The organism is Paenibacillus sp. 7541 (assembly GCF_002276395.1).
Lineage (GTDB): Bacteria > Bacillota > Bacilli > Paenibacillales > Paenibacillaceae > Paenibacillus_AQ > Paenibacillus_AQ campinasensis.
Genome location: NZ_NQLZ01000001.1, coordinates 346,028 through 397,604, shown reverse-complemented (window position 1 = coordinate 397,604; position 51,577 = coordinate 346,028). Strand labels below are relative to the sequence as shown.

The 51,577-nt window shown below is 53.7% G+C and carries 40 protein-coding genes (1 of these 40 only partly in view); 38 read left to right on the top strand and 2 right to left on the bottom strand.

All coding sequences use genetic code 11. From position 1 onward, the window contains the following. Positions 1–497: 497 nt before the first annotated feature. The 23 genes from CHH75_RS01705 to CHH75_RS01595 all read left to right on the top strand — a co-directional run bounded on the left by CHH75_RS01705 (position 498) and on the right by CHH75_RS01595 (position 33,023). Complete coding sequence (locus tag CHH75_RS01705) at positions 498–2,288, top strand: cache domain-containing sensor histidine kinase (RefSeq protein WP_255222936.1); 1,791 nt, start codon at positions 498–500, stop codon at positions 2,286–2,288. After that, on the top strand, positions 2,266–3,507 hold the full coding sequence (locus tag CHH75_RS01700; protein WP_095397278.1) for a response regulator transcription factor: 1,242 nt from the start codon (positions 2,266–2,268) through the stop codon (positions 3,505–3,507). Before CHH75_RS01705 ends, CHH75_RS01700 begins: the two co-directional genes overlap by 23 nt. 205 nt (positions 3,508–3,712) lie before the next feature. Further along, positions 3,713–4,762 carry an ABC transporter substrate-binding protein gene (locus CHH75_RS01695; RefSeq protein ID WP_095397277.1) on the top strand — a complete coding sequence of 350 codons (1,050 nt, stop codon included), beginning with the start codon at positions 3,713–3,715 and terminating at the stop codon, positions 4,760–4,762. 61 nt (positions 4,763–4,823) lie between these two features. Further along, a complete protein-coding gene (locus CHH75_RS01690) occupies positions 4,824–5,930 on the top strand; it encodes an ABC transporter ATP-binding protein (protein ID WP_095265296.1) in 1,107 nt (368 codons plus the stop codon). After that, positions 5,914–7,605, top strand: a complete 1,692-nt coding sequence (locus tag CHH75_RS01685) for an ABC transporter permease (protein ID WP_095265295.1) — start codon at positions 5,914–5,916, stop codon at positions 7,603–7,605. Before CHH75_RS01690 ends, CHH75_RS01685 begins: the two co-directional genes overlap by 17 nt. Positions 7,606–7,692: 87 nt before the next feature. Beyond that, the gene (locus CHH75_RS01680; RefSeq protein WP_176475424.1) at positions 7,693–8,940 is read left to right on the top strand and encodes an extracellular solute-binding protein; all 1,248 of its coding nucleotides are present in this window, start codon (positions 7,693–7,695) and stop codon (positions 8,938–8,940) included. 72 nt (positions 8,941–9,012) lie between these two features. Beyond that, positions 9,013–9,864 (top strand): protein phosphatase 2C domain-containing protein, encoded by an 852-nt coding sequence (locus CHH75_RS01675; RefSeq protein WP_095265293.1) that lies wholly within the window; start codon positions 9,013–9,015, stop codon positions 9,862–9,864. 353 nt (positions 9,865–10,217) lie between these two features. Beyond that, positions 10,218–11,102: a cation diffusion facilitator family transporter gene (locus CHH75_RS01670; RefSeq protein WP_095265292.1), complete on the top strand. Its 885-nt coding sequence runs from the start codon at positions 10,218–10,220 to the stop codon at positions 11,100–11,102. 147 nt (positions 11,103–11,249) lie between these two features. Then, a complete protein-coding gene (locus CHH75_RS01665) occupies positions 11,250–12,623 on the top strand; it encodes an AraC family transcriptional regulator (RefSeq protein WP_095397275.1) in 1,374 nt (457 codons plus the stop codon). Positions 12,624–12,640: 17 nt separating this feature from the next. Next, entirely contained in the window at positions 12,641–13,135 is a 495-nt protein-coding gene (locus CHH75_RS01660; protein WP_230875770.1) for a VOC family protein, read from the top strand. Positions 13,136–13,205: 70 nt separating this feature from the next. Beyond that, positions 13,206–13,619 carry a YugN family protein gene (locus tag CHH75_RS01655; protein WP_095265290.1) on the top strand — a complete coding sequence of 138 codons (414 nt, stop codon included), beginning with the start codon at positions 13,206–13,208 and terminating at the stop codon, positions 13,617–13,619. 395 nt (positions 13,620–14,014) lie between these two features. Beyond that, positions 14,015–14,470 carry a type 2 periplasmic-binding domain-containing protein gene (locus CHH75_RS01650; RefSeq protein WP_230875769.1) on the top strand — a complete coding sequence of 152 codons (456 nt, stop codon included), beginning with the start codon at positions 14,015–14,017 and terminating at the stop codon, positions 14,468–14,470. 77 nt (positions 14,471–14,547) lie between these two features. Then, complete coding sequence (locus CHH75_RS01645) at positions 14,548–15,354, top strand: Nif3-like dinuclear metal center hexameric protein (RefSeq protein ID WP_095397274.1); 807 nt, start codon at positions 14,548–14,550, stop codon at positions 15,352–15,354. 74 nt (positions 15,355–15,428) lie between these two features. Further along, complete coding sequence (locus CHH75_RS01640) at positions 15,429–16,103, top strand: GntR family transcriptional regulator (protein WP_095265288.1); 675 nt, start codon at positions 15,429–15,431, stop codon at positions 16,101–16,103. 121 nt (positions 16,104–16,224) lie between these two features. Continuing rightward, positions 16,225–18,297, top strand: a complete 2,073-nt coding sequence (locus tag CHH75_RS01635) for an alpha-glucuronidase family glycosyl hydrolase (protein WP_095397300.1) — start codon at positions 16,225–16,227, stop codon at positions 18,295–18,297. A 424-nt stretch (positions 18,298–18,721) separates the two neighbouring features. After that, positions 18,722–21,022, top strand: coding sequence for a glycoside hydrolase family 3 N-terminal domain-containing protein (locus tag CHH75_RS01630; protein WP_095397299.1), 2,301 nt, complete (start codon positions 18,722–18,724; stop codon positions 21,020–21,022). A gap of 18 nt (positions 21,023–21,040) precedes the next feature. After that, on the top strand, positions 21,041–24,208 hold the full coding sequence (locus CHH75_RS01625; protein WP_095265287.1) for an alpha-mannosidase: 3,168 nt from the start codon (positions 21,041–21,043) through the stop codon (positions 24,206–24,208). Continuing rightward, positions 24,201–25,520, top strand: a complete 1,320-nt coding sequence (locus tag CHH75_RS01620; RefSeq protein ID WP_095265286.1) for a glycoside hydrolase family 125 protein — start codon at positions 24,201–24,203, stop codon at positions 25,518–25,520. The genes CHH75_RS01625 and CHH75_RS01620 overlap by 8 nt, the downstream gene beginning before the upstream one ends. A 72-nt stretch (positions 25,521–25,592) precedes the next feature. After that, on the top strand, positions 25,593–27,560 hold the full coding sequence (locus tag CHH75_RS01615; RefSeq protein WP_230875845.1) for a sensor histidine kinase: 1,968 nt from the start codon (positions 25,593–25,595) through the stop codon (positions 27,558–27,560). Further along, positions 27,560–29,251, top strand: a complete 1,692-nt coding sequence (locus CHH75_RS01610; protein ID WP_095265285.1) for a response regulator transcription factor — start codon at positions 27,560–27,562, stop codon at positions 29,249–29,251. Before CHH75_RS01615 ends, CHH75_RS01610 begins: the two co-directional genes overlap by 1 nt. 161 nt (positions 29,252–29,412) lie before the next feature. Then, positions 29,413–31,098, top strand: a complete 1,686-nt coding sequence (locus CHH75_RS01605) for an extracellular solute-binding protein (protein ID WP_095265284.1) — start codon at positions 29,413–29,415, stop codon at positions 31,096–31,098. A 122-nt stretch (positions 31,099–31,220) separates the two neighbouring features. After that, positions 31,221–32,120, top strand: coding sequence for an ABC transporter permease (locus tag CHH75_RS01600; RefSeq protein WP_095265283.1), 900 nt, complete (start codon positions 31,221–31,223; stop codon positions 32,118–32,120). Between the two features lie 18 nt (positions 32,121–32,138). Next, positions 32,139–33,023: a carbohydrate ABC transporter permease gene (locus CHH75_RS01595; RefSeq protein ID WP_095265282.1), complete on the top strand. Its 885-nt coding sequence runs from the start codon at positions 32,139–32,141 to the stop codon at positions 33,021–33,023. A 204-nt stretch (positions 33,024–33,227) separates the two neighbouring features. On the opposite strand, the gene CHH75_RS01590 is transcribed toward CHH75_RS01595, so the two are convergent. After that, on the bottom strand, positions 33,228–34,280 hold the full coding sequence (locus CHH75_RS01590; protein WP_095397273.1) for a LacI family DNA-binding transcriptional regulator: 1,053 nt from the start codon (positions 34,278–34,280) through the stop codon (positions 33,228–33,230). A gap of 138 nt (positions 34,281–34,418) precedes the next feature. On the opposite strand from CHH75_RS01590, the gene CHH75_RS01585 reads away from it, so the two are divergent. The 12 genes from CHH75_RS01585 to CHH75_RS01530 all read left to right on the top strand — a co-directional run bounded on the left by CHH75_RS01585 (position 34,419) and on the right by CHH75_RS01530 (position 46,460). After that, positions 34,419–34,631, top strand: a complete 213-nt coding sequence (locus CHH75_RS01585) for a hypothetical protein (RefSeq protein ID WP_141235797.1) — start codon at positions 34,419–34,421, stop codon at positions 34,629–34,631. Between the two features lie 51 nt (positions 34,632–34,682). Beyond that, positions 34,683–35,138, top strand: coding sequence for a hypothetical protein (locus CHH75_RS01580; RefSeq protein WP_095397271.1), 456 nt, complete (start codon positions 34,683–34,685; stop codon positions 35,136–35,138). 362 nt (positions 35,139–35,500) lie between these two features. Further along, positions 35,501–36,493: an ABC transporter ATP-binding protein gene (locus CHH75_RS01575; protein ID WP_095397270.1), complete on the top strand. Its 993-nt coding sequence runs from the start codon at positions 35,501–35,503 to the stop codon at positions 36,491–36,493. Continuing rightward, complete coding sequence (locus tag CHH75_RS01570; RefSeq protein WP_095265277.1) at positions 36,490–37,491, top strand: ABC transporter ATP-binding protein; 1,002 nt, start codon at positions 36,490–36,492, stop codon at positions 37,489–37,491. The genes CHH75_RS01575 and CHH75_RS01570 overlap by 4 nt, the downstream gene beginning before the upstream one ends. A gap of 145 nt (positions 37,492–37,636) precedes the next feature. Further along, entirely contained in the window at positions 37,637–39,298 is a 1,662-nt protein-coding gene (locus CHH75_RS01565) for an ABC transporter substrate-binding protein (RefSeq protein ID WP_095265276.1), read from the top strand. A gap of 39 nt (positions 39,299–39,337) precedes the next feature. Then, entirely contained in the window at positions 39,338–40,342 is a 1,005-nt protein-coding gene (locus tag CHH75_RS01560) for an ABC transporter permease (RefSeq protein ID WP_095265275.1), read from the top strand. Between the two features lie 12 nt (positions 40,343–40,354). Beyond that, positions 40,355–41,251, top strand: a complete 897-nt coding sequence (gene nikC / locus CHH75_RS01555; RefSeq protein WP_095265274.1) for a nickel transporter permease — start codon at positions 40,355–40,357, stop codon at positions 41,249–41,251. 241 nt (positions 41,252–41,492) lie between these two features. Next, the gene (locus CHH75_RS01550; protein ID WP_095265273.1) at positions 41,493–42,467 is read left to right on the top strand and encodes an L-lactate dehydrogenase; all 975 of its coding nucleotides are present in this window, start codon (positions 41,493–41,495) and stop codon (positions 42,465–42,467) included. 198 nt (positions 42,468–42,665) lie between these two features. Beyond that, entirely contained in the window at positions 42,666–43,448 is a 783-nt protein-coding gene (locus CHH75_RS01545; RefSeq protein WP_095265272.1) for an SDR family NAD(P)-dependent oxidoreductase, read from the top strand. Between the two features lie 183 nt (positions 43,449–43,631). Further along, positions 43,632–44,081, top strand: coding sequence for an Rrf2 family transcriptional regulator (locus CHH75_RS01540; RefSeq protein WP_095265271.1), 450 nt, complete (start codon positions 43,632–43,634; stop codon positions 44,079–44,081). Positions 44,082–44,328: 247 nt separating this feature from the next. Further along, complete coding sequence (locus CHH75_RS01535; RefSeq protein WP_095265270.1) at positions 44,329–45,186, top strand: SDR family oxidoreductase; 858 nt, start codon at positions 44,329–44,331, stop codon at positions 45,184–45,186. A 398-nt stretch (positions 45,187–45,584) separates the two neighbouring features. After that, entirely contained in the window at positions 45,585–46,460 is an 876-nt protein-coding gene (locus CHH75_RS01530) for a sugar phosphate isomerase/epimerase family protein (RefSeq protein ID WP_095397269.1), read from the top strand. Positions 46,461–46,578: 118 nt separating this feature from the next. Here the strand turns inward: CHH75_RS01530 and CHH75_RS01525 are convergent, their stop codons facing one another. Continuing rightward, on the bottom strand, positions 46,579–47,463 hold the full coding sequence (locus tag CHH75_RS01525; protein WP_095265268.1) for a LysR family transcriptional regulator: 885 nt from the start codon (positions 47,461–47,463) through the stop codon (positions 46,579–46,581). Between the two features lie 185 nt (positions 47,464–47,648). Between CHH75_RS01525 and zwf the strand changes: the two genes are divergently transcribed. From zwf to gndA, 3 genes are all read left to right on the top strand, one after another. Further along, positions 47,649–49,148 (top strand): glucose-6-phosphate dehydrogenase, encoded by a 1,500-nt coding sequence (zwf, locus tag CHH75_RS01520; protein ID WP_095397268.1) that lies wholly within the window; start codon positions 47,649–47,651, stop codon positions 49,146–49,148. 146 nt (positions 49,149–49,294) lie between these two features. Then, positions 49,295–50,641 carry a glucose-6-phosphate isomerase gene (locus tag CHH75_RS01515; RefSeq protein ID WP_095265266.1) on the top strand — a complete coding sequence of 449 codons (1,347 nt, stop codon included), beginning with the start codon at positions 49,295–49,297 and terminating at the stop codon, positions 50,639–50,641. Positions 50,642–50,717: 76 nt separating this feature from the next. Beyond that, positions 50,718–51,577: the 5' portion of an NADP-dependent phosphogluconate dehydrogenase gene (gene gndA / locus CHH75_RS01510; protein WP_095265265.1), read on the top strand. It continues 553 nt past the right edge of the window; 860 of the gene's 1,413 nt are visible here — the first part of the coding sequence; its start codon is at positions 50,718–50,720; its stop codon lies off the right edge, out of view.

The window sequence follows — 51,577 nt, the reverse complement described above, 5'->3', positions numbered from 1 at the left end:
GCGTTGCAAGCTCTGCGCAGGTCCGGTCGGGTAGAAATTCGCCAATTTTTTAAGCCTCCGATTTAAGCCCTCCAATTCAGGTCTCTCCGTTTTAAGTTTTGTTTCTTCCCCACTGTCTCGGCTTCCTCTCATCTCCTTTTTCGGGAGCTCTTAATTTCCACTCCCTGAATGAAAGGGATGATGAACTGAATGAACGAATGGCCCCTGAACGAAAGGGATAACGAACGAATGGTACCTGAACGAAAGGGATAATGAGCGAATGGTACCTGAACGAAAGGGATAATGATGCAAAGAGGGTGGCGGGGGTACGGAGACAGCAGGCTAAAAAAAATAAATTTTGAGACATGTTAATCAATCGATAATTTCAATGACATGAAACGTGACATCAATACGACATTTTCATTGGTCTGTTCGACAATTTGTGATATATTAATGTAAATTACTACACAAAAGAACAGGTGAACGAAATGAGATACTGGATGGATCGATTGCATGCTATGGGATTAAAAACCAAGCTGATGCTGCTCTTTCTTCTAATTGCCGTTACTCCCCTCGCCGTTCTTGGTATATTCTCCTACCAGAAAGCCTCCAGTGAAATCCAGACCAAAGCGAACGAGATCATTCTTGAGAATTTATCGCAAATCAATCATAGTCTCAATTATTTTGTAGAAGATATTGAACAACTGTCCATGTATCTGTACAGCAATAAGGAAATTCAAGATATTTTGTCCAAGCCCGCATCGCGGAGCGCTGAAGAGAAGTACCGCGACCAGCAGACGGTTGCGGCGATCTTAAACAGCTTTCTGGGCTTCAAATCGTGGGACATTCAGCTTTATGTGCTGGGAGAGAACGGGGACCGCTATTTTACCGGGAATTTTATCCCGAGCTCCTACCTTCGATACAACCCGGATTGGGGGCTGTTCCGAAAGGCGAGGCTGGCTGGCGGCGATGTTGTGTGGGATACCCATTATTCGCTCAAAAAATATGAGGATTACGGCGCAGTGCTCAGCTCGGGCAGATTGCTCAAGCAGATTGAGACCGGCCAACCGCTCGGCTACTTTGTCGTCGATATTATGGAATCCGCATTTGCCGATAAATACGATAAGGCTTACCGCTACGACGGAGGCGAGGTGTATCTGCTTGATGATAAAGGATATATCATATCCAGCCGTCATTCTAAGCTCGAGGTTGGCACCCGTCTTGAGAAGCCGTACTTGGACGCTGTTTTGCAGGAGAAGAAGGGCTTTTTTCGAATCGAGGAAAATCAAACGGAGCATATGGTTATCTACGACTCCTCCGATCTGTACGGCTTCAAAATGATCAATGTCGTGCCGGTCACGGCACTGACAGGGGAAAGCTCGAAAATCCGTAATTTTACGACCTTTATCATCATATCCGGAGTCATGCTCTCTTACTGTGCTGCCTATTTGTTATCCGACTATATTACACGTCCGCTCCGAAAGCTGCGCCGGCTGATGAAGCAGGTAGAGAAGGGCGACCTGGAGGTGAGCTTTGATTCTCGTTATCGGGACGAGGTTGGCCATCTCGGAGGCAGCTTCAACCAGATGCTAGAACGAATCAAGCGGCTCATCCATGAGGTGTATGAAAAGCAGGAGAAGGTTCAGGAGGCGGAGATGAAAGCGATCCAGGCCCAGTTTACTCCTCATTTCCTGTATAACGCGCTGGATTCGATCAACTGGATGGCGCGTATTCATAAAATCGAGACGATCAGTAAAATTGCGGTATCGCTTGGCAGTCTGCTTCGGTTCAGCATTCGGAGGGGAAACACGGTGATCCCGATTCGTGAGGATATCGAACAGATCCGCAACTATTTAACGATTCAAGAAATCCGCTATCGGGACAAAATCACGATTCAACTGGAACTGGACGAAACGATTCTTGATCTGTGCATGCCGAAACTGCTCATTCAGCCTCTGGTGGAGAATGCCATCATACACGGGCTGGAGACCAAGCCCGGACAGGGGCATCTCCTCATTACCGGCCAGCGAATAGGAGAGCGGGTGCAGTTTGTGGTCGAGGATAACGGCACCGGCATCGCTCCTGACGAGCTGCACCGGATTCAGCAGGGGACGTACGCTCCCCTGAACGGAAGCAGCACAGGGATCGGACTTCACAATCTGATGCGCCGGCTGCAGCTGCATTTCGGTTATGCCTATAGCTTACGCATTGACAGCGTTCCGGATAAGGGCACACGGGTATGTCTGTCCATACCGGTGATTAGTGATAGACGGGAGGGACTAGGCGATGTTCAAAGTTCTTATAGCTGATGATGAGTGGATGATTCGAGAGGGACTTAAACAGACGATTGATTGGGAAAGCCTCGGATGCGAGCTGGTTGGCGAGGCAGCAGATGGAGAACTGGCGCTGCAGGCGATACGGCAGCATGAGCCGGACATTCTCATATCAGATATTCGTATGCCGGGCATTGACGGGCTCGGAATGGCTTCGGCCGCGAAGGCGCTGTATCCCGAGTTGAAGATTATTTTTCTGACCGGCTTTGATGATTTTGCTTATGCACAGCAGGCGATCAAGTTGAATGCCAGTGATTTTGTGCTCAAACCTACCGATCCCGATGCGCTCATGCAGGCGATTCAGAAAGTGTGCAAGGAAATTGCGAGCCAACGGCAGCGCTCGATCGCGATGGAACAGCTGTTAAGCTGGAAGAAGGATGGTGAACCGCTGATCGTTCAGAAGCTGCTTTATGATCATTTGTTAGGCGATCAAGAGGGCGATTCGGTTCGAAAATTGACCGGATGGTTATTTCCGGAAGGTCGTACCATGCCAGTCAGGGTGGTGGTGGCCAAGGTTGGGCTGTCTACCGATGCGAAATCCGTTGTGGACGGACTATGGCTGCAGCTGAGATCACAGATGTGCAGATACGCCATCGGGGGGCATATGCTGCGGATGAATGAAGGGCATGCCGCCTGGCTGTTGTCTGGAACCGATGAGGCTGTCGGTCTGCTGCAGGCTGGCCTGCCTGGGATTAGAGGCGGAGATGTATGTTTTGGGGTGAGTGCAGTGCATGAAACGCTTGAGCAGCTCGGGCAGGCGTACAAGGAGGCGCTGCAGGCGATTAAACAGATCGCGGGCCATGAGAAGCAGGACAGGCCTGTCGTATCTGTCTACGGCGAGCTCGAACATATGGATCATCACGCGATTCATCTGGCGGAAGGCTTCCGCCAGGTAGAGCTGTATATTCATAATCATTATCACGAGGATATCAGCCTGCAGGGGCTTGCTGCGATGTTTCATATGAGCGAGGCGCATTTCAGCCGCTTGTTCCGCAAAAGGACAGGGGTTAGTTTCGTGGAGTACGTAACCCGGCTTCGGATGGAGCAAGCCAAGCGTTTGCTGGAAGATGAACATGTGCGTGTGTATGAGGTGTCCCAGGCCGTGGGTTACCAGGATTCCCGCTATTTTAGTCAAATCTTTCGGAAATATACGGGAGAAACGCCGTCTGAGTATCATAAGAAAACGGAAAAATAACCGATGATGTAAACCTGATGATGAATATAAACGACGATGAAGGAGGCTTTGATTGCAAAAGCCTCTTTTTTGTCTAAACAAGATGTCGAACAAAGCAAAAATTTAAACATTTATGAAATTTTGTCTCGTTGAGAGGCACCGGGATGCCCGTTATAGTAGGAAATGTGGAAGGGAAAGTGACACAGATTATAAGGAGGGTTTAAAAATGAGAAAAAGATGGTTAACAGCGCTCGTTTGTGTGATTTTGTTGTCAGGTATTCTTACGGCTTGTGGTTCTTCAAACGGTAGCGCGGGAAGTGGAGGCACAGACGCCGAATCTAAATCATCCGGCAAGCTGACCATTTATTCACCGAATGCTGCCGAAATTAACAATCCGATTATTAAGGAGTTCCAAGACCGGACCGGCATTTCAGTAGATCTGATCTCCGGTGGCACCGGAGAACTGCTGAAGCGTGTAGAGGCCGAGGCGAACAATCCGCTTGGCGATATATTCTGGGCTGGCGGGGCCGATTCTCTAGCTTCTTTCGCCGAATATTTCGAGCCTTATTCTACTTCGGAGAAAAGCAGCATTTTCCCGGGCTATCTGGACCCTGCCAACAACTGGACGCCATTTAACGCCCTTCCAATGGTCATTACGTATAACAAGGAATTGGTGCCTGAAGATGAAGTGCCTCAGTCCTGGGAGGATCTGCTTGATCCGAAATGGAAAGGACAGATTGCCTTCGCCGATCCTGCCAAATCCGGTTCGTCTTATACTCAGCTCGTTACGATGCTGACGGCATTTGGCAAGGATGACGAGCAGGGATGGGAATATGTGAAACAACTGGTCGACAATATGGACGGAAAAATCCTGTCCGGCTCAAGCCTTGTGCAGCGCGCAGTCCCGGATGGTGAGTTTGCTCTCGGCATCACGCTGGAGGATGCTGCGCTGCGGTATATGGAAGGTGGAGCTCAAATTGGTATCATTTATCCAAGTGAAGGTACTTCGGCTGTACCGGATGGCGCGGCGATTATTAAAGGCACGAAAAACTTGGAGGAAGCCAAGCAGTTCATGGACTTTCTCGTAGGCAAGGATGTGCAGGAGCTGGTGCAAAGCGAGTTCAAGCGCCGCTCGGTGCGCGATGATGTCAACCCGGTCGAAGGTTTGCCGCAAACCGTTGATATTGAATTGGTTGAGTACGATTTCGAGTGGGCTTCAGACAATAAAGAAGCGATTATTGAACGATTCACCAACATCATGATGGGCATTGAATAATGAAATGGGAGGGCGGCTGGTGTTTCGATAACCAGCCGTTCTCCCGGATATGGAGGCATCTATGAGTTCAGTAGTTTTCAATCATGTAACCAAGTATTTTGGTGAGAACAAGGCGGTAAATGATGCGCATTTTTCAATAGAAGAAGGGGAGTTCTTTACACTGCTGGGACCGAGCGGATGCGGGAAAACGACGCTGCTTCGAACCATCGCCGGGTTTTACCGGAACGAAGAGGGGGATATTTATTTCGGCGATCGGGTCATTAACGATGTTCCGACTCACGAGCGCAATATCGGGATGGTGTTCCAGAATTATGCCATCTTCCCGCATCTGAGTGTGTTCGATAATGTAGCGTATGGTCTTCGGGCTCGCAAAATGGGCAAGAAAGAGATTGAGACAAAGGTAATGGAGGCGCTGGAGATGGTGGAGCTGTCTCATCTGCGCGACCGAATTCCCAGCAATATGAGCGGCGGGCAGCAGCAGCGGATTGCACTGGCGCGTGCCATTGTCATCCGTCCGGCTCTGCTGCTGATGGACGAGCCGCTCTCGAATCTGGACGCGAAGCTGAGGGTGAAGATGCGCACTGACATTCGCCAGCTGCAGAAGGAGCTCAATATTACGACGATTTATGTGACGCATGATCAGGAGGAGGCGCTGGCGGTATCCGACCGGATCGCTGTCCTGAATGAAGGCGTCATTCAGCAAATTGCCACGCCACAGCAAATTTACCAGTATCCGCATAATCGGTTTGTGGCCAATTTTATCGGCACCTCGAATTTTGTGGAAGGCAGCTGCGAGAAAGATCCGGATAGCAGCGAGCATGCTGGGATCATACAGCTGCTGGGAACGACGCGCAAGCTGTCCCTTCACAAGCCGTATGAAGGCAAGGTCGTTTTTGCGATCCGTCCGGAGCAGGTGCATTTGAGCGGCGAACCGGCCTCGAACCACACGGTACAGGGGACGGTGAAATCAGTCAGTTTTTTGGGAGACAAAGTCAGCTATCTGATCACACTGCCCGACGGCTCCGTCATGGATGTACACGATTATCCCGGCAAATCGCAGCATCTGTTCCGGGAGAAACAATCGCTGTTCCTGGATATCCAGCTGGAGCGCACGGTGATGTATGACAGCACCGGCCAGGAGGTGATTTACCATGCTGGCGAGGCCTAATCCGGCGGGGGCGCCTACCGTAAAGCAGCGGCTGCTGCTTACAAGATGGGATTTCTGGACGTTTGTCACCTTCTGTGTGTATATTTTTATGCTGGCTTTTATCGTGTATCCGCTCGTGTCTTTGTTTTTCAACAGCTTTGTCAGTAAAGACGGCGGGTTCACACTTCAGAATTATCTCAACTTCTTCAAAGTAAAGTACTATCACCAGGCGCTGCTGAACAGCTTCCTTGTATCCAGCCTCGCCACCGTGCTGGCGATTCTGATCGGCACGCCACTGGCCTATATTGCAACCCGGTATGACATTAAATTCAAGGGCTTGATGCGTTTGATGGTCATTATGTCCTTGCTGTCCCCGCCGTTTATCGGCGCGTACTCCTGGATTTTGCTGATGGGCAACAACGGGTTCATTACGAAGTTCATTCGGGAGCTGGGCATTCAAATTCCTTCGATTTATGGCTGGCACGGCATTGTGATCGTGTTCGCGCTGCAATTCTACCCGCACATCTTCCTGTACGTGTCAGGGGCGCTGAAAACGATCGACACCTCGCTTGAGGAAGCCTCGGAGAGTCTCGGTATGACGGCCTGGAGGCGGCTGCGCACCGTGACGCTGCCACTGATCTTTCCAACGTTGTCTGCGGGAGCGCTCATGGTGTTCATGGCCTCGTTCGCGGATTTCGGAACACCGATGCTGCTTGGGCAAGGCTATAAGGTATTGCCGATTCTCGCTTATGAACAGTTTGTCAGCGAGATGGGAGGCAATCCTGCGATGGCCAGTACACTGAGCGTCATCATGATCTTTTTCTCGACCATCATTCTGTTCTCCCAGCGTTACTTTGTTTCCCGGAAAAATTATTCCATGACCGGGATGCGAACGCCGGTTGTGAAGAAGCTTAAGCCGATGCCCAAAGTGCTGTTGACGGTGCTTGTCTTTATTCCGGCCTCCATATCCATTCTGCCGCAGTTGACAGTGCTTGTTACGTCGTTTCTGGCGAAAAGCGGACCGGTATTCCACCGCGGATTCAGTCTGGACAGCTACAAGGAAATTTTCTTCCGGGTGCCGAAGGCGATTCTGAACACGTACTCCTACTCAGTATTGTCGATCATCATCATGGTCATCGCCGGCATGCTGATTGCTTATTTGCTCGTACGGCGCAAAAACAAGCTGACCGCGTTTATCGACGGGATCGTGATGATTCCGTACATCATGCCGGGAACGGTGCTGGGCATCAGTTTGATTATCGCCTTTAACAAGCCGCCGATCGTGCTGACAGGCACATGGGTCATTCTAGTTATCGCCTATGTGGTCCGCAAAATTCCATATACGATCCGGTCCAGTACAGCTGTGCTGCACCAGCTTGACCGAAGTGTGGAGGAGGCCTCCGTCAGTCTCGGTGTACCGCCGATGAAGACCTTCTTCAAGACGACTGGACGCCTGATGGCTCCCGGCGTCATGTCCGGTGCGATTCTCAGCTGGATTACAACGATCAACGAGCTCAGTTCCACGCTGGTTCTGTATTACGGTGCCACAGCCACGATTTCGGTTACGATATACAGCGAGGTCTTCACGTCCAACTACGGCACTGGCGCCGCGCTGGCTTCCATTCTGACGCTGACCACGCTTGTGTCCCTGTTGATTGCCAACAAGCTGTCGGGCAGCAGGGGGCTGTCCTTATAGCGATATTCCCCAGCAATTCATGGTTCCCATTCGTTGTCTCTGCCTTTTATAATGTAGAAAAAGTATGGGAGAAGGATGGTGAGCGCCATGTGGGAGAAATGGGGACCAAGCAGGAACAGCGCTGTCTGGATTGTCATTCTGCTCATCGTTGTGGTCAGCTTGGTCGTCTATTCAACCTATTTCCAGCGGCTTGGAAGTCCTCCGGAACAGAGAATCCGGGAAGTTGTGCGGATGGAGGTCTGGATATACAGCAACGAATGGGAAGGCCTGCTTCGGTCATATCAGCAGGAGAATCCGGATGTCGAAGTGAGCATTCGAAGCTTTCAATCCTATGATGCATTGGCATCCGAGCTGTCAGCAGCGATTTCTGCAGGCCGGGCCCCGGACGCAGCGGAGATTAGCAACGCTTATGGATTGAAGGAATGGATCGATACGGGGGCCCTGCAGCCGATCGAACCAGACGGGCATGCACCGGAGTTAACGGCTGCCGCTAGAACCGCGTTCACCTATAACCATGCGCTGTGGGCCGCTCCTGTCGGAGCCTCAGTGCCGCTTCTGCTCTATCATCAGGACAAGCTGCAGAATGCGGGTTATCCGACAGATGTCGAGTACCATGATCTGAACCATATGGCAGAGGTGCTGTCGTCGTGGATTCAGGGTCTGAAGGACCGGAAAGCATCTATCAAATGGAATCAGACCCTGGCCGTGGATGACAGCTTGTCACTGGTGTTTATGAACCTGTGGGGCTTACCAAGGGACGTGGACGGACAGACACACCTGCAGGAGCTTCTAACCACGTGGCATGCGCTCGTATTTGATTACGGGGTTATGTTCCCGCTGGAGCATAGGCTTGCATTAAGTGAATTTATGGACGGGCAAATCTTGTTTCTCATTACTGATTCACAGAAAATGAATTGGCTGGATCGCTATATTGCCGGAAAGTTCAAATACGGAGCGCTTCCGGTACCGGGAATCACAGTGCAGGGCATCGCGCCTCACTACAGTGCTTTTGTTGTCCTCCAGGGAGGAGAAGGCACGCCCTGGGCCAACGAGCTGGTGCGGCACCTTCAATCGAAGGATGTGCAAGAAAGTCTAATCGCTAACACCGGGTATATCCCGGTGCGGGAGGACACGCTGGCTTCACTAAAGCGGAATATGAAGGAGGCTGACGCGGATATGCTGCTGAGGCTGAGCGAATCCTTCCTGAGTATTCAGCCATCGGAGGATGATTACAGAAGGTGGAGGCTCATTGCGGATTCCCTTACCCAATTGGAAATCGAAAGCCATCCTGATGTGGAACGGATGACAGCAGAATTGCTGCCTCTACTTCCATAATCGGGTTTGATCAGAAAGAAACTATAGAGAATAAGATGCGGTGCGAAAGTGCCGAATGGAGGAGTGGTCAAGATGCGTGTGCAAAGCTTGTCGATACAGGGCAGCGGAGTCTGGAATGAGGATGCGGTCATTCAGAATGATGTTCAGCGCATCTACGGTGTTATTGACGGAGCTACCTCGCTCGTCCCTTTTCGTGGGCCGAAGGGGGAGACCGGCGGACGGCTTGCATCGGAGCTGTTGAAGCGATTTTTCGAACAGGTTCCGGCGGATGATACCCGGGATCTGGAACAGTTGACGCGGGAAGCGAACCGGATGCTCGGGCTTGAAATGCAGTCAAACGGCATTCCTCTCGATGAGAAAGATCAGCTGTGGACAGCCGGCCTTGCCGTGGTGCGGATAACCGATCACTATGTTGAATACGTGCAGTCCGGAGACTGCATGATTATGGGAGCTTATACGGACGGGGCTGTCCGGATGGTAACGAAGGACCATGTGGCACATATTGACTCGGAGTCCAAGCAGATATGGAAGGAAGCGATCGGATCGGGCGTCCGGTCGAAAGACAAGCTGTGGGAAATGGTCAAGCCCCGGATTTTGAAAAATAAAGAGAAGATGAACACCCCCCAGGGCTACTCCGTTCTTAACGGACGTTCCGATGCGGAGCTGTTCATTGAATATGGCAAAATCAATCGCATCCGGCTGGAAGAGCTGCTGCTTCATACCGACGGGTTATACTACCCGGAGGGGCTAATGGAAGAGTTGCAGTCCCCGGAGGAAGCTCTGTTCCGGCAAATGAAGACGTCAGGCTTGACGGATTATGCCCAGTGGCTCGTGAATCTGGAGAACAGTGATCCGGAGTGCATTGAATATCCGCGCTTCAAAATATCCGATGATAAATCTGCGGTATGGATTGAACTGGACTAACTCGTTTGGGACCTGTTCGAGACCTGTGTGCAGGGCTGAAGGTCGTGATCCATGTTTACCTGAATGACCGTGATGCGCACAATAGGGATGTTATGTTTCCATCGGCGAGTGGTAAAGAGGAGTGAGCTCCTTTTTGCCACTCGTTTTTTTGCTAGCAACAAGCCCCTCTACAGCTGGTGGCGGAAGAGAAATATAGCTCTCTTCAACATATGTTGCTTCAGGCAACATATTTTACCGGACAACACTGTATTCACTTCACTCTACTATTACAGTCTATTGCAAAACTGTTTCTGTAGACCCACCAGCATTTGGTTTTGTATCATAGAAGCTGTTCTAAGAGGGAGGCAGAAAACGTGGAAATCTATCAGGATATTAAACAGGGGGAAAAAGGGGCCTGGCTTAGTATCATTGCCTATATCGCTCTATCAGCTATCAAGCTGGTGGTTGGCGCAACCGCCGGTTCGGAGGCGCTGCTGGCTGACGGGTATAACAACGCGACGGATATTGTTGCGTCAATCGCCGTGCTGGTAGGGTTGAAAATATCACGCAAGCCGCCGGATCGCGATCACCGGTACGGGCATTTCAGAGCCGAGACGGTAGCCGCGCTGATCGCATCGTTTATTATGGCCGTGGTCGGAATTCAAGTGCTGTATCAAGCCGTTTCCAAACTGTTTGCGTCCGGCACGGAGTCGCCGGATATGATTTCGGCATGGACCGCCATATTCTCGGCAGCGGTCATGCTGCTCGTATACCGTTACAATTCGCGTCTGGCTCGCCGTATTAACAGCAAGGCGCTTATGGCCGCCGCTGCGGACAACCGTTCCGACGCCTTGGTCAGCATCGGGGCCTTTGCCGGCATCATCGGTGCCATTGTGGGCTGGGTGTGGCTGGATCCGTTGGCGGCAGTCATTGTGGGCCTGATCATATGCAAAACGGCATGGGGGATTTTCAAAGACGCATCGCACGCGCTTACCGACGGTTTTGACGAGAACGAGCTTGCGGGCATCAAGGATACCATCATGACCAGCCCGGGTGTCAAAGGCGTTAAAGACATCAAAGCGAGAGTGCTCGGAAGTCATGTCCTTGTCGATGTGACGATTCAGGTGCAGCATCATTTGAACGTGGTGGAAAGCCATGCAATTACCGAGGTAATCGAGGAGCGGCTGCTGGATCGGCATCAAATATCCCATGCGCATATTCATATTGAGCCTTTTGAGGCGGAAGCAAGCCAAGCCTGATGATGTGATGGCCTGGGTGCCTCATTATCGTAAGAAGGCGCGTTTTTGATAAAAAAATACAGTCTTTTCCCCGCGGAGTTTGTTACAATGAGGTCAAGTATCAAGGATGCATAGCAGTCTCATCATCTGTGTAAGGGGGATGAGGGCATGGAGAATGCTGCCATTGTTCAACAGGCGATTGATTTCATTGAGGACAACCTGCAGGAACATTTGGAGCTGGAAGAAATTGCAGGTTCGGCCGCGATTTCGCTGCCGCATTTATACCGGCTCTTCTATGCGTTGACCGGTCACCCCATCAAGGAATATATCCGCAAAAGGAGAACGAGCGAGGCTGCCGCTGCTTTGCGGGATACGTCCATGCCGGTGGCGGATATCGGATATCGCTGCGGATTTGACAGCTACCGGGCATTTCATAACAGCTTCAAGCGATACACGGGGCTCACACCGGGGGCTTATCGGAATTCCGGGCTCTATTATAACTTTGGGCGAATAGGTCTTCCTGTTGAAGATACCTTACATACTACCTGCAGATCGGCAGGTGTTGGCCCGGAAGTCAAGCTGCTGCAGGCCGAGTCGTTGAGCGGATGGGGATTATTGTATGCCGGTAAGCAAGCGATCGGACTGGAAAGGGAGGCGCTTGCCTGTTTCCGCAAACGTCTGGCAGAGCATGGATGGGATGAACGGGGGCTGAGGGTATTCGGATGGAATGTCGATCTTGACCGGGATGAGGACGCTTATGGCTACCAGCTGGTTGCTGTTAGGGCTAAGTCCGAATCGGGCAACCTGGAGCCAGGCGGTTCCGGGCTTGAGCGGGTGGAGGTGAAAGGCGGGCAATATGCCACCGTGCAGATTACGGACGCCAGTGATGATGCGGGCATCCTCCATGCCTGGAACCGGCTGTACTCACAATGGCTTCCACGCAGCGTGTTTGAGCCTGGAGCTAGCGGATTTATGGAGGAATATGAGCTGGACGGTGATCGTATCGTTCGCATGAAGCTGTATCTATCCGTGAAGAGGAGCCTATCAGCCCGGTCTATTGCTATTGAGCAGCGCCCGCCGCTGACGATCATGTCCTTTCAGGGACAGGGGGACGGCTGCATGGACCACGTTGAAGAGACTTCTACGGCCTGGCTGAAGAGGAGCGGACTGATAGGTCGGCCAGACCTGCGGGTGTACATGAGGTCTGAGGAAGGGCTGTCGGCAGTAGAAGGCCATGCCAGCGTCTATGAGGTCGGCATTGCTTTGCCGGAAGGATACCGGATTCCCCGGGAAGAACGGTCCTCCATCAGCACGCTTGCAGGCGGCAGTTATGCTTGTGTGACTACGGCCGCGTACGGTTCAATGACCGGCGTGCTGAGCGATTTACATGACTGGCTCGCGTCAGCGGCAGGCTTTGAGCTTGATTCGGAACGAACATGGTTTGCCGAGTATGGCGCCGACGAAGGCGGGGGTCTGGACCGAGGGATGCGGTCAGGCTCGATTCAAGTTAAATGCTGCGTGCCGATTAGGACGAGAAGTTAGAAGGGGGACATGCAAGGATGTCTTATAACAACCGATTGCCGGAAGGATACCGACCGTTTACGGCTCCTAAAATGTTGAAGCTGATTCATGGAGGGAAAGCGATGGATGAACCAAACGAAGTGTTGCAGGCGAAACAGCAAGCGTCACCGATCCAAAACAAAGTCGGAAATATCTTCATTCCGGTACGCGACATTGAGCGGTCCCGGGCGTGGTATTGTCGGGTGCTCGGATTGAACGTGGAAGATTGTGCGATTATGAACGGTCATTTATGCCCGCTTCCGATGGAAGGCACGGGCTTGATTCTGGACACGATGCCGAAATGGGGAGGCGACCGGCCGGAAGGCGCGCCGGTGATCGATACGCCGGCTTTCATGCTCATGACCCGCGATCTTCCGGCTGCATTTGCTTATATGAAACAGCTGGGTGCGGAGCTGGTGAGCGAGATTGAGCATGACCATTGGTTTGTGGTGAAGGATCCGGACGGAAACAAGCTGATGATCTGCAAGGTGTAACCGGAGTATAATTCGACAGATTCGCGCCTATCCTGAATCTAAAATATAAAAAAATAGGATGGGCGATCGTATGTACAACCTGGAATCCAGGCTTGAAAATGTCGAGGATTTATTTTTGAGCATCGACAGTTACCTGTGTCAATTTGATTTTACACTGGCGGGGAATTGGGATTATAAGCACGGTTATTTGGATAAACGCCTGGACTCGGAGCGAATGGTCTGGCTTCGGATTCCGTTTCATGTGATTCGGGGGGCGCTCGATGGCGAATGCGGCGGCTGCAGGGCAACCGTAAGGCTGGGCCGACCGTATGTATTTAAGCATGTGTATAACACAGGCACGGACAAACATGCGGCCCCCCGTTTGATTGGGGCGCTCTTTGACCAGTTTCAGGCCCCGCTCGATCCAGATGCGTCGCTTGAGGATGTGTGGATAGAGCGGGCGCGCCAAGCCTTGATGGAAGTGGAACAGGGATATTTTCAGTAAGTGTCAGGAAGCTCGGCGCTGTTATTGCCGAGCTTCCTGCTTGTTGTCGCGGATATCTTTTGGACGACAGGGAGTCGGGCCTACCTTATCTGTCGGTATCTCACCTTTGTAAGCAAGCTGATTCACGGTTTTTCTGTGGAGATGCTTGTTTTTTTGTATTGGGGGGAGCAACGACTTCAATGGCGCAATTGTTAAAAAATGAGAACAAAACAAAAAACATATTGAAATCATGGAACATGTCAATTACAATAAATTCAACCAAACTACCATACTAGTTATACTAGTATTACAGCAACGAGTCCAAGGTGAAGGACAGCGAGCATTTCAAAGCCATCCTGCAATTCATCGACTGGTTCTATTACAGTGACGAAGGTCAAGAGTTCGCCAAATGAGGCGTGGAAGGTGAAACCTATACCAAGGCCAACGGGGTTCGCAAGCTGCTCGATGACATTAACTTTAACGGACTGAATCCAACGGGCACCAAGGATCTTCGCATTGAATACAGCTTCTCCGGCGGCGTATTTGCTTATGGCGGAACAACGGAGCTGCTGCACTCCATGTTCACGGAAGAAGAGATTCGATTCCAGGAAGATATGAAAAAGACAAAGACCGTGCTTCCTCCGGATCCGCCGATTCCATACTCTGTGGAAGAGCGTGAGCGGGCGACGCTGCTCAGCACGCCGCTGAAGGACTATACGGATCAGAATACACTCAAATTTATACTGGGCAAGCGCAGCTTGTCCGAGTTCGATAAATTTGTGGAGGAGCTGAGGAATCAAGGCATGGACACCTATGTAGAGCTTGCAAACCAAAAATATAAAGCGTACAAGGAGAGCAAGGACAACCAGTGATTAATAGGTTGCCGTTTCGCACTAGAAACGGCAGCCTGCTTTACTCAGGGCGAGTATATGTAAAGGGGCGGTGTCCATTGAACTATACGGTAGCACATATCATCCGCAGGCTGACGGAACCAGCGGATATAAGTCAATTGGAAGTAGACCGGCTTCTGTTCGGCCATTCGGATATGGTTGTCCACGGCGTCGCGGTCACCTTCATGGCTTCTTATGACGCGATACGTGAAGCCCGGAATGCCGGGGCCAATTTAATACTGTCGCACGAGGGACCGTTCTACAGCCATCGGCATGCAGAACCGATAGAGGAGGAAAGCGGGAATAACAGCGTTCGCGACATGAAGCTGGAGCTGATCAGCGGCGGGGAAATGGCTATCTTCCGATTTCATGACATCCCGCATCGCTACAACCCGGATCTGATCACACAGGCATTACTTCAAGCTGTGCAGTGGGATCACTATTCGGTACGATACTCCCCCTATGCTGCCATCGTTCGGCTCCCGGAGCCGCTGACCGTTCAAGCTATTGGGGAAGAGGTCAAGCAGAAACTGAACCTCCCTTACGTGCGGCTTGTCGGCCGCAGACCGATGCGATGCAGCACGATTGCTGTTTCTGTCGGCTACAGGGGCGGGAGCGATCAGACTATTCCGCTGTATGAACAGGATCAAGTTGATCTGGTCATCACCGGGGAAGGGCCGGAATGGGAGACGCCCGAGTATATTCGTGATGCCCTGGACCAGGGGAAGGAACGGGCACTGCTGCTGCTCGGGCATTGCGCAAGTGAAGAACCGGGGATGCGAAGGACGGCGGCGCTAATTCGGGATGCCTTTCCAGAGCTGCCGGTGCATTTTATCGCGATGAGACCTTTGATTGAAATTATTTAAGGTCAACTATATAGTGAAGGTGGTCATAATCATAGAGAGAGAAGAAAATAGATTTTCGAAAGAAGAGGTACTGTATGTCGACAGAACAATTAATTAAAGGCTCAACCCGGGCCTACTCATATCATGTGTTGAAGGAGCAGATCCTTCAGCTGAAGCTGGAGCCGGGAACGAAAATATCCGAGAAGGAAATTGCGGAGCAGTTGAATGTTAGCCGGACGCCGGTTCGCGAAGCTTTCATGAAGCTGGCCGAGGAAGAGCTGCTGGATATCATTCCACAGAGCGGGACCGTTGTGTCGCGAATCAATCTGGCGCATGTGGAGGAAGGCCGGTTCATTCGCGAGAAGATTGAGAAGGAAATCGTGGCGCTGGCTTGCGATTCTTTTGGCGAGGATTTTCGCTTTCGGATGGAGACGAACATCTATATGCAGGATGTGTGTTCCACCCAAAAAAACTTCAACAAGCTGTTTGAGCTGGACGAGGAGTTCCACCAAATCCTGTTTGATGCTACTGGCAAAGAACGCACCTGGAAGATGCTGCAGCAGCTGAACATTCACTTCAACCGTCTGCGGCTGCTTCGGCTTGCGAAGGATTCCAATTGGGAGGATATCATCCAGCAGCATAAGGAGCTGTACAGATTGATTGTGAATCAGGAGAAGGACCAGGCGATGAGGATTATGGAGAATCACTTGCGGCTCGTGGTATTTGACCAGGATATATTGAAGGAGAAGTTTCCTCATTATTTTATTTAAGGCAAGCGCGAGCGCAGTTAAGTTGTGGATTGAACGGCCTAGGGCAGCGTGTGCGATGGTTCGCGCTCCACTCGCGTGAGCTCGGGTTTAACTTTCACAGCAGGAGAGGGGATTGAGGATGATGAGTCAAGGGGATAAGCTTCCTTATTCAACAGCAGACCGGTGCTGGCTGAGATACTCGCATCAAGCTCTGCGGACCGGAATGGAGCTGTTGTCCAGCATCGTGGTGCAGCATTCGTCTGCAGTGATGGATTCAGCATTGCAGGAGCTAGTATACGGAATCAAGGAGATGAGGGGTGCAGAGCCGAATATCTGCCGCGATCCGGCGTCAGTGTCCGGAAGCTTCGTCAGACTCGCTGTATTGGACGAGGCGCTGCCGGAGGCATGGTCGCAAGCCGGACAGATTCAGGGCCTGAACGATGAAGGCTACGGCATTCATGCTGTACAGCAGGATGGGGCAGTGCAGCTCTATGTCGTGGGGCGGACGGATAGAGGCGTGCTGTACGGGGTGTTTCATCTGCTGCGCCTGCTCCAGAGCGGGGCGGACCCTGCCGCACTGCATGTCCTGGAGCAGCCGCGTAACCGGCTGCGGATGCTGAATCATTGGGACAATATGGACGGCTCGATTGAGCGGGGATATGCGGGAAACTCGATATTTTTCGAAGAGGGCCGCTTTGTCCGGGATGACAGCAGAATACGGGATTATGCAAGAATGCTTGCCTCGATCGGGATCAATAGCGTTTCCATTAACAACGTCAATGTGCATCGCACGGAGACGCTGCTGATTACACCGGAATTTCTGCCTGATGTGGCACGGGTGGCGGATATCTTTCGCAGCTATGGGATTACGACCTATCTGAGCATCAATTATGCCAGTCCGATCACCATCGGGGACCTGGATACAGCCGATCCGCTGGACGATCGCGTGCGGGCATGGTGGAAGGAGCGGGCGAGTGACATTTACAGCTATATTCCGGATTTTGGCGGATTTGTCGTGAAGGCGGATTCGGAGCATCGTCCGGGGCCGTTTACATACAATCGGACGCATGCGGAAGGGGCGAACATGCTGGGCGAGGCGCTCCGGCCGTACGGAGGTGTCGTCATCTGGAGATGCTTTGTATACAACTGCCTGCAGGACTGGCGGGACCGGAAGACCGACCGGGCACGGGCAGCTTACGATCACTTCAAGCCGCTTGACGGGCAATTTATGGAGAATGTCATTTTGCAAATTAAAAACGGTCCGATGGACTTCCAGGTGCGCGAGGCGGTATCTCCGCTGCTTGGGGCGATGCCCAAGACCAATCAGATGCTGGAGTTCCAGATCACGCAGGAATATACCGGGCAGCAGAAGCATCTGTGTTACCTGGTTCCGCAATGGAAGGAGATTCTCGACTTCGATACGTATGCCACAGGCGAAGGTTCAACCGTCAAACGCGCGGTATCCGGGGAGCTGTATCGATACGCTTACAGCGGCATCACCGCAGTTGTGAATGTGGGCAGCGATGATAATTGGACCGGTCACACGCTGGCACAGGCCAATCTGTATGGCTATGGACGCCTGACCTGGAATCCGGATCTGACCGAGGAGGAGATCACATCGGAATGGATCCATCTGACCTTCGGGGCAAGTGCCGACATCCACCGTGAGCTCGGAGCGATGCTGGCTGAATCCTGGCGAATCTATGAGAGCTACACGTCGCCGCTCGGCGTTGGATGGATGGTGAATCCCGGGCATCATTATGGGCCGAATGTGGACGGGTATGAGTATTCGGTATGGGGCACGTATCATTATGCCGACTGTCACGGAATTGGGGTAAACCGGACGGTAAAAGACGGAACCGGCTATACCGCCCAATACTTTCCAGAGAATGCGGATCTGTACGAGTCGCTGGATGCCTGCCCGGATGAACTGCTGTTATTTTTCCACCATGTGCCGTATACGCATGTGCTTCGTTCCGGCCAAATGGTGATTCAGCATATTTACGATTCCCATTTTGAAGGCGTGGAGAAGGTGCAGGAGCTGATATCGCGCTGGAGCAAGCTGGAAGGACAGATGGATCACGAACGTTACGCCGGGGTGATGAGCCGGCTTGAGCATCAGCTCGAGCATGCGAAGGAATGGCGGGATGTGATCAACACGTATTTTTACCGCAAATCCGGCATACCGGATCAGCAGGGGCGCACAATCTATTGAGCTGCTGTGCTGAGGGCATCCTAACAACATAACAAAATGCAAGACCGACAGACCTGAGCACACCTGTGGATCATAAGGGGACGCGCCCGTCATCCAGACAGGTGAACGCTTTGTCCGGCAATCCATCAGAATACTTAAGCGGGAGCGACATCCCGATCATTCCAAGCCCTGGAATGATCGGGATGTTTTTGTGTGCATAATGCCCGCTTGCGATGTTGCGCGGGGCAGCCAAAATTGTGCATTGACGATGGATTTAAAAGAAAGTAGACTAGTTCGTAATAACGTTATTATATTTAACATAACGAAAATAACATCATTCCAGCTTCATCCTGCAAGCTCCAGAATGAGTGACCCGATGCGCAATGCCTGCAACAAGCTTGCTGACATGATTTCATTGAAAATAAGTGAAAAGGAAGGGTATGCCATGGATTACAAAAATGCCTCACTCTCACCCAAACAGCGCACGGAGGACCTGCTCAAGCGCATGACCGCTGAAGAGAAGATCGGTCAGCTGGTGCAGCCTTTCGGCTGGAAGACGTATACGAAAAATGAAGACAACACGATTGAAGTTACCGACGAGTTCAAGGCGCAGATCGCTCAAGGCGGAATCGGCTCCCTGTACGGCACGTTGCGGGCTGATCCGTGGACGGAGGTGACGCTGGAGAACGGTCTGTCTCCGAAAGAAGGAGCCGAGGCCATCAACACGATTCAGCGTTATGTCCTTGAAAACTCCAGGCTCGGCATTCCGATTCTGTTCGGCGAAGAATGCTCTCACGGGCATATGGCGATCGGGGCAACGGTCTTCCCGGTGCCGCTGACAATCGGCAGCACATGGAACACCGAGCTGTACCGCGAGATGTGCCGCGCTGTTGCAGCCGAAACCCGGAGCCAGGGCGGGGCGGCGACTTATTCGCCGGTGCTGGACGTTGTGCGCGATCCGCGCTGGGGCCGGACGGAGGAGACGTTCGGCGAGGATCCTCATCTGGTGGCCGAATTCGCAGTCGCCTCGATTCAAGGCCTGCAAGGGGAGCGTCTTGACGGGGAGGACAGCCTTCTCGCCACGCTGAAGCATTTTGTAGCTTATGGCGCCTCGGAAGGCGGCCGCAACGGCGCACCTGTCCATATGGGGCTGCGAGAATTGCATGAGGTGGACCTGCATCCGTTCAAGAAAGCGGTGGAGGCCGGCGCAATGTCGGTCATGCCTGCCTACAATGAGATTGACGGCGTCCCGTGCACGAACAACAAATATTTGCTCCATGACGTGCTGCGTGAGCAATGGGGCTTCGACGGATTCATCATTACCGACTGCGGAGCTATTAACATGCTGGTTAGCGGTCACAATACCGCGGCAACCGGGGAAGAGGCCGCAGCCCAAGCGCTTAAAGCGGGAATCGACATGGAGATGTCCGGAACGATGTTCCGCACTTATCTGTTAAAGGCGCTGGAAGCGGGGCTTGTAACTGAAGAAGAGCTGGATCTGGCGGCAGGCCGAGTGCTTGAAATGAAATTCCGCCTCGGGCTGTTTGACCGTCCATACACGGATCCAGAGCGCGCCGAACAGATCATTGGCAGCCAGGCACATGCTGATCTTGCCCGTCAGGTGGCAGCTGAAGGGGTGATCCTGCTTAAAAATGAAGGCGCAACCCTTCCGCTCCGCGCGGACATAGGCAAAATCGCGGTCATTGGCCCGAATGCGAATACGCCGTACAATCAGCTCGGCGATTACACGTCTCCGCAAGAACCAGGACAAATCGTTACCGTGCTGGAGGGCATTCGCAGTCGGTTTGGAGACGATGCGGATCACCGCGTCCTGTATGCTCCGGGCTGCCGGATCAAAGGCGATTCCCGCGAAGGCTTTGCCTACGCGCTGGAGTGTGCTTCCCAGGCCGATGTGGTGGTGATGGCTATCGGTGGCTCGAGCGCCAGAGACTTTGGCGAAGGTACGATTGACTTACGGACCGGAGCCTCGGTCGTTACCGAGCATTCCTGGAGCGATATGGAATGCGGGGAAGGTATTGACCGCGCTACCCTGCAGCTGATGGGCGTGCAGCTGGAACTGGTACAGGAGATCCACAAGCTAGGCAAGCCGGTGGTCGTGGTGTACATCAACGGCCGGCCGATTACAGAGCCGTGGATTGACGAGCATGCGCATGCCATCGTAGAGGCCTGGTACCCGGGACAGGAAGGCGGCCATGCGATTGCCGATATTCTGTTCGGGGATGTGAATCCGTCCGGGCGGCTGACAGTGTCCATTCCGAAGGAAGTCGGCCAGCTGCCGATCAATTATAATGCCAAGCGGACGCGCGGCAAACGTTACCTGGAGACCGATCTTGAGCCAAGATATCCGTTTGGGTACGGGCTGAGCTATACCCGCTTCGAATACAGCAATCTGACCGTAGAGCCTGCGGTCATTCCGGTTGACGGCGAAACGACCGTCCGCATTGATGTCACGAATGCCGGGGACCGGGAAGGTGCGGAGGTCGTGCAGCTGTACATTTCCGATCTGGCAGCTTCCGTTACGCGTCCGGAGAAGGCGCTCAAGGGCTTCAGGAAAATCCGGCTTGGGGCTGGTGAAACCAGGACGGTGTCATTCACCATCGGCCGTGAGCAGCTGGAATTGATCGGAATGGACTTGAAGCCGGTGGTGGAACCAGGCGAATTCCGCATCATGGTCGGTCCGGACTCGACAAGAGGCGAGACGGCGAGCCTGCGGGTTCAAGAATAGAGAGGACGGTGGCCGAGCTTGAGCAGAATTCAACGATTTATTAAATTTTTGGCGCAGTATGAATGGCGGGAAGAGATTCCGCTGCCCGAATGGGAAGTCCAGAGAGCTGAGTATATCCAGCCTGGCGAATATCGGTATGAAACGGAGAGCTCCAGCGTGGAAAATGTAGAGCGTCTCCGCAGCACGTACGGCACGACCTATTTCCTTCGCTTGCAGCCGGAAATTCCGGCGGCGTGGGGAGCCGATGAAACGGCGCTTGTATTCGAAGCGGGGGGAGAAGGCCTGCTTCGATTGAACGGCGAGGCGTATCACGGACTGGATCGCAATCATACGTATGTGCCATTGCCCATAGCTGCGGCAGGCAGAACCCCGCTGCTCGAAATCGAGCTGTATGATCCGATCCCTGAGCCTTGGGACCCGCTGAATCGCCAGGCGGTGATCAACCCGCCGATCAGCGGGATCAGCAGTAAGCTGGTTCGTGTGAACTACCCGGTGCAGCGGCTTAAGCACAGCGTGACGGTCGCGGCCATGGCCGCCCGGCTGCTGCCGGAAGGAGATATGCGCCGCATCCGCACAGAGCAGGCGCTGGAACAAGCGATGGACGCGCTGTACGGCTCGGACCCTTCACGGCTGGAATCCGAAGAGCTCGTAAGCGGCGTGGAGCAGCAGCTGTCCGAGGCCGTTGCGAGCCAGATGCCAGCAGATGCAATTCCAGGCACGATGCACATGGTGGGACAGTCGCATATCGACATCGCCTGGCTGTGGCCAGTAAGGGAAACCGTACGCAAAGTGAGCCGCACCTTCTCGACGGTGTGCGCGTTAATGGACCGATACCCGGACTTCAAGTATTCTCAGAGCCAGCCGATCCTGTATGCCTTTGTGAAAGACAACAATCCGGAGCTGTATGAGCGGATCAAGCAGAGAATTGCCGAAGGCCGCTGGGAGCTGGTTGGCGGCATGTGGGTTGAGCCTGACCTGAATATTCCGAGCGGGGAGTCGCTCGTTCGTCAGATGCTGTATGGGCAAAGGTTCTTCGAGCGAGAGTTCGGCAAGCGCTCCGCGATTGAGTGGCTGCCGGATACGTTCGGTTACTGCGCATCGCTGCCGCAGCTGCTCAAGCTGGCCGGCATTGACTATTTCATGACAACCAAGCTCGGATGGAATGACACGAACAAGTTCCCTTATGATCTGTTCCACTGGGTCGGGATCGACGGAACCTCCATCGTGGCCTATCAGAATCATGGTGTAAACGAGCATACGCATCCGAAGGATGTGCACGAACACTGGGCCTCGTTCCGTCAGAAGGACGAGATCAATGAACTGATGCTGCTGTACGGACATGGCGACGGCGGCGGCGGTGTGACCCATGAGATGGTGGAGTATGTGGAGCGCGCGCATCTGATGCCTGGACAGCCGCTGAGCCGGTTTGCTACCGCCGCGGATTTCTTCGGCGCGATCGCTAAGCGCAATCCCGATCTGCCGCAGTGGCACGGGGATCTGTACTTGGAGCTGCATCGCGGAACCTATACGACCCATGCGCGGAACAAGCGGAATAACCGCAAGGCCGAGGCGCTGTATCGCGAAGCGGAAATATGGAGCGCCCTTGCCATCGGGGATGAGCAGCAAGGAATGCGGACCAAACAGGCGCTCGACAAGGGCTGGGAGCTGATGCTGCTCAATCAGTTCCACGACATAATTCCGGGCACCTCGATTCCTGAAGTGTACTTCACTTCGGCCAAGGAATATGAGCGGATCTTCGACATTGGACAAGCCGAGCTGGATCAAACGCTCAGCGCTGTGGTGACGAAGATGACCGGCGGACAGCATGAAGGCGAGCCCTATGTCGTGTTCAACAGCCTCGGCTGGGAACGCGAGGAGATTGTTATATTGGATGCTGAGCAGTGGAGAGGGCGGGCGCCTTACGATGCTGCCGGGCCGATGCAGTATGATCTGCTGCCGCCCGAGACGGAGGATGGCGCCGGGCGGCTTGCTGTTCGCGTCACCGGCATTCCGGCGTTTGGCAGCAAGACCTTCTGGCTCAGAGAGACTGAAGAAGTAACGGAGAAGGCTTTGACGGGCGCTGAGGGCACGATCTCCGCGAATGCCCCGGTTCCAGAACAATGGGAGACGGCGCATTATCTCCTGAAATTCAACGCGTGGGGAGAAATCACAAGCTGGTACGACAAGGCCGCAGGGCGTGAGCTGATTGCGCCTGGTGGCAAAGGGAATGAGCTTCAATTCTTCCATGACACGCCGACCTACTGGGATGCGTGGGATATCGATCCGCGCTACGAGAGCCAGCCGGCCGGGACCGCGGAATTGCTGGAAAGCGAAGTGATGCAGCGCGGCTCGGTCATGGATGTGCTCCGTTTTCGCTGGAAGCTGAACGCGTCCATCATTGACCAGGAAATTATGCTGTACCATCATCGGCGCCGCGTGGACTTCCGCACCAAGGTCGACTGGCACGAGAGTCACAAGCTGCTTAAAGTGGCGTTTCCGGTTGACATCGTGGCCTCGAAGGCCACGTATGAGATTCCGTTTGGCGCTTTGGAGCGTCCGACGCACCGCAATACAAGCTGGGATCAGGCTCAATTCGAGGTGTGCGGCCATCGCTGGGCAGATCTGTCCGAGGGCGGCTACGGGGTCAGTCTGCTGAATGATTGCAAGTACGGGTATGACATCAAAGACGGCGTCATGCGCCTGTCCCTGCTCCGGGCTCCGAAATGGCCGGATCAAGGAGCCGATCAAGGGAAGCACGAGTTCGCCTATTCGCTGCTGCCGCATGAGAAGGATTGGCGGGAAGCCCATGTCGTAAGGGAAGCGGCCGAGCTGAATCAGGCGGTGGTTGCCGTGCAGGCACCGTCCGGGCAATCAGGCCGATTGCCAGCCGAGCACAGCTGGCTTCATCTGGAGAGCACGCATGTCATTTTGGACACGATCAAGAGAGCGGAGGACGGCAGCGGGACCATCCTGCGGTTGTATGAGTCCTCCGGCGGACGGGAGACCGTGACAATCAAGTGGCCGACACATCCGATCGACGTATCGGTTGTCAATCTGCTGGAGGACGAGATGGAGGACATCGCCACCGTGAACGGTGAAATCAGCCTGTCTTTCCGGCCTTATGAAGTGAAATCCATCAAAATCAAACCGCAAGATCAGCATAAGGAGGTTTCATCAATTGGATAATTTCAAGCTGCCCCAAATCCCGATTCCCGACTTTGAGCTGCCGCAAGCGGTGCGCGAGGTGCTGGAAGAAGCAAAAGTAAAGCTGGCGCATCGCCCGAAGCTGCTGCAGCAGTTTCTGAACTGTTTCCCCAATACCCTTGAGACAACAACAAAGCTGATGGACGACGGCACCACCTTTGTCATCACCGGGGATATCCCGGCGATGTGGCTTCGTGACTCGGTGGAGCAGGTGATTCACTATGTGCCGCTGGCAGAGAAGGATGCGGATTTGCAGCGCATCATCGGCGGGCTCGTGAAACGGCATATGATGTATGCCAGCCTTGATCTGTATGCCAATGCGTTCAACGAAACCGCGAACGGCTGGCATTGGGACGCCAATGACGAGACCGACATGTCGGCATGGGTATGGGAGCGCAAGTTCGAGCTGGATTCGCTCTGCTTTACGATTCGGCTGGCCTATGCCTACTGGAAGGCAACCGGACGGAGCGACATATTTGACGAGCGGTTCAAAGGGGTACTGGAGGGCATCATCCGGCTGTGGCAGACCGAACAGCGGCATGCCGAGCAATCGGATTACCGGTTCCAGCGCCGGAATTGCCCTGCGATCGACACGCTTCGGAATCAAGGCCTCGGGATGCCGGTTAACTACACCGGCATGATCTGGTCCGGGTTTAGGCCAAGTGATGATGCCTGCGAGCTTCACTATAATATCCCGGCGAACATGTTTGCAGTCGTCAGTCTGCGTCAGATGAAGGAAATCGCCAAATGGGTGTTCCGGGATGAAGCGCTGGTGCGCACGATCGGTCAGCTGGAGGATGAGGTGCAGCACGGCATCCAGCTGTACGGAACGTATCGCCATCCGGAATTCGGGGTGATCTATGCCTATGAGACGGACGGCTATGGCAACTACTGCCTGATGGATGATGCGGGAACGCCAAGTCTGCTCTCGATTCCGTACCTCGGATATGTTGACAAGGATGATGAGATTTACCAGAACACGCGCCGGTTTATTCTGAGTAAACACAACCCGTACTACTACGAGGGTGCGGTGGCGAAGGGAATCGGAAGCCCGCATACGCCGCCAGGCTACATCTGGCATATGGCATTGTCGATGCAGGGGCTGACGGCCTCTACGGACGAGGAAAAACGCGAGATGATCGATCTGTTGGAAGCGACGGATGCAGGAACCGGGTTCATGCACGAAGGCTTCCATGCTGATAATCCGGAGATATACACGCGCCCTTGGTTCGCCTGGTCCAACAGCTTGTTTTCCCAGCTTGTCTATGAAGGCATGAAGAAAGGCATCGTCTGATCCGCCTCAATCCAGGTGGGGAAGAAGCAGAGATAAGATGAGCCTGAGAACGAGGACGGGGAAAGGTCGCACATGGATCGTAAAGTGATTTTCGGGCGGCCTGACGCTGTCCGTCATGGTGCTGGCTCAACCTTAGATAACAGATTTGGCTTGAAGCGGACACGCCCAGGCTTCCTTCCTATTCGGCAGCAGTACCGAATAAGGACGGGGGCAGCGGGACTGTCCGCTTTACCTGTATTTGAGAAGATCATCGCGCAGGAGGAGATGAAAGTGGGGGCAAGAAGCATGAAGAAGCGGCTATGGGTCAAGTCGATCTATCCGAAAATCGTGATCGGTTTTCTGCTGGCGATTGTGCCTGTATACGCCGCTGCCTTATACATGAACGAATCCGGCTCGGAAAGTGTGGAGCAGGAAATTACACAATCGCTGAATGCGCGCACCAACTTTTTTGTCCGCACACTGGAGCAGGAATTGCGGACAACCGTGCTGCTGATGAACGATCTGTCCCAGGATTCCGATCTGCAGAAGCTAAGCACTATCGCCCCGGCCATGACCAGGTACGAGTACTTTCAGTCCATCAATCGCCTGCAGGGCAAAATGCGGCTGCTGCAAAGCTCCAATCAATATATCCAGGAAGCTAAGGCTTATGTCCCGCTCATTGACAAGACGATCCAGCAGGTATCGTATGAGACAGCGATGCCGGTTGATCAGATGGAGGTGATGCTGAGAAAGCCGGATCGTGTCATCTACAAATGGGGGGATAAGCTTCAGCTCGGCATGGTGTATCCCGATCATCTTCGGGCAGGAAAACAGCCTAACTTTGTCATTGTGACCGAGCTGTCCATGCCCAGAATGCAGAAGGCGCTGGAGCAGCTGGCGACCGGCAACGGCAGCTCGGTACTTATCGGCTCGGATGGCAGCTGGTCTGTCATGCCGGAGGGGGCGGGGAATATCGGTCACAGACTGATGGAGAACATCGATGTGGAAGCGCTGTCAAAGTCGGAGTTCTACAAGGAGCCTTACAACACAAAGGTCACGGTGGATGGCAGCAATTATTGGGTTAGCGTGGAGCGCTCGTCATTTCTGAATGCCGATCTGGTTGTTTATGTGCCGGAGGCGGAGTTTTTGGGGCCGCTGGCGAAATACCGGCTGCTGTTTTTCGGCCTTTCCGGCTTCTCGCTGCTGGTGGTCATTCTGTTCTCGGGCTGGATCTATCGACGGATTCATCAGCCGCTGCATCGGATGGTCCGGGCCTTTCGCAAGATGGACGTATCCAGTCCCCAGGCGGAGCTGCGCCACCGGCATAATGACGAGTTTCATTACCTGTATGAGCATTTCAACCTGATGGTGAAGCGGCTGCAGCTGCTCATTCAGGAGGTGTTTGAGCAGAAGATCCGATCCCAGCGCTCCGAGCTGAAGCAGCTGCAGTCGCAGATCAATCCGCATTTTTTATATAACAGCTTTTTCACGCTGCATCAGATGGGCCAGATGCAGGACTATGATAACATTGTGCGTTTCACCAAGCATCTGGGCGACTACTTCCGGTTCATCACGCGCAACAGTGCAGATGAGGTGCCGCTCGAAGCTGAGGTTGGACATGCCAAAGCTTACGTTGAAATTCAGAGCATCCGCTTCCATAACCGGATTTCGGCGCAGTGGGATGAGATCCCCACTTCCTGGAAGGGCTTGGCGGTGCCGCTGCTCATATTGCAGCCGCTGATTGAGAATGCGTATGAGCACGGACTTGAAGACAAGGAAGCGGATGGCCGGATTCGAATTCGAATGGACGGCAGTGAAGCGGATATGCTGCGCATCATAGTGGAGGATAACGGGGAACAGCTGACGGACGAGAAGCTGCTGGAGCTTCAGTCCATCACGTCGAGCCCGGATAACAAAGGCGAGATTACCGGCTTGTCCAACGTCCACCGCAGATTGCAACTGAAATTTGGTTCTGACAGCGGACTGGTATTCACAAGAAGCCATCTGGGCGGATTGAAAATCGAAATGAGATTGCCTCGAATGAGAAAGGAGCAACCGTGATGAACAGTATGTATCGCATCTTAATTGTGGATGATGAGCCTTTTATTGTGAACGGTCTGGCAGACCTGTGCGAGCGCTCGGAGCATCTCAATCTGGAAATTCACAAGGCATACTCCGCGAGTGAGGCGCTGAGCTGGCTGAAGCGGACGAAGATGGACATCGTGCTGTCGGATATTAAAATGCCCGGCATGAGCGGGCTTGCGCTGCAGAAGGAAATCGTCAAACTATGGCCGCACTGCAAAGTCATCTTTTTGACCGGATACGATGATTTCAGTTACATCCAGGAAGCGATTCGGGAAGGCAGCGTCGACTATATTCTGAAGACGGAGGGAAATGACGCGGTTCTGAAAGCTATTGAGAAGACGATGGTGCTGCTTGATCAGGAGCTGGCGGCGGACAGCCTGATTGCGCGGGCGCGGGAAAATCTGCGGATGGCGCTGCCGTTCCTGCAGCAGCAATATATGCTGGAGCTGTTGCAGCGAGCGCCTGGACGCACCCGGAGAGAGGAGCTGGAGCAGCGATTTCGGGAGCTGGATATGAAGCTTGTGGCCGACAAGCCTTGCCTGGTGCTGCTGTGCCGGGTCGACAGCTGGAGTCACCTCGGCGGCCCAGCTGCGCAGCCGCTCCTGCTGTACGCCGTGCAAAATATTACGAGTGAGCTGCTGGCTCCGATGACAGTGAGCATGTCCGTGGAGTACGGGCGATCCAAATTGATCTGGATGCTGCAGTACAAAGGGGATCAGAGCGCACATCGCCTTACGCGCGAGAACGAGCCGATTGAGGACCGGGTAAAGCGGTTCGTACACGGCATGCTGGAGCAGATCCAGGAGACCTGCAAATCGCTGCTGAAACTGAAAACCTCTTTCGCTCTCGCCGGGGAATGGACGCCATGGGAGCATCTCTCCGATAAATTTGAGGATCTGAAATATTTGATGGACAGCGGGCTTGGCATCGGCCATGAGGTGCTGTTGACGGAGACGATGACGATCAATCGTCCGGAAAGTCAGCGGGATATCGGACGCTCGCGCATGCATTTGAAGCGAATGGACCTTCTACGCGGGTGTCTGGAGAACGGAGACAAGGAGGAATTTCTGAAGCTGTTTCGGGAGGTGACGGATGCCTCTTGTTTTCCGCCAGAATATGAGCATCTGCTCAAGATGGAGGTCTATTACGGTCTCGTGTCTGTGTTCATGCCGCCCATCGTGGAGCTGGAATCGATCTGCCAGGTTGTGGAGGGAGGAGAAACCGTGGATTATATCCGGCTCACGCATCTGGAGGAGCATGATTCCTGGACAGAGGCGATCAGCTATTTCACCCGCCTGGCTGAAGTGATCTTCGGACAGAAGGAGCAGGGCAAGCAGGATCAGCAGCATGAGGTGATTGCCAAGGTCAAGGCCTATATCGAGGAGCATCTGGCGGGGGACTTGTCCTTGACACAGATCGGGGAGGCTGTTGGACATAACCCGTCCTACCTGTCTCGATTGTACAAGCAGGTGACCGGCGAGGGGTTGTCGGAGTCCATTAACGCAGCCAGATTGGCGAAGGCGAAGCAGCTGCTGGCAGAAACATCGGAGAAGATCCATGTCATCGCAGCAGCGGTAGGGTTCAGTTCACCGCCGTATTTTTATCGTTTTTTCAAAAAAACAACGCATCTGACCCCTCAGGAATACAGGGAACTGCAAAACAGGTAAAGAGAAGATACTAAAGTAAAAACCTTAAAGTAGATAGCCTTTTTCGCCTCACTTATACTGATTTCAAAGCAGCAGCAGCTTGCAGCACTCAGCAAAGACTGCTTGGGATAAACACCTGATGATCAGCAGAAATACGAAATGTATTCGAGGAGGTCGCAAACGTGAAACAAAGAAAGAGCATGTCCAAATGGTTGTTAAGTGTGATGATGCTGGCGCTTGTGCTCAGTGCGTGCAGCACCGGAAACAACGGAAGCGGCGGGGACAGCCCATCCAATGCCGACAATCCGGGTGCCGCCGTCAGCGAGCCGGGGGATCCGTTCGGAACGTATGATCCGCCGATTACGATTGACGCTGTCCGCTATGTCGGTGAGGAAGTGAAATTCCCGGCGGGGCAAGACATTAAAGACAATGTGTGGACGGAGCTCTACAAAGAGATGGGCATCAATCTGAACTACAAATGGATTGTGACGGGCTCAGAGCAGTATGAGTCCAAGCTGAATATTGCGATTGCTTCCAACGATCTGCCTGACATTATGCAGGTGAACGCGACCCAGCTGAGACAGCTGGCGGACGCGGGACAGCTGGAAGACCTGACCGCAGCCTTCGATAATTACGCAAGCGAAGATTTGAAGATGGTCATGGACATCGAGAAGAATGCGCTTCCGTCAGCGACATTTGACGGCAAGCTGCTGGCCATTCCTTCCACACAGCCGGTCATCGGCGGATCGGCGCCGCTTGTGTGGGTTCGGGAGGATTGGATGGAGAAGCTGAATCTTCCGGAGCCGAGCTCCATGGATGATCTGATTGCGATCGCCGAGGCGTTTGCGAAGCAGGATCCGGATGGCAACGGCAAGGCGGACACCTACGGGCTGGCGCTGACCAAGGATATCGGATTGAACGCTTCCTCGGTCGGATTCTTTAACGGGTTTGGCGGGTTTCCGCAGATCTGGGTAGAGGATGCAGCAGGCAATCTGCAATTTGGCAGCATCCAGCCGGAGATGAAGGAAGCGCTGGGCAAGCTTCAGGAGATGTTCCAGAACAAACTGATTGATCCGGAATTTGGGGTCAAGGACACGGTCAAAGTGTTCGAATCGGTTACCACGAATAAAATCGGCATGATCATCGGACCGAGCTGGTATCCGGCATGGCCGTTATGGGACATGGTGAAAGAGGATGAAAATGTGAAATGGAAGTCGTATCCTGTTCCTTCAGTGGATGGCGGGGCAGCGACGGTGCAAATGCCGTTTGCCGTATCGCAATACTACGTTGTGAAGAAGGGATACAGCAATCCGGAAGTGATCGTGAAGCTGGCCAACCTGTATTATGAGAAGCTGTACAGTGAGAATGCAGAGTTTGACAAGTACGGTCAGGTGGTTGAAGGAGATACGTCCATCGGTGTCAATAAATATTCCCTTGTGGAAGTCGTGAACCCGAACAAGGACCTGATCCGTCAGGAGGAGCTGGAGAAAGCGCTCGAGAGCGGCAGCGATGCGGAGATTTCAAGCGCTGAGACGGTCATTATGTACAAGGAGTTCCAGGAATATCTGGCGGGCAACAATCCGCTTGGCTGGTCGGGGTATGCGGCTAACGGGCCTGACGGTTCCATGAAGCAGCTGCGTCTGCTGAACGACGAAGGCAAAGTGACGACAAACGCCTATGTCGGCGCGCCAACCGAAACGATGGCGGACCGTAAAGCGACGCTGGATCGGCTGGAACAGGAAACGTTCATCAAAATCATTCTCGGCGAGGCAAGCCTAGACAGCTTCGATGAGTTCGTGGCCAACTGGAAAAAGCTTGGCGGCGACCAAATTACGGAAGAGGTCAACGCGTGGAAAGCAGCTAGATAATGGAAACGAACAGCTAACGCGTCAACTCGGGTCAAAGGAGGAGGGCACGGGCATCGACCGGCCCTCTTTCCTATTCATGGCTGCGGCCAGGCGGATGTTATATGAAAGACAGGAGGATCGCCATGTTAGACAAAAAATTTCGGCGGCAATGGCCGCTTCATCTGATGATCTTGCCCGGCGTCATCATTGTGCTGATCTACAGCTATTGGCCGATGGTCGGAATTGCCATGGCTTTTCAGAAATTTGTTCCCTTCAAAGGATTGTTTGGTTCCGAGTGGATCGGTCTGGATAACTTCCGCTACGTGTTTGACCTGCCGGAGACCGGACAGATTATATGGAACACCGTGTTTATTGCGTTTATGAAAATTATCGGGGGCCTGATCGTTCCGATCGTCGTCTCGCTGCTGCTGAACGAGCTGCGCAATGAGCTGATCAAGCGCGGCGTGCAGACGCTCGTGTATTTGCCGCATTTTCTGTCCTGGGTTATTCTCGGCGGGATTTTTATCGATATCCTGTCGCCGACCAGCGGCATTGTCAATCAGGTGCTGGGGCTGTTCGGCATAGAACCGATCTTTTTCCTAGGCAGCAATAAATGGTTCCCGTACACGCTTGTCATTACGGATATATGGAAGGAGTTCGGCTTCAGCACAATCGTTTACCTGGCAGCGCTCACGTCGATCAATCCGGCACTGTATGAAGCGGCGACGGTGGACGGGGCGAACCGGTGGAAGCAGACATGGCATATTACGCTTCCGGGCATGCTGCCGATCATTATCCTGCTGGCGACTTTGTCCCTTGGCAACGTGCTGAACGCAGGCTTTGACCAGGTATTCAACCTGTACAGCCCGCAGGTGTATGAGAGCGGGGACATTCTGGACACCTTCATTTACCGGATCGGGATGCAGGGCGCGCAGTACGGGGTCGCTACCGCAATCGGATTGTTCAAGTCCATCATTTCATTTGTGTTTATCGTGGTGTCCTATTCGCTCGCCTCGAAATTTGCCAATTATCGAATATTCTAGGAAGGAGTTGTGCCGATCATGCTGCATAAACCGTCACTCAGTCGCAAAATATTTCTGGGCTTCAACTATGTGATTCTGATTGGTTTGGGGCTGCTGTGCTTCCTTCCTATCGTTCATATTCTGGCAGTATCACTCAGCTCCAAATGGGCGGCAACGGCCGGGGTGGTCAAGCTGTGGCCAGTAGACTTTACACTGGCATCCTATCAATATGTACTGAACAAGCCGCAATTTATGGTGGCAATGTGGATCACGGTTCAGCGGGTGGTACTTGGAACGGCCATCAGCATGCTGCTGACGCTGCTTATTGCCTACCCGCTGTCCAAGGAGCCGAAGGACTTCAAATTCCGGACGCAGTATGCCTGGTTCTTCGTATTCACCACTTTGTTCTCCGGCGGGCTGATCCCGAGGTATATGACGATTCGCGATACCGGTCTGATCGATACGCTCTGGGCGCTGATCATTCCGGGAGCAGTCGCGGTGTTCAACGTCATCCTGCTGTTGAACTTCTTCCGCGGCCTGCCTAAAGAGCTGGAGGAATCCTGCTTTATCGACGGCGGCGGTTATATCACAAGCTTGTGGAACATATACGCGCCGCTGTCGCTGCCGGCGATGGCTACGGTGACGCTGTTCACGATTGTCGGACAGTGGAACGAGTGGTTTGACGGGCTGCTGCTTATGAACTCGCCGGAGAAGTATCCGCTATCGAGTTACTTGCAGACGATTATCGTACAGACCAATCTGACCAACATTACGGCCGACGATGCCGCCGCGCTGGCGGATGTCTCCAACCGGACCTTTAAGGCTGCACAGATCTTTATCGGCTCATTGCCGATTCTGCTGCTGTACCCGTTTCTGCAGCGGTTCTTCGTCAAGGGAATTGTGCTTGGCAGTGTGAAGGAATAAGGGGATATGGCGGTTGCCGAACAGGGCAACCGGGAGCGGGCATGTCTGGGGAAAGGCCGGATCGATTGCTGAAGAGGAAGCGCAGCAAGGTGAACACGTAAAGAGGGATTATCCCCATGTAAAGGGATGAATCACCTTGTTATTAGCGGTACGGCCATTCGATGAGCATCGACGGAGGGGGAGGGCCTTAGCGGCCCATCCCCCTTACGTGCTGGCTCTAGGAATTAAGCGGGTGGAGAGATGGATGGATTCCATCGGCGCGCCCGGCCGTTCAATCCGGCGCAGCAGCGCTTCGATCGCCCGTCCGCCCAGCTCTTCCTTGCACAGGTTGACCGTTGTGAGCTGCGGTGAAACGAGTGTTGACGCCTCCACATTATCGATGCCCGCAATGCGGGCAGATTCCGGGATGCTGATGCCTTCGGCCTGAAGCTTTCGCATCCAGCGGATAGCAATATCGTCATTGGCTCCGATCCAGGCATCCGGACGCTTGTCCGGCTCGGTATGGACAAATTGCTGGTACAAGGCGTTCTCCCAGCCTGGTTCGCCATAAGGAATTCGCCATTCGGTCAGTCTGGCCTCTGTCCCGTGAGGGCTGTCCATGGCAGACCTCGCGCCGGCCAGGCGGTCGGCGAAGCTGGCAGACCAGGCCTTGTCGGTAATAAAGCCAAGATGTGTACAGTGCAATGACAATAGATGTCGGGTGATAATGGACCCGGCCTCAATATTGTCATTATTTATTTTGTCACAGGATATGAGCGGATCGACATGATCTACGAGCACATACGGGCGTTCCGCACGGGCGACAAGACCCAAGATCGAATGGGGAAAAGTGCCCATGACCACGATTCCGCCACAGCGAGTCCAATCCAGATGCGGAGCCAGCATATGCTGCGGGGATTCCGGCTCGCCAGTGAGTTTCGCAGCTTCCAGCTCCGGCGATACAATGACATAGGGCAGCCCCTGCTGGTCACAGCTCATCAGCATGCCATTTAAGACCCGCTGCCAATAGGAGTGGTTGCCTGAATGGATATGGCGCATGCAGATCAGGATGAACGGAGAGGGGGCGTCCGACTCCCGCCCGGTTTCCGAAGGCTGTGAGAATGAAGCCTTCTGATAGCCAAGTGATTTGGCCAGTTCAATCACGCGCTGCCGCGTCGCTTCACTTACCCCCGATTTCCCGCTTAACGCGCGAGAAACCGCATATTTGGACAGGCCCAGCTCGTCGGCCAGTACTTGAATTGATACTTTTCGTGCCATAGCAGCTCCTTCTTGGATCGATCACGCATCCTAATGTGTTATCCTAATAAAAATAACATGATGATCCTCGAATCACAAGCATTGAAGGATCGGGGACGCTGCTTCATAATGGATTTAGGAAGGAGGGATTTGGCAATCGTGAGAAGATATGCAAAAGTAATGCTGACTTTGACGGGGTTAGTGCTCCTCGTGGTCATGATTCATACGGGACTGGATATTCAGGCCAGGGATAATGCGTATTTGGTGTTCACGGAACACGCAGATGAGTCTCTTCTACAGCGATTGGAAGAGAGCCGCATCCCTTATGTCATAGATGAAGCTGGAAATTTTGATGATCAAAGCCAAGGATAGTGAACAGGTGCTTGGATGCTGCACATGACACTGGATTCAGGGGAGGGCCGAATGAAGAGTAAGCATTGGAACATGTTATGGATTGTGGTAGCGGGGATTATTGTTACCGGTATGATTGCAGCGGCTGTTCAATCCAGGACGACGTTTAAAGCGCTTGTTCATGATGCCATAGGGGACCCGGAGAATACCTATTCAATCGTCATGCATAAGTACGCTTTGGGGAAGCTGGAACCAGGGATAGAAATCACGGACAGGGAACGGATCAACCAGGTCTTTGAGCAGCTGTCTGATCTGGAATTAAGAGCTGCCGAGAGCCGGGGGATTGACGAACGATACGTTCTGTGGTTCAGACCTAGTAGCGGTCCGACCATTCATGTGACGTTTCACGAGAATAGGGTGCAAATCAGCAACAGCTTAAGCAGGCATAAAAAATATGCTTCAACCTATGAAATCGTAAATGAATTTGATTTTAACGAGGTAAAAGCGTTGTTTGAGATCAGTCAATAGAATCGAACAATCGTATGAGCCGCATGACAGCTTCCCCATAGGGACGCTGTTTTTTTGTGCTTCCAAAAGAGACTGAGCTATAGCACCTCTGGCCCTTCATTACGCTGGTTTGGTAATTTTATATAGATTACATAATAATCCCATAAATATAACATAAAAGAAATTATGTCTTGTCTACCCATTCAAAATATTGTAAAGTAACTTATCAAACAGGGAATTGTTCTCTCAATTGTTAGGAAATATAACAAATTAATGATTGGTTCGAGGGAGGTTGTCGGACATTGACGAAATTCGAGAGAAGAAGCAGAAGTCTGGCGAATGACGACATGAATCTATCCTTCATATGAAAAGGGGCCTGTACTATGACTCAACCCATTCTGCAGATCGAAGATTTACGCACCCATTTCTTCACCGATCGCGGGGAAATTCCTGCTGTGGATGGTGTGAGCCTCCATGTGCATGCCGGTGAGGTCCTCGGCGTTGTCGGGGAATCAGGCTGTGGCAAAAGCGTCACCTCGCTTTCGGTGCTAAGGCTTATCCCTTCGCCGCCAGGCAAAATTGTAGGCGGAGCCATTCGCTTCAAAGAGAGGGATATTCTCCGCTTAAAGGAACGGGAGATGCGCGGAATCCGCGGCAATGCAATATCCATGATCTTTCAGGAGCCGATGACCTCGCTGAATCCGCTGTTCACAGTCGGTCAGCAAATAAGGGAAGCGGTTTCTGCCCATCGGGGACTTGGCAAAAAGGAAGCGAGAGCCCACACGGTGGACATGCTGAGGAAAGTCGGCATCCCAAGGCCGGAGTCCATCATTGATGAATATCCTCATCAATTATCCGGGGGCATGCGGCAGCGGGTCATGATTGCGATGGCGATATCCTGCGGCCCGGAGCTGCTGATTGCAGATGAGCCGACGACGGCGCTGGATGTGACCATTCAGGCGCAGATTCTTGATTTGATTCGTCGTCTGAACGAAGAGAATGGCACGGCGGTCATGATGATTACGCATGATCTTGGCGTTGTCGCCGAGATGTGCGACCGCGTCGCGGTCATGTATGCCGGGAAGGTTGTGGAAGAGGGAACGGTGCGGCATATATTCAAAAATCCGCTGCATCCCTATACCCAAGGGCTGATCCAGTCGGTGCCGAGAATGAACGAGCAGCGCCGCCGCCTGTTCTCGATTCCTGGCCATGTGCCGATTCTGCATACGCAGATGAAGGGCTGCCGATTCGCGGATCGCTGCCAGCATGTGATGCCGGCATGCTATGAGCAGCTTCCCGAGCTCGTGGAGCTTGAAGCAGGTCATCGTTCCCGGTGCCTGCTCCACGAAGTCAAGTTCAAGGAGGACGTCGTATGAGTGAGCCGCTGCTCCAGGTCGAGCATCTGAAGAAATATTATCCGATCGAACGCAAGTGGTTCGGAAAGCAGGGGGCCGTGGTCAAGGCGGTGGACGACATTTCTTTTTCCGTGATGCAAGGAGAGACATTCGGCCTTGTCGGGGAGAGCGGCTGCGGCAAATCGACGACAGGCCGGGCGCTGCTGCGGCTGATCGAGCCGACAGGAGGCCAGGTGCGGTTTGACGGAACGGAGCTGACAGCACTGTCTGCGAAGGAGCTCCGAATGAAGCGCAGGGATATGCAGATCGTGTTCCAGGACCCGTTCTCTTCGCTGGACCCGCGGCATACGGTGCAGCGAATCCTGGAGGAACCGCTGATCGTCCATGGAATTGGGGACCGGCAAGAACGGCAGCGGATGATCCGCGAGCTGACCGATGTGGTCGGACTTGCGCAAAGTCATCTGCAGCGATATCCGCATCAATTCTCCGGCGGGCAGCGACAGCGGATCGGCATTGCGCGGGCGCTGTCGCTGCGTCCGAAGCTGATCGTAGCCGACGAGCCGGTGTCGGCGCTGGATGTGTCGATTCAGTCGCAGGTGATCAACCTGCTGCAGGATTTGCAGGAGGAATTCGGATTAACGTATCTTTTTATCGCGCATGACCTTAGTGTCGTCAAGCATATTTCTGACCGGATAGCGGTGATGTATCTCGGCCGCATCGTCGAGATTGCGGAGAAGGACAAGCTGTACTCTGCTCCCCGCCACCCGTATACCCAGGCGCTGCTGTCGGCGGTGCCGGAGCCTGATCCGGATATGAGGCGGGCGCGTATCCTTTTGCAAGGAGAGGTGCCGAGCCCGGCCGACGCGCCGGTCGGCTGTGCGTTTCATACGCGCTGCCCGAAGGTGATGGACATCTGCCGGGCCCGCAGGCCGGAGCTGGCCGAAACCGGGGAAGGGCATCTGGCGGCATGCCATCTGTATCCGGATACGTTGCAGGAAGATGAACGAATTCATTCTTGAAGCATTGATTCAGTTTCTCTTAACAACGAATAATCACCATTTTATGAAGAGGTCTAGAGACTTCGGATTGCGGTTTATCGACCGGACCTGCGGTCCGGCCTTATATAAACAACATTCTATTTTGTTATAAGAAGGGAGCCATAATATGAAAGCAAAGAGATGGAGCAGCAGCCTGTTATTGTTGATGCTTGGCATCATTGTAGCCCTCGCCGGCTGCAGCGGCGGAGGCAGTGGAAGCAGCGAAGCGCAGGAGCCGGATACCGGTCAGCAAGCCGAAGGTGAAGTGCCGGCATCTTCCGCGCAGGATACGTTGATTGTCGGCCGCGGAGGGGACTCAGCCGCTCTTGACCCGGCGATCGTGACAGATGGGGAATCGCTGAAGATCGGGCATCAAGTTTTTGATTCTTTGCTGGAATATAAGGAAGGAACGACAGAGATTCAGGGATCCTTGGCCGAGAGCTGGGACGTTTCAGAGGATGGGCTTGAGTATACGTTCAAGCTTCGCCAAGGCGTGAAGTTTCATGATGGGACAGATTTCAACGCCGATGCTGTGGTGTTCAACTTCACGCGCTGGTCTGACCCGAACAGTGAATATAAGTTTAGCGGGGAATCCTTCTATTATTATGACTCCATGTTCGGGCCCGAAGGCAGCAGAGTGATCAAGGAGGTTAAAGCTCTGGACGAATTCACGGTCGTGTTCACATTGAACCAGCCGCAGGGACCTTTTCTGCAGAACCTCGCGATGACCTCCTTCGGAATCGCCAGTCCGACCGCGCTGCAGGAGAAGGGGGAGAACTTTAAGAATGAGCCGGTTGGCACAGGGCCGTTTGTATTTAAAGAGTGGCGACGCAACGACTCCATCACCCTGGAGAAGAATCCGGAGTACTGGAGAGAAGGGCTGCCGAAGCTGAACCGCGTCATCGTGCGCTCCATTCCCGACAACTCCGCCAGATTCAATGCGCTGCAAAGCGGGGAGATTGACCTGATGGAGGATTTGAGTCCGGATGATCTGGCCGTGCTGGAGAGCAATCCGAATCTGCAGAAGATTGAACGTCCGTCCAACAACGTTGGTTACCTGGGATTCAACTTGAAGAAGGAGCCGTTCAATGATCCGAAGGTCCGGCTGGCGCTCAGTCATGCTGTGAACAAGCAGGGAATTATCGACGCATTCTTTGCCGGACAAGCCGTTCCGGCGGTGAATCCAATACCGCCATCGATGTGGGGATATAACGACAGCATTCAGGACTATGAGTATGATCTGAATAAAGCGAATCAGCTGCTGGCGGAAGCGGGGTATCCGGACGGGCTCCCTGGCGAATACGTCTTCTATGCGATGCCGGTGCCTCGCCCGTATATGCCGGACGGCAAAAAGGTTGCCGAGGTCATCCAGGCGGATTTTGAGAAGATTGGGGTAAAGGTAACCATCGAGTCTCCGGAATGGGCGACTTACCTGGATGAGGTCAGGGAAGGCGAGAAGGATGATATGTACATGCTCGGCTGGACCGGGGACAACGGCGACCCGGATAACTTCCTGTACACACTGCTCGACAAGGATGCGATTCCTTCCAATAACTACAGCTATTACGCCAGTGACGAGCTGCATGAAATTCTGATTGCGGCCCAGCGGGAGAATGACCAGGACAAGCGTGCCGAGCTGTACGAGCAGGCGCAGGTCATCATTAAGGCCGATGCGCCATGGGTGCCGATTGTGCATACGACCCCGCTTCTGGCTGCCCAGGCCAATGTAAAAGGGTATGTTCCCGCACCGACCGGGTCTGAGTACTATTACAACATTTACTTTGAATAACGGGCGGCACGATAGCGCCGATGGCAGGTGGTCCTCTTCATGAAATCTTATCTATTGAAGCGTCTGTTCGTGATGGTCCCGGTCCTGATCGGAATGACGATCATCGTGTTCTCCATTATTCATGCGATTCCTGGCGATCCGGCTGAGACGATACTGGGGCAGAAGGCAACAGAGCAGTCGAAGGAAGAGCTGCGAGAGCAGCTCGGGCTTAACAACCCGTGGTACCAGCAGTATTTCACGTACCTCGGAGATCTGTTGAAGGGAGATCTGGGGCAGTCGATCCGCACGAAAGTGCCGATTGCCCAAGAGATCATGCCGTATTTGGCGGCAACGGCAGAGCTAACGATCGCGGCGATGGCATTTGCCGTGTTCTTCGGTGTCAACGCAGGCATCATCAGCGCCTGGAAGCAAAACTCGTGGTTTGATTATATCAGCATGCTGGTTTCGCTTGTTGGCGTGTCGATGCCGATATTCTGGCTCGGGTTAATGGAGCAGTGGCTGTTCTCCCTGAAGCTCGGCTGGCTGCCATCCATTGGCCGGATGGACCAGCGCAATCCGGTGGAGGCTGTCACCCATCTATATTTGATTGACAGTATGCTGGCAGGCAGATGGGATCAGCTGTGGACGGTCGTCAAACATCTGATTCTGCCCAGCGTGGCGCTCGGCACCATTCCGATGGCGATCATCGCCCGGATGACCCGTTCGAGCATGCTTGAGGTGATGAATTCCGATTATGTCCGCACGGCGAAAGCGAAGGGGCTTTCCCAATTCTTCGTTGTGTACAAGCATGCGCTGAAGAATGCATTCATTCCGGTGCTGACGGTCATCGGGCTTCAGACGGGCGCGCTGCTTGGCGGTGCGGTGCTGACAGAGACCATCTTCGCCTGGCCGGGGGTCGGACGTTACATCTATGAGGCGATCAGCTCACGCGATTATCCGGTTATCCAATCCGGCATTCTGATCATCGCTTTCCTGTTTGTCATGATCAATCTGATGGTGGATTTACTGTATGCAGCCGTGGATCCGCGCATTCGCTATCGGTAAAGGAGGGGAAGCATGGGACATATTACTGCAAATACGAGTGGCGGCCCTGTCGTGACGGCGGACAAGCCGTCCGGACCTTGGCGAGATGCATGGCGGGCTTTCCGCAAAAATAAAATGGCGATGCTCGGACTGTCCATGATTCTGCTGTTTGTTCTAATCGCGCTTCTCGCCCCCGTTCTGTCCCCTTATGACTACAAGGCGCAGGAGCTGAGCAACCGGCTCCAGCCACCTTCAGCCGCCCATTGGTTCGGGACGGATGATTTGGGGCGCGATATCCTGAGCCGGGTGCTGCACGGAGCACGTATCTCGCTGTGGGTCGGCACGTTCTCAGTTGTCGGCTCCATCATCCTCGGCACCCTGCTTGGCATACTGGCCGGTTTTTTTGGCAGATGGCTCGATATGATCATCTCGCGGCTGTTCGACATTCTGCTGGCCTTTCCAAGCATCCTGCTGGCGATTGCCATCGTAGCCATTCTGGGACCGTCATTGCAAAATGCGCTGCTGGCGATCGCCATCGTCAACATACCGACATACGGCCGCCTCGTGCGGGCCAAGGTGCTCAGTCTGAAAAACGAGGAGTACATTACGGCCGCCCGGGCGATCGGAATGAAGAACAGCGGCATCTTGCTGCATCATATTATGCCGAATAGTCTGACGCCCATCATCGTTCAAGGCACGCTCGGTATTGCTACAGCCATAATTGAAGCAGCTGCGCTCGGCTTTCTCGGCCTTGGCGCCCAGCCTCCGGCCCCGGAGTGGGGCAAGATGCTGTCGGATTCGCGTCAATTTATCGCCACAGCGCCGTGGACGGTCATGTTTCCCGGCCTATCGATCATGTTTACCGTGCTGGCATTCAATCTGATGGGGGACGGATTGCGCGATGCGCTTGATCCGAGAATGAAAAGTTAATTTTTGCAAATGCTACTGCCGGGTGAAGACTGCCCGGCAGTTTTTGTGTCGCTCTGAAAGAGATGCTATCCGAGGAATCAGGACCGTTATGAAATGCTATGATATGAAATGAAATGTTCATTTCCTAAACTTCCCTAAGATGAATGTGTGAAATAAATGTTAATTATCGTCACGTAATCATCATTTGCTGTTATAATTTATAACATATATATTGGGATAGGGTAGATGGAGGAGATGTATAATGGCAATCAAGTCAAGAAAGGTGACAATTGTAGGCTCCGGACTCGTCGGCGCGGCCTGCGCGTATTCGATGATCAATCAATCGGTATGTGATGAGATTATGATGGTGGACCGGACGTATGACCGCGCAGTAGCCCAGGCGCTGGATCTGTCACATTGTATGGATTTTACTTCAACGCGCACCAAGGTGTACGCCGGGCGGCTGGAGGACTGCCGCGATGTGGATGTCGTTGTCCTGACGGCCGGAGCCAATCCGAAGCCGGGACAGACGCGACTCGATGTGCTGGAGGAAGCGGATCAAATTACGCGAGATCTCGTGAGCAAAGTGGTGGCGGGCGGATTCAACGGTGTATTTGTGGTTGCCGCCAATCCGGTCGATATTGTTACCCATATTGTGCAAGAAGTGTCGGGCTTCCCGCGCAGCCGGGTGATCGGAACCGGCACGTCCATTGATTCCGCCAGGCTGAAAACGCTGCTGTCCGAGGTGTTCTCGATTGATCCCCGCAGCGTCAACGGATATGCGATGGGGGAGCATGGCGACTCCCAGTTTGTAGCCTGGTCGCATGTCACGATTGGCGGCAAGCCGCTGCTGCACATTCTTGATCAGCATAAGGAGCGTTTCCGTGACGTGAATCTGGATGAAATTGCGCGCAAGACGAAGGATGCCGGATGGGAGATCTTTACGCGCAAAGGCAACACGCAATTTGGCATCGGCAATGCACTGGCTTACATCGTTCGTTCTATATTAAATGACGAGCACCGGATTATCGCGGTATCTGCCGTGCTGGAGGGTGAATATGGCCAGCGCGAAGTGTGCACCGGCGTACCGGCAATCATTGGGGATGTCGGCATTGAAGAGGTCATCGAGCTGAATCTGAGCGAGGAGGAGCTGGAGAAATTCAACCATTCCTGCAATATTCTGCGGAATGCAATGAACGGGCTGCGTACTCGAAATGAAGGAAAGTCTATGGCGTGATGTCCTGTGACAGCTGCTGATTCATCACTGAAGCTGAGAAATATAGTCTGGCCGTAAAGCGTCAGATCGCCGCTTTCGCTCACACTCCAGACGATCGGCCTGCCGAGGCACGAAAAGAGCCATGCCGGTTGGCGATATCGAGGAATATGGGTAAAGTTAAAGTAGTTCAATTATCCAAATGTGAAGGGAGCGGATGAAATGGATCTGGGGCTTGCAGGGAAAACGGTGCTGATTACCGGCGGGAGCAAAGGCATCGGGCTTGAAACCGCGGTGACATTCGCGGCAGAAGGGGCCAAGGTTGCGATTAGCGCCCGGAATGAAGAGCAGCTCAGAACGGCGGCGCTGCATATCCAGCAGTCTACCGGCAGCACTGTGCTGACGATTGTGGCGGATGTGACGAAGCCGGAGGATTGTGAGAGGATGGTGGCCGAGACGGCGGAGCGTTATGGCCAGCTGGATATCGTTGTAAACAACGCCGGGACAGCGGCTGCAGGGCCGTTTGAACATATCAGCGATGAGCAGTGGATGTCGGACCTGGACCTCAAGCTGCTGGCGGCCATCCGGGTGTCCCGCGCTGCCCTTCCGCATCTGCGCCAGGCAGGCGGCGGTTCGATCATCAACATCACCACTTCATGGGCGAAAACACCGCCGGCATCTTCGATGCCGAGCAGTGTCAGCCGGGCCGCCGGACAGGCGCTGACCAAGGCGATGAGCCGCGATCTGGCTTCGGACGGGATTCGGGTTAACACCGTGTGCATCGGCACGATTCGCAGCGGTCAGCTGGAGGAGCGGTGGAAGCGGGAGGCCCCTCATCTCAGCTGGGAGGCGTATGCGCGTGACCCGCGCCACAATATCCCGCTGGGGCGCATTGGCGACACAGAGGAGGCCGCGCGGGTGATCGTCTTTATGGCTTCGGATGCGGCCTCTTATGTGACGGGAACTTCGATCCACATTGATGGCGGTTCAGCGCCAGCGCTGTAACACAGCTTCAGCTCAAGGAAATGTCTGAACCATCTGCAGCTGCGAAAACGGTTAGAGCGACCAAGAGCTTGCAGCAGTCCTGCTACGGATAGCTGCGGGCTCTTGTTGTCACTTGCGGGAATGTGCGGAGATGTGTTTACACAGATGCTCGGCACTTGACATACGCCATAGGTTAGAACTAGAATGGTTACAACGGTGGTGATGACATTGAAGCAGATCAGTACGCGTTTTTCCATAGCGGTCCATACCTTGAGCTTAATTGCGGTCAGTCCTGCTAATGACTGCACCGGAGATTACATAGCCGGAAGCGTCAATACGAATCCTGTCATTATCCGGAGAATTATCGGCATGCTGAAGAAGGCAGGGCTGGTGGACGTTCGACCGGGAGTGGGCGGCGCGTCCCTGCTCAAGAGACCGGAGGAGATTACGCTGCTGGATGTATACCGTGCCGTTCATGCTGCGGAGGAGAAGCAGCTGTTCCGGATTCATGAAGATTCGAACATCGATTGTCCCGTCGGACGAAATATTGAACAGTCGCTCCAGACGGAACTGCTGGCCGCTCAAGTGGCGATGGAGCAGAGGCTGGCGCAGACCACACTTGAACGGTTGATTCAATCTTTTCATGATCAGTAGAGGACGAGGAAGCGGGTTAAAGGAACCTGTTCACCTGTGGCAGACTCCCTCGAGATTTGACCAACGTATCAGGAGGGCAGATCCGCTATTGACTGTACCGGGAACAGTGCTGCTTGTTGATTTCTGGCGGCCAGATGATGAACGGGAGATAAGTTTTCAGCGAAGCTGAAGCTTTCTTATACACTCGTTGTAACAGGAATTGTTATAACAAAAGTGGGTACAACTATACCGAATGGAGGAGAATAGGATGAAATATTTAGTAACGGGAGCAACAGGACAGCTCGGTTCCAAAGTGGTGGAGGCGCTGTTAACATCCGTACCTGCTGAGCAGGTGGCGGTCAGTGTGCGCAATCCGGCGAAGGCCGAAGGACTTCGCGCCCGCGGGGTGGATGTCCGGCAGGCGGATTTTGACGATCCGAGCTCGCTTGACCAGGCTTTTGCAGGGGTTGACCGCCTGCTCATCATCTCGGCGGACGGAGACAATGAGACACGTATCCGTCAACATAAGAATGCCGTGGAGGCCGCAGCCCGAGCGAAGGTGGGCTTTATTGCCTACACGAGTCTGGCCAATGCAGCGAACAGCCATTTGCAGCTTGCGCCGCCGCATCAGGCAGCGGAGAAAGCCATTCTTGACACCGGAATTCCATATACGATCCTTCGCAACAACTGGTATTTGGAGAACGAGCTGTCCACCATTCAAGCCGTGCAGGCGGGCGCGCCTTGGGTCACATCGGCGGGAGAGGGTAGGGTTGGCTGGGCCTTGCGTCAAGATTATGCGGATGCCGCTGCAGCCGTGCTGACAGGAAGCGGCCATGAGAACATGATTTATGAGCTGTCCGGGAAGCTGCTGTCTCAGGAAGAGCTGGCTGCGGCAGTTGGAGCTGTGCTTGGCAAGGAAGTGAAGGTTCAGCAAGTCGACGATGCTGCCTACGCAGACATCATGAAAGGCGCAGGCGTGCCGGAGTTCATCATTCCGATGCTGGTCGGCATTCAGCAGGGGATTCGCGACGGGGAGCTTGCGGTGGAAAGTCAGGATTTCGAGAAGGTTCTCGGTCGCCCTGCAACGCCGCTCCATACCGCGCTCGAACAACTGATCAACCGCTAATGGACTGAATCAGAAGAGAAGTATAACAGAAGAATAGTAGAACAGAAGAACAAAAGAACGGGAACGGCCTTCCACAGCGGGAGGCTGTTTTTTTTATTCCCAAGGAAAGGAGGGATGACGCTGGAAGGGCTCGCCGTCATGGGGAAGGGATGGATGTCGATAGATTGAAGGATACGTATGTTTTGTACCGCTTTAGGTGCCAAAGCTGTTATTTTCGGGAAATATTTTACAGAGTGTTTACCCGGCTCTGACGTAAAGAACAAATGCTGCTGTTACAATGGAGAAAAGTTCTTTTGCCAGCTTCGCTTATCGAGATATCATCACCCCTCAGCACCAGCGACCCTGCCGGTTTCACGGGCAGACAGACATGACATCTTAGCTTAAGGAGAGACTTAACCATGGACCGTGATCATTATTCCGTATCCACATATGCATATATTGATACTCCTCTTATCGAAACGGTTAGCATTCTATCGGCAGCCGGCTGGAAGCAGATCGAAATCATGTGCGAAGGCGGACATGAGGAGGTGCTTGCCTGGCCGGAGGAGCGAATTGCCGAACTGGAGCAAATGGGCCGGGAGCGCGGCATCCGCTTCAGCGTTCATGCGCCGTTTACCGGCTGCAACCCTGCGGCCGAGGACCCGGAAGAGCGCAAGCGCTCGGAGCTCGTTGTGCTGAACACCATCCGGGTAGCTGAGCTGCTGAATTCCAGCTTTATCGTCCTCCATCCCGGGCGCGGATCGGGTGGCTGGTCTCCGGCCCATGCCCGAGGGGCTTCCGGAGCAGCGGCAGAGCAGCTTCATGAGGCCAAACGCCGCGTCAGCCATTTTCTGGCCCGGATTCTGGAGATGACCGCAGAGTCGGACATCGTCATAGCTCTGGAGAATGCTCCGCCTTATCCGGGACTGTACGGGGTGGAGATGTCATTTCTTCGGGACATCGTCGATACACTGGACTCCCCGCGCGTCGGCATTGTTTTTGATGCCGGTCATGCTCATATGACGGGGGAAGGGCGCTGTCTGCTGATGCTGCAGCAAGCCACGCCGCGGCTCGTTGCGCTCCATCTCAGCGACAATGCCGGACAATCTGATGAGCACTTGGGACTTGGGGCAGGCACGGTGCCGCTGGAAGCGATGACCGCTTGGCTGATGGCCAACCGATACAACGGGCATTGGGTGCTGGAATTGCGCCGTGCCGATGACCTCCAGCCTTCGGTGGCCCGGCTTCATCATCTGCGGAGCTGCTACCAGCAGCTAGGCAGGCATGTGCTGTAGCCGTTCAGCTGCTGCCAGGCTATGATGCTATAAAGATGCTATGATGATGCCTGAAGAACGAATTCAGCCCTATATGGCTGCCTCGCAGGCTCATATAGGGCTGGCTGATCCGCTGCGGTTAGCGGATATATTCGACAAAGGTTTTGGCAGCGCTGGACAGCGGCACATTGCGCATCGTCATCACGCCGACTCGGGAAGGCGGCAGATGCACATCCAATTGAATTTCGAACAGCGTTCCTTCGTCGAGCTCTTTAGAGAGAAACTCTCGGGTGACATAGGAGATGCCAAGACCTTTTTTGGCAAATTCAATCAACAGGTCAACACTGCCCACTTCAATCTCGGGCTTGATGTCATAACCGTAGTCATGGAATAATTCCGTAATGGCCATCCGTGCGCGGCTGTTGCGTGAAAATAAAATGATCGGATACTCCATAAGCTGCTCGAGTGTGAGCACCTTCCCTTTCAGCTCGGCAAAATGGGCCCCCGCCACAAAGCAATCCTGCAGCTCTATGCCTTCCTTCACTTCAAGCTGGGGATCGACAATCGGCAGGCGCACGACCCCCAGATCAATCCTTCCCTCCTTCAGATAGGTGATTACCTCAGGCGTCGTCCCGTGGATCAGGGAAAGTCCGATGAAAGGATACTGCTTGTGGTATTTCTCAAGGTACGGAAGCAGATAGTGCTTGAACAGCGAATCACTTCCCCCGATTTTCAGCTCCCCGGCTTCCAGGTTTTTCAGCTCGGCCATTTTTTTCTCCGCAAGGGAAATCAGAATGTTGGACTGCTCGATATAGGAGTACAGAATCGCACCTTCCTGCGTTAGGGCAACCCCTTTGGAATTCCGGTAAAACAGCGTGATGCCAAAGCTGTCCTCAAGCTGCTTGATGGCGTGGCTGACACTCGGCTGCGTAATGTACAGCGCTTTGGCCGCCTGGGTCAAGCTTCCAGTTTTGGCCGCCAAGTAGAAAACTTTATACAATTCGTGGTTTATCATAGACTCCATCTATATCTCCCCCGAAATATATTAATTACCTGTATAGATATGATCTGTATTATAGTTGAACAAAGATGAAGAATCTAGTGCTTGCGAATTTTTCGTAGGCTTAGGTCTGTCTTTGGATTTATTAGGCCGCGAACCAGGCGGCTCATCGAATAGACATAATGGTCAGAAGTCGGAGGGAGAGAACCATGGAGCCTGTAACCTTTGTATTATTTGGAGCGACAGGGGATTTGGCAAAACGTAAAATTTACCCTGCGCTATATAATCTGTATATCGAACAGAAGCTGCCGCCCTACTTTCACGTAATTGGATTGGGGAGACGGGAGTGGACCGATGATATTTTCAAATCGAATGTGGAGCAATCGATCGCCGATTTCTCCCGGCGTAAGGTCAAGGACCCGGTATTGCTGAAAAGCTTCCTGAACATGTTTCAATATCAGACGCTGGACATCGGCCGCCAGGAGGATTACGAGCGTCTGCTGGAGCGCATAGAGAAGCGGGAGAACGGGCTGTCATTGACCCCGAACCGGATGTTCTATCTGTCGGTTGGGCCAGAGTTTTTTGCACCGATTGCCGCCAATATCAAAGGAAGCGGCCTGGGCTCGGCCGCGGGCTGGAAGCGGCTGCTCATCGAGAAGCCGTTCGGGCATGATCTGGCATCGGCGCGTGAACTGAATCAGCAGCTGAGCGAAGCGTTTGAGGAGCACGAGATTTTCCGGATCGATCATTATCTTGGCAAGCCGACCGTGCAGAAGCTGGTGGACCTGCACCAGCAGCATCCGGAGCTGCAAGCGATGTGGTCCGAGCGGGAAATTGCCAATGTGCAAATTACCGCCAATGAAATCGTCGGCGTCGAGGATCGGGCCGGTTACTATGATCATTCGGGCGCGGTCAGGGACATGTTCCAGAATCATATGCTGCAGCTGCTCATGATGGTGGCCATTCTGCCGAAGAAGGTCACACCGGAAGAGGTGCCGCTCATGAAGCGTGCCTTGATGAAGTCCCTCGTTCCGCTGGAGCTGCAGCAAGTCGGCGAGCGCGTCATTCGCGGACAATATACAGCTGGCAGCATTCAGGGCAAGCCTGTGCAGGGCTATACATCGGAGCCGAATATCGCTGCCGAATCGCTTAACGACACCTTTATTGCGGCGAAGCTGCTGATGGAGGATGACTACTGGAGCGGCGTTCCTTTCTATATCCGGACAGGGAAAAGATTGAAAGAGAAATCGACCCGCATCGTGGTTGAGTTCAAGCCCCACGCTGCAGATGCCGGAAGCGGGAAGCCGGCGCCTCGCCTGCTCGTCATCGAGATGAGCCCGCAGGAAGGAATCAGCCTGCAGTTCAGTCCGGACCAGGCGCGACATCACGAGCAGCTGTCGCCGGTTCAGCTGGACGTTCACGCCAGCGGGCAGGAGCTGCCGGAGGCGTATGAAAATCTGCTGCATGACGCACTGCTTGGCAAGCCGACCTTCTTCGCCCATTGGGAAGAGGTGGAGCTGGCCTGGCAATGGGTAGAGCCAGTGCTGCAAGCCTTTGAACGGAATGATGTGCCGCTGCGGACGTATGCGGCCGGCTCTTACGGCCCTGCCGAATCGGACGCGCTGGTTGCGAATGACGGTTACCACTGGTGGTTCGATGCGAAAGAGACAGCCGCGGATGAGTCGCGGGTTCTTCACCCGAGCCGCTGATGCGTTTGCTTTAACCTGGTGAAATACCGGATCTTCTTGTGGAGATGGTAGACGAGACCGACAGGGAGATCATATTGAACCGGCGATTGATATAGAAATTCATGAAGGATAAGCCAACCTACTGGCTTGAAGGGAGAGAATCATCGATGGCAATCTCATTTGATTACAGCAGTGCGCTTTCATTTCTGAAGCAGCATGAGGTGGACTATTTCGGGGAATTTGTGAAGACAGGTCACCGGATGCTCCACGAGAAAAAAGGTCCGGGCTCGGACTATTTGGGCTGGATCGAACTTCCGCATCAGTATGACCGCGAGGAGTTTGCAAGAATTAAGGATGCGGCACAGCGCATCCGCAGCCACTCGGACGCCTTGGTTGTGATTGGCATCGGGGGCTCATACTTAGGTGCGAGATCGGCGATTGAGGCGCTGTCCCATACGTTTCACAATCAAATGAGCGGAACGACCGAGGTGTATTATGCCGGTCAAAATATCAGCTCAACCTATGTGGCTCATTTGCTGGAGCTGCTCGAGGGCAAGGATATTTCGGTGAACGTCATTTCCAAATCCGGCACGACAACCGAGCCTGCGATTGCTTTCCGGATATTCCGCGATTATATGGAGAAGAAGTACGGGAAGGAAGGGGCGAAGGAGCGGATCTTTGCCACGACAGACCGTTCGAAAGGCGCACTCAAGAAGCTGGCGGATGAAGAGGGCTATGAAACCTTCGTCATCCCTGATGATGTCGGCGGCCGATATTCCGTGCTGACTGCCGTAGGCCTGCTGCCGATTGCCGTTGCCGGACTGGATATCGATCAGATGATGGCCGGTGCTGCAGCTGCGGCAGACCGGTACAGTAATGACGATCTGGCCGTCAATGAAAGCTATCAGTATGCGGCGGTTCGAAACGCACTGTACCGCAAGGGCAAAACGATCGAGCTGCTGGCCAACTTCGAGCCTTCCCTGCATTATGTAGCGGAATGGTGGAAGCAGCTGTTCGGCGAAAGCGAGGGCAAGGATCAGAAAGGGCTGTATCCGGCCTCGGTTGATTTTACAACCGATCTGCACTCCATGGGCCAATACGTCCAGGAAGGGCGGCGCGATCTGATCGAGACCGTGCTGGCGGTGAAGAAGCCGCGCGTGGAATGGATCATTCAGGAAGACAAGGACAATCTGGACGGCTTGAACTTCCTGGCAGGCAAGTCGATGGACGACGTGAACAAAAGCGCGGCGCAAGGCACACGTCTGGCGCATGTGGACGGGGGCGTACCGAACCTGATCGTCGAGCTGGATCAGCTGAGCGAATATACCTACGGCGAGATGGTGTATTTCTTCGAGAAGGCATGCGGCATGAGCGGTCTCTTGCTCGGCGTGAACCCGTTCGATCAGCCGGGGGTTGAGGCCTACAAAGCCAACATGTTTGCGCTGCTTGGCAAACCGGGATATGAAGCGCAGAAAGCGGAGCTGCTGAAGCGGCTGTCTGCACAGAACGTGTAATTCGCGATAATTCAAAGCGAGCAATGAATGAGGATAGATTCAACAGCGGGGGAACCGCTTCACAGGAGGTTATCTGATGAAGAAGCAACAAATTGGCGTGATCGGCCTGGCCGTCATGGGCAAGAACCTGGCATTTAACATCGAAAGTAAAGGCTTCTCGGTTGCCGTATTCAACCGTTCGTCTGAGAAAACAAAAGAGCTGCTGGCCGAGGCAGAAGGCAGAAACTTCGTTGGCGCATTCAGCCTGGAGGAGTTTGTACAGTCGCTTGAGACGCCTCGCAAAATCCTGATCATGGTAAAAGCGGGCAAACCAACCGATGACACCATCAATCAGCTGATTCCTTACTTGGATCCGGGCGATATTCTGATTGACGGCGGCAACGCCTTCTTCCTGGATACCCAGCGGAGAAACAAGGAGCTTCAGGAGAAAGGATTCCGCTTCATCGGCGCAGGTGTGTCCGGCGGCGAGGAGGGTGCGCTGCGCGGGCCGGCTATCATGCCGGGCGGGCAGAAGGATGCCTATGAGCTGGTGGAGCCTATCCTGACTGCGATCTCTGCCAAAGTGAACGGTGATCCTTGTTCGACCTATATCGGCGAGGACGGGGCAGGCCATTACGTGAAGATGGTCCATAACGGGATCGAGTATGGGGACATGCAGCTGATCGGGGAAGCTTATCATATGCTGAAGGATGTGCTCGGGTTAAGCACAAGCGAGCTCCATGATATCTTCTCCGAGTGGAATCGCGGGGAGCTGGACAGCTATTTGATCGAGATTACGGCGGATATTTTCTCCAAAATCGATCCGGAGACGGGCAAACCGATGGTTGATGTCATCCTTGACACAGCCGGGCAGAAAGGAACCGGGAAATGGACAAGCCAGAGCGCGCTGGACCTTGGCGTTCCGCTGTCCATTATTACGGAATCGGTATTCGCACG

Excerpts from the sequence above, each read along its gene's own strand:
- CHH75_RS01570 (WP_095265277.1), top strand. The coding sequence starts at position 36,490 with ATGAGTGAGCCGCTGCTCCAGGTCGAGCATCTGAAGAAATATTATCCG.
- CHH75_RS01540 (WP_095265271.1), top strand. The coding sequence starts at position 43,632 with ATGGTTACAACGGTGGTGATGACATTGAAGCAGATCAGTACGCGTTTT.
- CHH75_RS01640 (WP_095265288.1), top strand. The coding sequence starts at position 15,429 with ATGTCGACAGAACAATTAATTAAAGGCTCAACCCGGGCCTACTCATAT.
- CHH75_RS01535 (WP_095265270.1), top strand. The coding sequence starts at position 44,329 with ATGAAATATTTAGTAACGGGAGCAACAGGACAGCTCGGTTCCAAAGTG.
- CHH75_RS01615 (WP_230875845.1), top strand. The coding sequence starts at position 25,593 with ATGGATCGTAAAGTGATTTTCGGGCGGCCTGACGCTGTCCGTCATGGT.
- CHH75_RS01595 (WP_095265282.1), top strand. The coding sequence starts at position 32,139 with ATGCTGCATAAACCGTCACTCAGTCGCAAAATATTTCTGGGCTTCAAC.
- CHH75_RS01600 (WP_095265283.1), top strand. The coding sequence starts at position 31,221 with ATGTTAGACAAAAAATTTCGGCGGCAATGGCCGCTTCATCTGATGATC.
- CHH75_RS01565 (WP_095265276.1), top strand. The coding sequence starts at position 37,637 with ATGAAAGCAAAGAGATGGAGCAGCAGCCTGTTATTGTTGATGCTTGGC.
- zwf (WP_095397268.1), top strand. The coding sequence starts at position 47,649 with ATGGAGCCTGTAACCTTTGTATTATTTGGAGCGACAGGGGATTTGGCA.
- CHH75_RS01630 (WP_095397299.1), top strand. The coding sequence starts at position 18,722 with ATGGATTACAAAAATGCCTCACTCTCACCCAAACAGCGCACGGAGGAC.
- CHH75_RS01680 (WP_176475424.1), top strand. The coding sequence starts at position 7,693 with ATGTGGGAGAAATGGGGACCAAGCAGGAACAGCGCTGTCTGGATTGTC.
- CHH75_RS01575 (WP_095397270.1), top strand. The coding sequence starts at position 35,501 with ATGACTCAACCCATTCTGCAGATCGAAGATTTACGCACCCATTTCTTC.
- CHH75_RS01665 (WP_095397275.1), top strand. The coding sequence starts at position 11,250 with ATGGAGAATGCTGCCATTGTTCAACAGGCGATTGATTTCATTGAGGAC.
- CHH75_RS01550 (WP_095265273.1), top strand. The coding sequence starts at position 41,493 with ATGGCAATCAAGTCAAGAAAGGTGACAATTGTAGGCTCCGGACTCGTC.
- CHH75_RS01655 (WP_095265290.1), top strand. The coding sequence starts at position 13,206 with ATGTACAACCTGGAATCCAGGCTTGAAAATGTCGAGGATTTATTTTTG.
- CHH75_RS01545 (WP_095265272.1), top strand. The coding sequence starts at position 42,666 with ATGGATCTGGGGCTTGCAGGGAAAACGGTGCTGATTACCGGCGGGAGC.
- CHH75_RS01705 (WP_255222936.1), top strand. The coding sequence starts at position 498 with ATGGGATTAAAAACCAAGCTGATGCTGCTCTTTCTTCTAATTGCCGTT.
- CHH75_RS01695 (WP_095397277.1), top strand. The coding sequence starts at position 3,713 with ATGAGAAAAAGATGGTTAACAGCGCTCGTTTGTGTGATTTTGTTGTCA.
- CHH75_RS01690 (WP_095265296.1), top strand. The coding sequence starts at position 4,824 with ATGAGTTCAGTAGTTTTCAATCATGTAACCAAGTATTTTGGTGAGAAC.
- CHH75_RS01515 (WP_095265266.1), top strand. The coding sequence starts at position 49,295 with ATGGCAATCTCATTTGATTACAGCAGTGCGCTTTCATTTCTGAAGCAG.
- CHH75_RS01635 (WP_095397300.1), top strand. The coding sequence starts at position 16,225 with ATGAGTCAAGGGGATAAGCTTCCTTATTCAACAGCAGACCGGTGCTGG.
- CHH75_RS01660 (WP_230875770.1), top strand. The coding sequence starts at position 12,641 with ATGTCTTATAACAACCGATTGCCGGAAGGATACCGACCGTTTACGGCT.
- CHH75_RS01610 (WP_095265285.1), top strand. The coding sequence starts at position 27,560 with ATGAACAGTATGTATCGCATCTTAATTGTGGATGATGAGCCTTTTATT.
- CHH75_RS01580 (WP_095397271.1), top strand. The coding sequence starts at position 34,683 with ATGAAGAGTAAGCATTGGAACATGTTATGGATTGTGGTAGCGGGGATT.
- CHH75_RS01675 (WP_095265293.1), top strand. The coding sequence starts at position 9,013 with ATGCGTGTGCAAAGCTTGTCGATACAGGGCAGCGGAGTCTGGAATGAG.
- CHH75_RS01525 (WP_095265268.1), bottom strand. The coding sequence starts at position 47,463 with ATGGAGTCTATGATAAACCACGAATTGTATAAAGTTTTCTACTTGGCG.
- CHH75_RS01685 (WP_095265295.1), top strand. The coding sequence starts at position 5,914 with ATGCTGGCGAGGCCTAATCCGGCGGGGGCGCCTACCGTAAAGCAGCGG.
- CHH75_RS01560 (WP_095265275.1), top strand. The coding sequence starts at position 39,338 with ATGAAATCTTATCTATTGAAGCGTCTGTTCGTGATGGTCCCGGTCCTG.
- CHH75_RS01590 (WP_095397273.1), bottom strand. The coding sequence starts at position 34,280 with ATGGCACGAAAAGTATCAATTCAAGTACTGGCCGACGAGCTGGGCCTG.
- nikC (WP_095265274.1), top strand. The coding sequence starts at position 40,355 with ATGGGACATATTACTGCAAATACGAGTGGCGGCCCTGTCGTGACGGCG.
- CHH75_RS01530 (WP_095397269.1), top strand. The coding sequence starts at position 45,585 with ATGGACCGTGATCATTATTCCGTATCCACATATGCATATATTGATACT.
- CHH75_RS01700 (WP_095397278.1), top strand. The coding sequence starts at position 2,266 with ATGTTCAAAGTTCTTATAGCTGATGATGAGTGGATGATTCGAGAGGGA.